The following is a 51,844-nucleotide window of genomic DNA, read 5'->3' as shown; positions in this document are numbered from 1 at the left end:
AATTCTTCAACAACTTCAACCACTTGCGCTTCCGATCTCTCGTCAGCGGGAGGCGAATTCTACAGCGTTACACGCTGCTGTCAACACCTCTTTTTCAACTTCCTTTTGGCTTCGATGACCTGAAGCTACCTGCTGCCGAAACTTACATAACTCATTGAATCTCAAGGAGTTTTCCGTTTCGACTGCGCCGGAAGTGGGGCGAATTATAGACATCTGAAATCTGCCGTCAACACCTATTTTCATAATTCTGTCACATCGGTCAAAAAACCCCGAAAACACGAAGGCCGACCCAGAGGGGTCGGCCTTCGTTGCATCGCCCTTCTACTTACAGGCTAGGGAAGGCGAACTGTGAAGCCTCATGGCTAGCACGCTGTGGCCAGCGCTGAGTGATCGCCTTGCGACGGGTATAGAAGCGCACACCATCCGGACCATATGCATGCAGGTCACCAAACAGCGAACGCTTCCAACCGCCGAAGCTGTGGTAAGCCACCGGCACCGGCAGCGGCACGTTGACGCCAACCATGCCGACTTCGATCTCGTCACAGAACAGACGCGCCGCTTCACCGTCACGGGTGAAGATGCAGGTGCCGTTGCCGTATTCATGATCATTGATCAGTTGCATCGCCTCTTCCAGGCTATTCACGCGAACGATGCACAGGACCGGTCCGAAGATCTCTTCTTTATAGATGCGCATCTCAGGGGTGACGTTGTCGAACAGGCAGCCACCGAGGAAGAAGCCTTCTTCGTGACCGGCCACGCTGAAACCACGACCGTCGACTACCAGGGTCGCGCCCGCCGCCACGCCGTCATCAACGTAACCACTGACTTTGTCGCGCGCCTGACCGGTGACCAGCGGCCCCATGTCCAGACCGCACGAAGTGCCGGCACCGATTTTCAGCGCCTGGATCTGTGGAACCAGTTTGGCCACCAGCGCATCGGCCACTTGATCGCCTACACAAACGGCAACCGAAATCGCCATGCAACGCTCGCCACAGGAACCGTACGCCGCGCCCATCAGTGCGCTGACCGCGTTGTCCAGATCGGCATCAGGCATCAGCACCGCGTGGTTCTTCGCGCCGCCCAGTGCCTGAACGCGCTTGCCGCGCTTGGTACCTTCGGCATAGATGTATTCAGCAATCGGCGTCGAACCGACAAAACTCAGCGCTTTGACTTCCGGCGCTTCGATGAGCGCATCCACCGCAGTCTTGTCACCGTGCACCACGCTCATCACACCTTTCGGCAAACCGGCTTCGAGCAGCAGCTGAGCGATCAGCAGTGTCGAGCTTGGATCACGCTCGGACGGCTTGAGGATGAAGCAGTTGCCGCAGACGATCGCCAGTGGGTACATCCACAGCGGCACCATGGCCGGGAAGTTGAACGGGGTGATCCCGGCAACGATGCCCAGCGGCTGAAAGTCCGACCATGCGTCGATGTTCGGGCCAACGTTGCGGCTGTACTCGCCCTTGAGGATTTCTGGCGCTGCGCAGGCAAACTCGACGTTCTCGATACCGCGCTTCAATTCACCGGCAGCGTCTTCCAGGGTCTTGCCGTGTTCTTCGCTGATCAATTGCGAGATGCGCGCTTCGTTCTGCTCGAGCAGTTGCTTGAAGCGGAACATCACCTGGGCGCGTTTGGCCGGTGGCGTGTTGCGCCAGGCCGGGAACGCAGCCTTGGCGGCATCGATGGCTTTCTGGATGGTGGCCTGGCTGGCCAGTGGCAGCTTGTGGATAGCCTGACCGGTAGACGGGTTGAACACATCAACCGCGCGACCGTTCTCGGTCACCAGTTCGCCATTGATCAAATGCGGGATAACGCTCATCGAAAACTCCTGAATGCTTGTCCGCAGACGCCCGCGAAGGGCGCCGGCTGTTTGTACTTATATATAGAGGGAAAAATCAGTCGAGCTTGTTCAGCACTTCGCCGACCGCGTCGAACAGACGATCGAGGTCTTGCGGCTTGCTGTTGAAGGTTGGGCCGAACTGCAGGGTGTCGCCGCCAAAGCGCACGTAGAACCCGGCTTTCCACAGGGCCATGCCCGCTTCGAAAGGACGCACGATGGCGTCGCCGTCACGCGGGGCAATCTGAATGGCACCGGCCAGGCCGAAGTTACGGATGTCGATAACGTTCTTCGCACCTTTCAAGCCATGCAGCGCGTTTTCGAAATGCGGCGCGACTTCCGCGACGCTCTGCACCAGGTTTTCTTTTTGCAGCAGATCGAGTGCCGCCAGGCCAGCGGCGCAAGCCACCGGGTGCGCCGAGTAGGTGTAGCCGTGCGGAAATTCCACGGCGTACTCCGGGGTCGGCTGATTCATGAAGGTCTGGTAGATCTCGGAGCTGGCAATCACCGCGCCCATCGGGATCGCGCCGTTGGTGACTTGCTTGGCGATGCACATCAGGTCCGGAGTAACGCCAAAGGTGTCGGCACCGAACATGTTGCCGGTACGGCCGAAACCGGTGATCACTTCGTCGAACACCAACAGAATGCTGTGCTGATCGCAAATTTCGCGCAGACGTTTCAGGTAACCCTGCGGCGGCACCAGTACGCCAGCGGAACCGGCCATAGGCTCAACGAATACCGCGGCGATGTTCGAAGCGTCGTGCAATTCGATCAGCTTCAGCAGCTCATCGGCCAAAGCGATACCGCCCTGCTCCGGCATGCCACGGGAGAACGCATTGCTCGCCAGCAACGTGTGCGGCAGGTGATCGACGTCCATCATCGCCTGACCGAACAGTTTGCGGTTGCCATTGACGCCGCCCAGGCTGGTGCCGGCGATGTTCACGCCGTGGTAACCACGGGCACGGCCGATCATTTTGGTCTTGGTCGACTGGCCTTTCAGGCGCCAGTAGGCACGGACCATTTTCACCGCAGTGTCAGCGCACTCGGAACCGGAGTCGGTGAAGAACACATGGTTCAGATTTCCCGGGGTCAGCTCGGTGATTTTCTCGGCCAGCTGGAACGACAGCGGATGGCCGTACTGGAAACCCGGCGAGTAATCGAGGGTGCCCAACTGCTTGGAGACCGCTTCCTGAATTTCCTTGCGGGTGTGGCCGGCGCCACAGGTCCACAGGCCAGATAGCGAGTCGTATACCCGGCGGCCCTTGTCGTCGATCAGCCAGCTGCCTTCGGCGCCAACGATCAAACGCGGATCGCGCTGGAAATTGCGGTTGGCGGTGTACGGCATCCAGTGCGCGTCCAGCTTCAGTTGGCTGGCCAGTGGCGACGGCGCGTTTTCAGGCATGTTCATCGGGCAAAACCTCGCAGGGCATAAGCGTCAGGGAGATAAAAAGCGTTGTTGCAGCTAAATTGCCACGCGGATAAAGTCGGTGAAATTCAACTCTTCTAACCTTCAGTTAGAACTTTGCTAAACAATGAGAACAATAAGATGAGCAGTCGCCGCCCCGATCCGCTGGCCCAGGTCAGTGACTTTGATATTCGCCTGCTGCGGATTTTTCGCAGCGTGGTGGAGTGCGGCGGCTTCTCGGCGGCGGAAACCGTGCTCGGCATCGGTCGCTCGGCGATCAGCCAGCAGATGAGTGATCTGGAGCAGCGCCTCGGTTTGCGTCTATGCCAGCGTGGTCGTGCGGGGTTTTCGCTGACCGAAGAAGGCCGTGAGGTGTATCAATCGGCGCTGCAACTATTAAGTGCGCTGGAAAGTTTTCGCACTGAGGTCAACGGCCTGCACCAGCATTTGCGTGGTGAGCTGATCATCGGCCTGACCGACAACCTCGTCACCCTGCCCCACATGCGCATCACCCACGCCCTCGCTCAGTTGAAGGAGCGCGGACCGGATGTGCAGATTCAGATCCGCATGATTGCGCCGAATGAAGTTGAACAAGGCGTGCTCGACGGGCGACTGCATGTTGGCGTGGTGCCGCAGGCCAGTGCGTTGTCGGGACTGGAATATCAGCCGTTGTACAGCGAGCGTTCGCTGCTTTATTGCGCGGTGGGGCATCCGCTGTTTTATGTCGATGACAAGCAACTGGATGACGAACGTCTAAACAGTCAGGACGCGATTGCCCCGACCTTTCGTCTGCCGGCGGATATTCAGGCGCATTACCAGGCGCTTAATTGCACGGCCAGTGCTTCTGACCGTGAGGGTATGGCGTTTCTGATTTTGACCGGGCGATACATTGGTTATCTGCCGGATCATTACGCCAGCCTTTGGGTGCAGCAAGGTCGTTTGCGTGCGCTGAAATCGCAAACGCGTTTTTACGACCTGAGCCTGGCATCGGTCACGCGCAAGGGCCGGCGCCCTCATTTGGTGCTGGAAAGCTTTTTGGAGAGTCTGGCGGCGACGCGCTGAAAATCCTCTGATGCCCGCCAGTATTGGGCCTTGGCGACAAATTCGGCAAATAACCTGAGCAAGTGGACAGCTTTTTGCAATGCAGGATCAACCCCGATCCTTCAACAAGAAGCCCTAAGCCATGCAGCCAGATTCCGCACCGTCCAGCGACCTGATCTACGGCCTCAACGACCGCCCCAAACCACTCGCCGCGACACTCGCGGCACTGCAACACGTGCTCGCCAGTTTCGTCGGCATCATCACCCCGCCATTGGTGATCGGCTCGGCCCTCGGGCTGACCGCGCATTTGCCGTACCTGATCAGCATGGCCTTGATGGTTTCGGGTGTCGGCACCTTTATTCAGGCGCGGCGACCATTCGGCATTGGCGCGGGTATGATCTGTCTGCAAGGCACCAGTTTTGCTTTTCTTGGTGCGGTGCTGTCGGCGGGGTTTCTGGTCAAGCAACGTGGCGGCAGCCCGGAAGACATTCTGGCGATGATCTTCGGTGTGTGCTTTTTCGGCGCGCTGGTGCAGATCGTTCTCAGCCGTTTCATCGGTCAATTGCGCAGAGTCGTCACGCCGCTGGTGACAGGGATCGTTATCACTCTGATCGGCATCAGCCTGATCAAGGTCGGCATCACTGATCTCGGCGGCGGCTTCAATGCGCCTGACTTCGGTGCGCCGGGCAATCTGGCGCTTGGCGTGTTCGTGCTGCTGACGATCATTCTGCTCAACCGCTCGAACACGCCATGGGTGCGCTTGTCGGCAATCATTATCGGTTTGCTGCTCGGCAGTCTGGCCGCGTGGTTCAGTGGGAAACTGGTGCCGCAGCCGTTGCCTGACTTGCCACTGGTGAGTTTTCCTACACCGTTCAAGTTTGGCTTCAGCTTCGACTGGACGGCTTTCCTGCCGGTCGCGCTGATTTATCTGATCAGCACCATCGAAACCGTCGGCGACCTCACCGCCAACTGCATGCTCGCTCGCCAACCGATCAGCGGCGCTTCTTATATAAGCCGCCTGCGCGGTGGCGTACTCGGTGACGGCGTGAGCTGCATGATCGCCGCGACCTTCAGCGCTTTCCCCAACACCACCTTCGCGCAGAACAACGGCGTGATCCAGTTGACCGGCGTCGCCAGCCGCTACGTCGGTTTGTACATCGGCGCGATCCTGTTTTGTCTGGGTATGTTTCCAATGATCGGCGCGGTGCTGCAACAGATTCCGAAACCGGTGCTCGGCGGCGCGACCCTGGTGATGTTCGGCGCGGTGGCCGCTGCCGGCGTGCGCATCCTCGCGCAGTCGCCGCTGGATCGGCGCAGCATGTTGATCATCGCCACGTCATTCGGCGTCGGTCTGGGCATTGCCGCGCAACCGAACCTGCTGCACCTGCTGCCAAAACTGGTGCAGAACCTGTTTGACTCGGCGATCACCAGCGGTGGTCTGACCGCGATCATCCTTTGCCTGCTGCTGCCGGAGTCGAAACCAGAGGCCGCTGAAGCACCTGCTTCGCTGAACAAGATCGAACAGGCGTAACGGTTTTATTGCGCAAGGACTTGTCGGATGCCTGTGGGTGCGCTATCAACGCAACTGGTTGCACCCACAGACAAACCCGGAAGTGCCTATGACCTTTGAAGTCCCAGCCCATGGCGGCAAGCCCGCCAGCCGCATTCGTCAGAAGAACGAAGAGACCATCCTCAAAGCCGCCGAAGACGAGTTCGCCCGTCACGGTTACAAAGGCACCAGCATGAACACCATCGCGCAGAATGCCGGGTTGCCCAAGGCGAACCTGCATTACTACTTCACCAACAAACTCGGTTTGTACGTGGCGGTGCTGAGCAACATCATCGAGCTGTGGGACAGCACCTTCAACACACTCACGGCCGAGGACGATCCGGCCGAAGCGCTGACCCGTTACATTCGCGCCAAGATGGAATTCTCCCGTCGTCAGCCACAGGCCTCGCGGATCTTTGCGATGGAAGTGATCAGCGGCGGCGAATGCCTGACCGAATATTTCAATCAGGATTACCGCGCCTGGTTCACTGGCCGCGCGGCGGTGTTTCAGGCGTGGATCGATGCCGGCAAAATGGACCCGGTGGATCCGGTGCACCTGATCTTCCTGTTGTGGGGCAGCACCCAGCACTACGCTGACTTCGCCACGCAGATCTGTCGCGTCAGCGGTCGCAGCAAGCTGACCAAGCAGGACATGGAAGACGCCGGCAACAACCTGATCCGCATCATTCTCAAAGGCTGCGGCCTCACTCCTCCTCTATAAGACGCTTATGCCTTTCACCCTCAGCGGTTTTTGCGAATACCGCGAAGAGATTCGCAAAAGCCGCTTTATCACCTTCGCCATGCCGATCGGCAGCCCTGCCGAGGCGCAGGCGTTTTTTGAACAGCACAGCGATTTCAACGCCTCGCACAATTGCTGGGCGTGGAAACTCGGCGATCAATACCGCAGTAACGACGATGGCGAACCGGGCGGCACGGCCGGGCGACCGATTCTGGCGGCGATTGAAGCGCAGGATTGCGATCAGGTCGCGGTGCTGGTGATTCGTTGGTACGGCGGCATTCAACTCGGTACCGGCGGTTTGGCCCGGGCCTATGGCGGTGGTGCGAACAAGTGTTTGCAAACGGCAGCCAAAATCGAATTGATCAGCCGGGTGCCGTTAAGTTGCGCTTGCGGGTTTGCCGAGTTGGCGCTGGTGAAGTTGCGGGTCGCGGATCTGGGTGGGTTGGTTGTTGAAGAAAACTTCACGGCAAACGGGGTTGAGTTGAAGTTGGCGGTGGGTGAGGCGCAGATCGAGCTGTTGCAAAGCCAATTGGCGGATTTAAGTCGTGGGCGGATTTTGTTGCAGCGGTGAAGCAAGATTGAAAGATCGTCCGAAGGCTGCGATCTTTTGGGGCGGACCCGATTTTCCTTATTCCACGGACTTGCCCACATCTGCTGTGCACCCGGCTGTGGATAACCTGAGTACATTCTGCTGTAACCCTTCTGTCACGTGGCTTTGCGCGGTTTGTTCACTTTTCGTTCAATTCCCCCGACGAAACGATTTTTTCTAACAGGAACAGTCAGTTAGCTCGGTTTATCACCATTAGAAGAAAGCACCGCAGTGCTTATGCCCGGGTTTTCAGCTTGCGCACAATAACTGTGGAGCAACCTGTGGATAACCCGTTCATGGCTGGCGCAGTCGCAGGTCCTGCCTAGTCCACAGGGGTTTGCTCGTTTTTTGATCAGTTGCCAGCGAGCAAAACTGGAGCCCGGTCAACGGCTTTGCTCTGAATTGGTGCCGTTAGCCCAGCTCATTTTGAAGGCAATGCTCTGCCTCAGGCACTCGCACATGCGGCCCGCTCGCGTTCCTGACTCAATGGCCAGGAAATTGCTTTATCCACAGGCACAACTCCAAGCAAGTCGAGCCTGTCATGTCCATTGCTCCTGCAACCCCGCGCCTGCAACTGCGCCAGATCAGCAAACGTTATCCCGGTTGTCTGGCCAACGATGCCATCGACCTGACCATCGCCCCCGGCGAAATCCACGCCCTGCTCGGTGAAAACGGTGCGGGCAAAAGTACCCTGATGAAGATTATCTACGGCGTCACCCAGGCTGATTCGGGCGAGATGTTCTGGCAAGGCCAGCGGGTCATCATCCGCAATCCGGCACAGGCGCGGCAGTTGGGCATCGGCATGGTGTTCCAGCATTTCTCCCTGTTCGAAACCCTCAGCGTGGCGCAGAACATTGCGCTGGCGATGGGTGCTGCGGCCGGCACACCGAAACAACTGGAACCGAAGATTCGCGAAGTGTCGCGCCGCTATGGCATGGCGCTGGAACCGGAGCGACTTGTCCACAGCCTGTCGATCGGCGAGCGGCAACGGGTGGAAATCATTCGCTGCCTGATGCAGGACATTCGTCTGCTGATCCTCGATGAGCCAACTTCAGTGCTGACCCCGCAGGAGGCAGATGAGTTGTTCGTCACCCTGCGCCGCCTCGCCGCCGAGGGCTGCAGCATTCTGTTTATCAGCCACAAACTCGGCGAAGTACGCGCGCTGTGTCACAGCGCGACGGTTCTGCGCGGCGGGCGCGTGGCCGGGCATTGCGTGCCGGCCGAATGTTCCGATCAGCAATTGGCGCAATTGATGGTTGGCGAAGCGGCGGCGTTGATTGGTGACTATCCGAAAGTCAGCGGCGGCGCGGCGTTTTTGCAGGTGAAGGGCTTGAGCTGGCACAACCCCGATCCGTTCGGCTGTTCGCTGACTGACATTGATGTGCAGGTACGCAGCGGTGAGATCGTCGGTATCGCCGGGGTTGCCGGTAATGGTCAGGATGAGTTGCTGGCCCTGCTCAGCGGCGAACAAACCCTGCCTGGGGCGGAAGCCGCGACCATTCGATTCGCTGAGCAACACGTCGCCGATCTGCGCCCGGATGCGCGTCGCAAACTCGGCCTGGCGTTCGTGCCGGCAGAGCGTCTCGGCCATGGTGCGGTGCCGGAATTGAGTCTGGCCGATAACGCTCTGCTCACCGCGTTCCAGCAAGGCTTGGTCAGCCACGGTTTGATCGAGCGCGGCAAAGTCGAAGCCCTCGCCCAGCAAATCATTCAGCGCTTCGGCGTGAAAACCCCGAACACGCAAACCGCTGCGCGCAGCCTGTCCGGCGGCAACCTGCAGAAATTCATCCTCGGCCGGGAAATCCTCCAGCAACCGAAACTGCTGATCGCTGCGCACCCGACATGGGGCGTCGACGTCGGCGCCGCGGCGACCATTCACCGTGCGTTGATTGCGTTACGCGATGCGGGCGCAGCGATTCTGGTGATTTCCGAAGACCTCGACGAACTGTTCCAGATCAGCGACCGCCTCGGCGCGTTGTGCGGTGGCCGTTTGTCGGCGCTGCACAACACGGGCGATACCCAACTCAGCGACGTCGGTGGCTGGATGGCCGGCCAGTTCGATCATTCACCTTCAGCCGCCACGGTTTAACGGAGTTTTACTCATGCTGCTTTCCCTCGAACCCCGTGGCCAGCAATCGCGCCTGATGCTGTGGTGCTCGCCGTTATTGGCGGCGGCGCTGACGCTCGGTTGCGGCTCGCTGCTGTTTATCGCCCTCGGTCACGACCCGCTGCAAACCTTGCACACGCTGCTGATCGCGCCGGTCAGCGACTTGTATGGCGTCTCCGAATTGCTGGTCAAAGCGCTACCGATTCTGCTCTGCGCACTGGGCTTGGCAGTGGCCTATCAGGCGCGGATCTGGAACATCGGCGCTGAGGGGCAATTGCTTCTCGGCGCGCTGGCCGGCAGTGCGTTGGCGGTGAACATCATCGACCTGCAAAGCCGTTGGGCGCTGGTGTTGATTCTGCTCACCGGCACCCTCGCCGGCGCCGCATGGGCCGGGCTGACGGCGTGGTTGCGCACACGCTTCAACGCCAACGAAATTCTCACCAGCATCATGCTCAATTACATCGCCCTGAACCTGCTGCTGTTCTGCGTGCACGGGCCGCTGAAGGATCCGGCCGGATTCAACTTTCCGGAGTCGGCGATGTTCGGTGACGCCAGCCGTTTGCCGCTGTTGATGGAGGATGGCCGCGTGCACGCCGGGGTGTATTTCGCCCTGCTCGCACTGGTCGCGGTGTGGGTGTTGTTGCAGAAAAGCTTTGTCGGTTTCCAGATCAAAGTGCTCGGGCTGGACAAGCGTGCGGCGGGGTTTGTCGGCTTTCGCGAGAAGCGTTTGATCTGGCTGGCGCTGTTGATCAGCGGCGGTTTGGCGGGGCTTGCGGGTGTCTGCGAAGTCACCGGACCGATTGGGCAATTGGTGCCGCAGGTGTCGCCGGGTTATGGCTACGCGGCAATTACCGTGGCGTTTCTCGGGCGCCTGAATCCGATCGGGATTTTGTTTTCGAGTCTGCTGATGGCGCTGCTGTACATCGGCGGCGAGAGTGCGCAAATGAGCCTGAATCTGCCGCAGGCGATCACCCAGTTGTTTCAGGGAATGATGCTGTTTTTCCTGCTCGCCTGTGACGTGCTGATTCTCTATCGACCACGCCTGAATCTGCGCTGGGTGAAGCGCACCTCGACCACCGCCGTAACCGCCGGAGCGCTGTGATGGATATCGATCTGTTGAGCAATATTTTCTACGCCATGGTGCGTTGCGGCACGCCGTTGTTGCTGGTGGCGTTGGGAGAGCTGATCTGCGAGAAGAGCGGCGTGCTCAATCTTGGGCAGGAAGGGATGATGCTGTTTGGCGCGGTGATCGGTTTTATCGTCGCGCTGAACAGCGGCAACCTGTGGCTGGGCGTGTTGTTGGCGATGCTTGCCGGAATGTTGCTGTCGTCGCTGTTTGCGGTGGTGGCGCTGGTGTTCAACGCCAACCAGGTGGCGACCGGTTTGGCCCTGACGATTTTTGGTGTCGGGCTGTCAACCTTTGTCGGCGCGGCCTGGGTGGGTAAACCGCTGGCCGGTTTTGAGCCGTTGGCGATTCCTTGGCTGAGTGAAATTCCGCTGATCGGGCGGATGCTGTTTGCCCAGGATCTGCTGGTGTATCTGTCGTTCGCGCTGTTTGCGCTGGTGGCGTGGGTGATCATCAAAAGTCGTGTCGGGTTGATCATTCAGGCGGTTGGCGAGAATCCGGATGCGGCCAGTGCGATGGGGCTGCCGGTGTTGACCGTGCGTACCTTGGCGGTGCTGTTTGGCGGGGCGATGGCCGGGTTGGCCGGGGCGTATCTGTCGCTGGCGTACACGCCGATGTGGGCGGAAAACATGACCGCCGGGCGCGGCTGGATCGCGCTGGCGCTGGTGGTGTTTGCCAGTTGGCGGGTGTGGCGGTTGTTGCTTGGCGCATATCTGTTTGGCCTCGCCAGCATCCTGCATTTGGTGGCGCAAGGGTTGGGGCTGGCGATTCCGTCGAGTTTGCTGGCGATGCTGCCGTATGTGGCGACGATTGTGGTGTTGGTGTTGTTGTCGCGGGATGCGTTGCGGACGCGGTTGTATGCACCGGTTTCGCTGGGGCAGCCTTGGCAGTCAGGGCATTGATGTAGTGATTTCAATGCCCCTATCGCGAGCAGGCTCACTCCCACAGTTGACCTCATTCCCCTGTGGGAGCGAGCTTGCTCGCGAAGGCGTCCGCACAGGCAACACCTGAGCAATGCCCCACGCCAGTTCGAAGACCAGGAAAACAATCAGAATCGAACTCGCACCATGGGCAAGCGCATACGCTTGCCACCCCGCAAACAAAAATCTGGCCACCGCGTCATACCTTCCATAAAGCGCCTGCGGATCACGAATCCGCAGCACCGCCCAAACACACACCACCGATCCCAGCAGATTCGCCATCAACATATGCACAGGCTGAAACACCGGCAGCTCGCCGGGCAAATTCAGTGCGCTCAACAACCCGTGCACAAGCGCAAAACTCCACGGAGTGGCAAACGCTGCCGTGACGATCAGGTCATACCAGGCACTGCCGCGCACCACGTGGCGATACTGCGTTGAAGTCCACATCATTCATGCTCCAGAAATTCAGGGAGCAAGCACGGTAAAGCCTGGAGTATGCTCCAGGGTCAATAGCCCTTTTGAGAGTCGCCATGCGCATCGGTGAATTAGCCCTGGCCAGCGCCGTCAGCCGTGACACCCTGCGTTTCTACGAGCAGCGCGGGTTGATTTCGGCGCAGCGCAGTGCCAATGGTTACCGCGACTATCCACCGGAGATGGTGCAACTGGTGCTCTATATCAAAACGGCGCAGCGTCTGGGATTTACCCTCGGCGAGATCGGTGACAGTGTCGCGGCGTTGTGGAACGCGCCCGATCCGGACAACGCTGTGGCGCAGTTGCTGCGCGACAAACTGCAATTGATCGAAACCCGCATGCGCGAACTCGACGTTCTGCGGCAGGAGTTGCAACTTCGGCTCCGTCAGGCCTGTCCATTGAATCCATGATCCTCATTCATCAAGGAAGCCCATCATGTCTGCAAAAAACGCACTGATCATCGGCGCCTCCCGGGGCCTTGGCCTTGGTCTGGTGAAAACCCTGCTGGCCGACGGCTGGCAAGTCACGGCTACTGTGCGTAATCCTGCCAATGCCGACGCACTTCAAGCATTAGGCAAGGTGCGGATCGAGAAGCTTGATATGGACGACCAGCAAGCGGTGATCGCGTTGAGTCAGCAACTCAAGGGCGAAACCTTTGACCTGCTGTTCGTCAACGCCGGGGTCAAAGGCCCGGCAGATCAGTCCCCGGGCGGCGCGACACTGGCTGAGGTCGGTCAGTTGTTTTTCACCAACGCGGTGGCACCGATCAATCTGGCACAACGCTTCGTCGGGCAGATTCGTGATGGCAGCGGCGTGCTGGCGTTCATGAGTTCCGTGCTCGGCAGCGTGACCATGCCGGACTCGCCGGGACTGGCGCTGTACAAGGCCAGCAAGGCAGCGCTGAATTCGATGACCAACAGTTTTGTCACGCAATTGGGTGAGCAGAAGATGACGGTGTTGTCGCTGCATCCGGGTTGGGTGAAGACCGATATGGGCGGCGAAGCGGCTGACCTTGACGTGCAAACCAGCACCCGTGGGCTGGTCGATCAGGTGAATGCGTATGCCGGCAAGGGTGGGCATCACTTCATCAATTACAAGGGTGAAACGATCCCCTGGTAAGCCCCCAAATCCCCTGTAGGAGTGAGCCTGCTCGCGATAGCGGTGTGTCAGACACTGATCTTCCGACTGACACACCGCTATCGCGAGCAGGCTCACTCCTACAAGGGACCGTGGTGAGTGGTCGGGTTGGGCTTGCCCGATGCAGCGTTTTGTTTGAAACTGCGCACCTCGTCCCCCGCGGCGACCCTGGATCAGCAGACAGGGCATCACTGAGCTGGCAACCCTGAACCCCATTTTCAGAGGAGCCGGCAACATGCCCGCGACCCGTACCTGGTTAAAAAATCCCCTCGCCATTTTCACCTCCAACGAGCTCGACGCCCGTGGCGGTCTTGTTGTGCAAGACGGTGTCATCGTCGAAGTGCTGGCTGCCGGCCAACAACCGTCGGCGCCGTACAATGAAATCTTCGATGCCCGCGAGCATGTGATCCTGCCGGGCCTGATCAACACCCACCACCACTTCTATCAAACCCTCACCCGCGCCTGGGCGCCGGTGGTCAATCAGCCGTTGTTTCCGTGGCTGAAAACCCTTTATCCGGTGTGGGCGCGACTGACGCCTGAGAAACTCGCCCTCGCGACCAAAGTCGCTTTGGCTGAGTTGCTGCTGTCGGGTTGCACCACCGCTGCCGACCACCACTACCTGTTCCCGGACGGTCTGGAAAACGCCATCGACGTACAGGTCGAAAGCGTCCGTGAACTGGGCATGCGCGCCATGCTCACTCGCGGTTCGATGAGCCTCGGCGAAAAGGACGGCGGCCTGCCACCGCAGCAGACCGTGCAGGAAGGCCAGGTGATTCTCGACGACAGTCAGCGCCTGATTCACGAGTACCACGAGCGCGGCGATGGTGCGCAGATCCAGATCGCGCTGGCGCCGTGCTCGCCGTTCTCGGTGACCCCGGAAATCATGTCGGCCAGTGCTGACCTGGCAAACAAGCTCGACGTACGCCTGCACACGCATCTGGCCGAAACACTCGATGAAGAAGATTTCTGCCTGCAGCGTTTCGGCCTGCGCACCGTCGATTATCTGGACAGCGTCGGCTGGCTCGGCCCGCGCACCTGGCTGGCCCACGGCATCCACTTCAACCCGGACGAAATCGCTCGTCTCGGTCAGGCGGGTACCGGTATTTGCCATTGCCCGAGTTCGAACATGCGCCTGGCTTCCGGCATTTGCCCGAGTATTGATCTGACTGACGCGGGCGCGCTGTTTGGTCTGGGCGTCGATGGTTCGGCGTCCAACGATGCCTCGAACATGATTCTCGAAGCGCGTCAGGCCCTGTACATCCAGCGCCTGCGTTACGGCGCCGAGAAGATCACCCCGAAACGCGTGCTGGGCTGGGCGACCAAAGGTTCGGCGAGCTTGTTGGGCCGTACTGACATTGGTGAGATTGCCATGGGCAAGCAGGCGGATCTGGCATTGTTCAAGCTCGATGAGCTGCGCTTCTCCGGCAGCCATGATCCGATTTCGGCGCTGCTGTTGTGCGGCGCGGATCGTGCGGATCGAGTGATGATCGGTGGCAAGTGGCGCGTGGTGGATGGCCAGGTTGAAGGGCTGGATCTGAAAGGCCTGATCGCCGATCACAGCCAGGCGGCGCGCCAGTTGATCGCAGGTACCTGATCCCTGTGGGAGCGAGCTTGCTCGCGAAGGCGTCGTGTCAGTCAGTACTTGAGTGGACTGATACACAGCTTTCGCGAGCAAGCTCGCTCCCACAGTTGTTTAGCGTCAGGTTCAGAGACCGAGCAGGGACAACATGATGAACGTCGCGAACAGCACGAAGTGCGTCATGCCTTCGATGGCATTGGTCTCGCCGTCATTCAAGTTGATCGCGCTGACGATCAGCGTAATGAAGATCATCACCGTCTGCACCGGCGTCATCGCCATTTGAAATGGCTGGCCGGTGTACAGCGCCATCGCCTCCATCACCGGCACCGTCAGAATCACCGTCGACAGTGACGCGCCCATCGCAATGTTCACCACCGACTGCATGCGGTTGGCCAACGCTGCGCGCAACGCCGTCAAAATCTCCGGCGCCGCGGAAATCGCCGCGACCAGAATCGCCGTGATCACCGGCGGTGCGCCCGTGCCTTCCAGGCCCAGATCGAGGGTCTTCGACATCACTTCGGCCAGGGCGCCGATCACCACAATGCCAAATACCAGAATGCCGATCGACAGGCCGATGCTCGGTGCTTTCGCCTGCGCGTCCTGCGGTTCTTTCTTGCGGCGTTTGTCCGGATAGCTGTAGCTGAAAAAGTAACTGTGCGGGCCGACCTGCATGCGCAGGAACAACGCATACAGCACCACCATCGCGCCGATGGTGAACGCCGAATAAATCTTCCAGTTGGCCTCGGGAATAAACTCCGGCACCACCATCGACACGCCCATGGCGGTGAGGATCATCACGCTGTAGCTGCGCGCTGAATCGTCGTTGTAGGACTGTTCGCCGTGCTTGATCCCGCCCATCAGCGCGGCGAGGCCGAGGATGCCGTTGATGTCGAGCATCACCGCGGAATAGATCGTGTCGCGCACCAGTGTGGGCGACGCTTCGTTGCTCATCATGATCGCCAGAATCACCACTTCGACCAGCACGGCCGCGAGCGTGAGGATCATCGTGCCGTAAGGGTCGCCGACCTTTTCGGCGAGCAATTCGGCGTGATGGGCGACGCGCATTGAGGCGGCGACGATGAACGCGATCAGCACCAGGCCGGCAGTCAGCGCGACGATCTGGCCGCTGTGCAGCATCCAGTGTTCGAGCGGATAGGCGACGCACGCGGCGATGACGGCCAGGAGCAGAAAGCTTTCTTGCTTGAGGATTGTGAGCATGGCGGGCCTTTTTGCCGAAGAGAGCGAATGAGCTACTGACTGCGGGGCGGCGCTAACGTTTCGTTACACCTTAGCGCACCAAGCGATGGCAGCTGGTTTCAGGCATGCACTTTTATTGGCCCTGCCGACCCCTTCGCGAGCAAGCTCGCTCCCACATTGAAATGCGACCCCCTGTGGGAGCGAGCTTGCTCGCGAAGGCCGCGCCTCGGTTCTGGAATGTTTGTTGTCCTGTTGGTCAGCAATTTGCATTGGCCCTGACCACACACAACAAAATGGAGCTCCAATTCATGCAAATACGTCCGCTGCACAAACTGCTGTGCGCCGTCCTCGGTCTGGGGATCAGCCTGAGCGCCAGCGCTGCCGATCCGCTGAAGGTCGGTTTCGTCTACATCGGTCCGATTGGCGACCACGGCTGGACGTATCAGCATGAGCAGGGGCGCAAGGCACTCGCGGAGAAATTCGGCAATCAGATCACCACCAACTACGTCGAGAACGTCGCCGAAGGTGCCGACGCCGAGCGGGTCATCCGCAACATGGCCAAGGACAAGTACGACCTGATTTTCACCACCTCTTTCGGCTACATGAACCCCACTGTCAAAGTCGCCAAGCAGTTTCCCAAGGTGACCTTCGAACACGCCACCGGCTACAAACAGGACAAGAACCTCGGCACCTATCTGGCGCGCACTTACGAGGGGCGTTACGTCGGCGGTTTCCTCGCGGCGAAGATGACCAAGACCAAAAAGATCGGTTACGTCGCTTCGTTCCCGATTCCGGAAGTGATCCGCGACATCAACGCTATCCAGTTGGCCTTGAACAAATACAACCCCGGCACCGAGATCAAAGTGGTGTGGGTCAACTCGTGGTTCGATCCGGGCAAGGAAGCCGATGCAGCCAACGCGCTGATCGATCAGGGCGTCGATGTGGTGTTCCAGCACACCGACAGCCCGGCGCCGATTCAGGCCGCCGAACGTCGTGGCGTGTACGCGGTGGGTTACGCCTCGGACATGGCGCACTTCGGCCCGAAAGCGGTGCTGACGTCGATCGTCAACGACTGGGCGCCGCACTACATTCAGGCGACGCAGAGCGTGATCGATCACAGCTGGAAACCTCAGGATTACTGGGGCGGGTTGAAGGAAGGCACGGTTGAACTGCCGATCAGCGACCTGGTGCCGGCGCCGGTGAAAGCCGAGGCCGAGCAGATCATTGCCGACATCAAGAGTGGCGCGCTGCAACCGTTCACCGGGCCGATCAAGGATCAGGCCGGAGTCGAAAAAATTCCGGCAGGCGTGAGTGCGACGAATGCAGAGCTGGCATCGATGAACTATTACGTGGAAGGCATGAAGGCTGAGATGCCGAAGTAATCCCAGCCCCACCACCATCCCTTGTAGGAGTGAGCCTGCTCGCGATAGCGGTGTTTCAGTCGAGATATCTGAATCTGATACACCGCTATCGCGAGCAGGCTCACTCCTACATTTGATCTTCAGCGTATTCAAGGATTGTGTATGGATCAGCTTCCGATCATCGATATCAGCCCGCTCTATAGTGACGATGAAAACGCCTGGCCTGCCGTCGCCGGGCAAATCGACCAAGCCTGCCGCGAATGGGGCTTTTTCTACATCAAGGGCCATCCGATTTCAGCGCAACGCATCGACGCGGTGCTCGATCAGACTCAGCGTTTTTTTGCCCTGCCCGCAGCGGAAAAACTCAAGATCGACATCACCCAGACCCGCCACCATCGCGGCTACGGTGCGATCGCCACCGAGCAACTCGACCCGAGCAAACCCAGCGATCTGAAAGAAACCTTCGACATGGGCCTGCACCTGCCGGCCGAGCATCCCGACGTGCTCGCTGAAAGACCGTTACGCGGGCCGAACCGGCACCCATCGCAAGCGGGTTGGGAAACCCTGATGGAGCAGCACTACCTCGACATGCAAGCCCTCGCGCAAACCCTGCTGCGCGCGATGACCATCGCCCTGAACATCGAACGCGATTTCTTCGACAGCCGCTTCGTTGACCCGGTCAGCGTCCTGCGCATGATCCATTACCCACCGCGCCACACCGCCAGCTCCGTCGAGCAGCAAGGTGCCGGCGCGCACACCGATTACGGCTGCATCACCCTGCTCTATCAGGACAGCGCCGGCGGCTTGCAAGTGAAAAACGTCAATGGCGAATGGATCGATGCACCGCCGATCGACGGCACTTTCGTGGTCAACCTCGGTGACATGATGGCGCGCTGGAGCAACGACCGTTATCGCTCGACTCCGCACCGGGTGATCAGTCCGCTCGGTGTGGATCGCTATTCGATGCCGTTCTTCGCCGAGCCGCACCCGGACACGCGCATCGAATGCCTGCCCGGATGTCAGGACGCACAGCATCCAGCGAAATATCCGACCACCACCTGCGCCGAATTCCTGCTGTCGCGCTTCGCCGATACCTACGCTTATCGCCGTGAGCAAGAAGCGGTTTGATGGATCGCTTGGTCAGGTTTTGCCAATTGTTTCGGCGAGCATCTGTAGAATGCCGCCATTGCACCTGATGAGAAAAGAATATGTACGACTGGCTCAACGCCTTGCCCAAGGCCGAACTGCACCTGCATCTGGAAGGCTCGCTGGAGCCCGAGCTGCTGTTCGCCCTGGCCGAGCGCAACAAGATCGCCCTGCCGTGGAACGATGTGGAAACCCTGCGCAAGGCTTACGCCTTCAACAACCTGCAGGAATTCCTCGACCTGTATTACCAGGGCGCCGACGTATTGCGCACCTCGCAGGATTTCTACGACCTGACCTGGGCCTACCTGTTGCGTTGCAAAGCGCAGAACGTGATTCACACCGAACCGTTCTTCGACCCGCAGACCCACACCGACCGGGGAATCCCGTTCGAAGTAGTGCTCAACGGCATCGCCGCGGCACTGAAGGATGGCGAGCAGCAACTGGGCATCACCAGCGGTTTGATTCTCAGTTTCCTGCGCCACCTCAGCGAAGAAGAAGCCGAGAAAACCCTCGATCAGGCGCTGCCGTTCCGTGACGCGTTTGTCGCTGTCGGTCTGGACAGCTCCGAGATGGGTCACCCGCCGAGCAAGTTCCAGCGCGTGTTCGATCGTGCCCGTCACGAAGGCTTCCTGACCGTTGCCCACGCTGGCGAAGAAGGCCCACCGGAGTACATCTGGGAAGCCATCGACCTGCTGAAAATCCAGCGTATCGACCATGGCGTACGCGCCATCGAAGACGAGCGTTTGATGCAACGGATCATCGACGAACAGATCCCGTTGACCGTGTGCCCGCTGTCGAACACCAAGCTTTGCGTGTTCGATCACATGTCGCAGCACAACATTCTCGACATGCTCGAGCGTGGCGTGAAGGTTACGGTGAACTCCGATGACCCGGCATACTTCGGTGGTTACGTGACCGAGAACTTCTACGCGCTGCATGAACATTTGGGCATGACCCAGGATCAGGCCAAGCGCCTGGCGCAGAACAGCCTGGATGCGCGACTGGTAAAGCCATAAGCAACACCGCAAAACCCTTGTAGGAGTGAGCCTGCTCGCGATAGCGGAGTGTCAGCTAAAAAATCTATATCTGACACTCCGCTATCGCGAGCAGGCGAAGGCCTACATTGGATCGGTGTTAGCCGATGGATTGGGTTTCAGTCAGCTCTTCGAGGGTTTTCCCCCGCGTCTCCATCCCGAACAACCACACCACCCCCGCCGCGATCGCAAAGCATGCCGCGCCCAGCGCGAACACCCCGCCCTGCCCGGTAATCGGGAACACCAGTCCGGTCACCAATGGCCCGAGCAGCGAACCAACCCGGCCAATTGCCGAGGCAAAGCCCGAGCCTGTCGCCCGCGCCGACGTCGGATACAGCTCCGGCGTGTAGGTGTAGAGCACCGCCCACATGCCGAACAGGAAAAACTGCATCAACAGCCCGGTGCTGATCAGCAGCGCCACGTTGCCGCCAAACACCGCGCTCTGCCCATAAAGAAACGCCATTACACCACCGCCGAGCAACGTGACGATGCACACCGGTTTACGCCCCCAGCGCTCGACCAGCCACGCCGCCATCAAAAACCCGGGAATCCCGCCCAGGGAAATTAGCACGGTGTAATACACCGATTGCGTCACGGCGAAACCCGACTGTTGCAGCAATGCACTCAACCACGACGTCAGCCCATAAAAGCCGAGCAGCGCGAAGAACCACAGGCTCCAGATCATCGTGGTGCGCTGGCGATACTGCGGCGACCAGATCTGTTTGAGCGCCGCAAAGAAATCGCCCGGCGGCGTCACGGTGCGCGGCAAGCGCAGCGGTTCCGGCAGCGCGGCATTCCCGAGCGACGAACGTACCCGCGCCTCGATGCCGTTCAACACCTTGTCTGCCGCCTCATGTCTTCCAGCCTGTTCCAGCCAGCGCGGTGACTCGGGAATGAAAAAGCGGATCGCCAGCACAAACACCGCCGGTACTGCCAGCACCAGAAAGATGTCGCGCCAGCCAATCAGTGGCAGCAGAAAGTAGGACAGCACCCCGGCGGCCACGAAGCCCAGCGGCCAGAAGCCATCCATCAACGCGATGTAGCGCCCGCGGCGTTGCGCTGGAATCAGCTCGGACAACATCGACTGGGCGATCGGAAACTCCATGCCCATGCCAATCCCCAACAGGATGCGGAACAGCGTCAGCGTCTCGACCGTTTGTGCCGTCGAGCACAGATAACTGGCCACGCCCCACAGCACGATGCTCCACTGAAACACCGGTTTGCGGCCGAAGCGATCGGCGAGCATGCCGGACAGCGACGCCCCCAGCACCATGCCGAAAAAGCTCGAACTGGCGAGCAGTCCAGCTTGCGCACTGCTCAAGCCGAACTCGGCTTTGATCGAGCCAAGCAGGAACGTCATCATCGCCAGATCCATGGAGTCGAAGAAAAACGCCAGAGCGATGATGATAAAAATGATCCGGTGATAACCGCTGATCGGCAGTCGTTCCAAGCGTTCTGCCGCACTGTAGCCTTGATTATCCATGCCGCGTCCCCCAATCCGAAATGTCCCCGGATCGAGTGTGCGCGATCACGCCTGGGCGTTCGTGCTGGATGCGACCTGTTCGCAGCCGTGGACGACGCCAGCCGGAATGCCGCCGTGGCCGGTCATGATCAAGCGGCTCTGCTAGGCCATCTCCAGCTCGGTTTCCTTGGCAAATCGATGCAGTTCGCGCTGCCCGGTCGCCGTCAGTTGCAGCGCTCTTGAGTCATTGGGCAGGGTCAGCCAGCCGGATTGCATGAACAACTGCAGCAACGCGGCGCCGAGGGTACCGCCCATGTGCGGACGACGCTCGCTCCAGTCCGGGCAGGCACAGGCCACCTGAACATTGCGATGGGCCAGCGCCTGAATGAACACACCCCGCCCTGCCAGTTGTTTTGCACCCTTGAGGGTCACCACCACGCGCTGTTCAAGCTGTTCGATCCAGCCGGCGTCGAGCAGTCGCTGATACAGGTCGGCCGCCAGCGTGCCACCCAGATGATCGTCGCAAAAGCGTGCGCGCAACAGCGAAGACGGTGCCGCCTGGGGCTTCGCCAAAGGGGTGCTGCGTTTGAAAACCTCGGCGACTTCGCGCGGGGCACTGGCGATGGTGGCGCTGGCCAGCGCCTCTATCGCCGCGCCCACCTCCGGTGCCGAGAGACGGAAAAACCGTTTGCGACCACGAACTTCGACCTTCAACAGACCACCAGAGGCCAGCCGTGCCAGATGCGCACTGGCCGACGACGGCGACAGACCTGCCAGTAACGCAAGCTCCTCGGTCTGCCGGGCCGAGCCATCCATCAGCGCCCACATCATCGCGCTGCGCTTGGGGTCGGCCAGCAACGTGGCGATCTGGCTGATGCAAGGTGCATGTTCCATGTATTCACTCCCTGTGGAATCGTATCGTCTACTGCTCGCAGACATCTTGACCAGTAATGGGTCGGCGGCCAAGACGCGAAAATCGCTCTGAGCCGGGGCAAGGCAGGCCATTGACATAACATCTTCCGGCGCAGAAACCAGCTTCGCTGAACAATCCTGAACCAGACAGGAGCAGCACAGTGCGAAGGGGTTCGGGCCGGGTTAAGGTACTTGCATGAGGCGGGCGCTAGTATAAGCGGGATGCAGGCCGCGTCCCGTGCCGCAGCCTGCACGGGTGGTGATTGTTCCTGAGAGAAATTTCTCTATTTAGCTGCGACTAATGATCAACTTTCGAGAAAACGGGAAATTGGCTACTCAAATAAGCGCATCGGCTGGCGAGCATTTCCCTTAACAGGTTCACCGGCTTACTCAATTGTGCGCGATGGGCGCACAACAGATTCAGCGGAGCGCGTTCACACAGCAGCTCCGGCAGCAGCACTTTGAGGCGGCCGGCGAGCACATCGGCGCCCACGTCGAGCCAGGATTTGTAGGCTATTCCCGCTCCAGCCAGCGCCCACAGACGCACAACGTCGGCGTCATCACTGAAACGGTCACCACTGACGGTCAGACTGACCTCGCGTTTGCCGTCGTGAAAACTCCAATGGTCGTGAACCCGACTGCCGAGCATGTACAACAGGCAATTGTGCTGCGCCAGTTGTTCGAGCTGACGCGGTTCGCCGTGTCGCGCCAGGTACGCAGGCGATGCGCACAGCACACGACGGTTGTGCGGGGCGATGGGCAAGGCAACCAGGCTCGAGTCTTCCGGCTCGCCGTAGCGCAAGGCGATGTCCACGGGCTGGCGGAACAGGTCGGCGATGCGATCGCCGAGCAACAGACGCACGGTCAGCTTCGGGTGCTCACGCTGAAACTCGTCGAGCCACGGTAACAACAGGTTACGGCCGAAGTCCGAAGGCGCCGACAACTGCAAAATACCGCTGACCTGATCCTGCCCGCTGGCCAGCAAGCGCCGGCCTTCGTCGAGATGGCTCAGCGCTGCCCGCGCGTATTCGAGAAAGCCTTCGCCTTCGGCTGTCAGGCGCAAGCTGCGAGTCGATCGCGCCAGCAAGCGCGCGCCCAGTTGCTGCTCGATCCGTTTCAACGCCGCACTGGCCACGGCCGCAGACATGTCCATCACCCGCGCAGCCGCCGACAGACTGCCCAGGTCCGCCGCCCGGACAAACAACTGCAAGTCATCGAAACGCAGCATGCGTCAGCCCCGATTATCAAAAAAATATTGAAAGAGACTGCTCTTTTAGCCGGTTTTATCTCGCAGAGAAATAGCCAATCATCTCTCCATCGTATTCATCCCGCTTCTCTGGAGCCGAGCATGTCCCAGCCATTCACCGCCATTGCCACCCTGGTCGCCAAACCCGGTCAACAGGATTGCCTCGAACAGGGCCTGCGTGCACTGGTTGAACCGAGCCGCGCCGAAGACGGTTGCAGCCAGTACGACTTGCATCGCGACCTCGCTGACCCGCAGATTTTCTATGTGATCGAACACTGGACCAGCGAAGAGATTCTCCAGGCGCATAACGCCAGTGCGCACTTCCTGAATTTCCAGGCCACTGCCGGCCATACCATCGAACACTTTCAGCTCAAGCGCCTCGGCGCAATTGCCTGATTCCTTCTTCTATTACCTGTACGGAGCCAATCATGAAAGCCATTGCCTATTACGCATCCCTGCCGATCAGCGACGCCAAATCCCTGCAAGACATCGAACTGCCTGAACCGGTCGCCGGCCCGCGCGACCTGCTCGTGGAAGTCAAAGCCATTTCGGTGAATCCGGTTGATACCAAAGTACGGCAGAACGTGGCGCCGGAAAACGGCGCTGCGAAAGTGCTGGGTTGGGACGTTGCCGGTGTGGTCAAGGCCGTCGGCAACGAAGTGACCTTGTTCAAGGCTGGCGACAAGGTCTTCTACGCCGGCTCCATCGCCCGTGCCGGCGGCAACAGCGAGCTGCACGTGGTCGATGAGCGCATCGTCGGCCACATGCCAAAATCCTTAGGCTTTGCCGAAGCCGCAGCACTGCCGCTGACTGCAATCACCGCTTGGGAATTGTTGTTCGAACGCCTGCAAATCCGCGAAGGCAAAACCGCTGAAGACCAGAGCTTGCTGATCGTTGGTGCGGCCGGTGGTGTGGGTTCGATTCTTACTCAGTTGGCCAAGCAGTTGACCGGTCTGAAAGTGATCGGCACCGCTTCCCGCCAGCAGACCGCCGATTGGGTCAAAGAGCTGGGCGCCGATCTGGTCATCGATCACAGCCAGCCGCTGAGCGAAGAACTCAAGCGCGCCGGGGTCGACAGCGTGACCCACGTCGCCAGCCTGACCCAGACCGATCAGCACCTCGATCAACTGGTCGAAGCGCTGGCGCCGCAAGGCAAACTGGCACTGATCGACGATCCGAAGTTACTGGACGTGAGCAAACTCAAACGCAAAAGCCTGTCGCTGCACTGGGAGTTCATGTACACCCGCTCGCTGTTCGAAACGCCGGACATGATCGAGCAGCACAAACTGCTCAACCGCGTGGCGGAGCTGATTGATGCCGGGACGTTGAAGACCACGGTGGGCGAGCATTTCGGCACGATCAACGCGCAAAACCTGCGTCGTGCCCATGAGCTGCTGGAAAGTGGCAAAGCCAAGGGCAAAATTGTTTTAGAAGGTTTCTAAAAACCTGTACATCGCAGCCTTCGCCGAAGCTAGAGCGGTCGGCGGGGCTGCGCTGTTTTTTGCCGTCAGTCCGATGCTTGACCGTTGTCACAATTGCGATCGTATTCAGGTCTACAATCGAAGCCTCTGCGATACATCTTTTACGCAAGGGAGGTCAGCAATGAAGATCCTGATAAAAGAAGTGGCAAAGTCTCAATGGCAGGTTCGTCTGGACCAGCACGCCGTGACATTCCGCAGTGAAGCCGAAGCACTGGCCTTCACTCGCACCCTCGAAGCGCGACTTTGCGCGCCCCATCAGATTCCCGACCGCAGCCAGCAGCGCGCCGCCGGCTGAGGTTATTTATGCCTCGGCCTGAGCTTGCGCCAGTGCCCGGGCATTCTGTAGACGGCGGGTGAGCAGCGCCACGCACACCACCAGCAAACCGCACAGGCTGATGACTATTGCCATAGGCACGGCGCTGCCGTCGTGCAACACCCCCACCAGCGCCGAAGCACCAGCGGCGACACTGAATTGCATGCAGCCGAGCAGTGCCGAAGCACTGCCGGCGCGTGCGCCCTGACCGTTCATCGCGCAGGCGGCGGCGTTCGGGCTGATGCAGCCCAGGCTCGACACGCAGATGAACAGTGGAATCAGCAGCGGCCACAAGGATTCGGTGTGCATTGCGCTGACCGCGAGCAACGCCAGCCCCGCGCCGAAGTAAACCCACACCGCCCGCGACAGCAGGAACGCCGGGCCGCGCTTGGCCAACATCCGCGCGTTGACCTGCGCCACCAGAATGAACCCCGCCGCGTTGGTGCCGAACAACCAGCCGAAATGCTCGGCCGGGACGCCATACAGTTTGATGAAGATGAACGGTGAGCCGGCGATATAAGCAAACATCCCGGCGATGGCGATGCCGCCGGTCAGGGCATGACCGAGGTAAACCCGATCCTTGAGCAAGCGCCCGTACTGACGCAGTGCGCCGGACAACGGCTGGCGCGGCATGTGCGCCGGCATACTTTCCGGCAACCCCAGCGCCACGGCCAGTCCGGCCAACGCACTGAACCCGGTCAGCACCAGAAATATCGACTGCCAACCTGTGGTGTTAACCAGCAGACCACCGAGCATCGGCGCCAGAATAGGCGCCAGGCCCATCACCAGCATCAATTGCGAAAAGACTTTCGCCGAACCCACCGCGTCGCACTTGTCGCTGACCACCGCCCGGGAAATCACCATCCCCGCACAACCGCCCAATGCCTGGACAAAACGTGCAGCGATCAGCCATTCCAGATTCGGCGCATAGGCGCAAGCCAGGGATGCCAGAGTGAACAGCGTGAGGCCCACGAGCAACGGGATGCGTCGGCCAAAGCGATCCGCCACCGGGCCGTAAGCCAGCTGGCCAATCGACAAACCGGCGAAATAGGCCGCCAGCGTCATCTGCACATGTTTCTCGTCGGTTCCGAACGCCAGCGCCATCGAGGGGAATGCGGGTAAATAGAAGTCGATGGCCAAGGGCCCGAAGGCGGTCAAGGCACCGAGGATCAGAATGGTACGGAAGTTCATCAGGCATCCAGGTTGGCAAGTCGGCAGCCCGACAGTCTAGCCGTGCCCGAACGCCTTGAACATTCCGATAGCTCGCTAACGATCAAATTCAGACGAGCTTCACCTCATATCCTTCCTCGCGAATCGCTTCGATGACCTGATCAGCACTCATGGCGCTTTCGACGCCGACCTCTTTAGCTACCAGATCGACGCGCACGCTGGCTGCCGGATCCCTGGCCTGGACGGCATTGGTGATGGCTTTGACACAGTGACCGCAGGACATGCCTTGAACGTTGAACACTTGCATGGAATGACTCCTTCGAGTGAGATTGCCGGCAGTTTCGAGCTTGCCACGATGGCAAGGTCAAGTTCTTGAATAAACTGCCGGGCTGGCAATCGGCGCCGCGCTCGGCCAAGCTGCGTACATCAATGACTCGATTCAGGAGATTCAGCCATGCGCTGGTCAGCTTTCAGCCTGTTTGGCTTTCTCAGCCTCTTTGCCGCCGTTCCTCAAGTGCAAGCTGCCGGCGAGGACTATGCGGTGCTGATCATTTCCCGCGAGCGTCTGGAAGTGTCGACTTCCTGCGAGATCGGCGTGTACATCCAGGATCAGCTCTCGGCGCGGCTGCTGCAGGAGCAAAGCATTTCCTTCAACCTGCCGCCGGGCACTGTTTCGCTGCGCTTGAAGTTGCTGCCGGGACAGGTTGCTGGCTGCAATCCAGGGATGCTCGCGCCGGGGTCGCAGGAGATCAAACTGCATGCCGGTGATGTGCTGAAGTATCGGTTGGCGATGAATTCAGAAGGCGTCTACTTGAAGCCTGCGGCTCTCGAATACTGAGTCGCTAGCCAAAAGATCGCAGCCTTCGGCAGCGCCTACAGGGGTTGCACTCCAATGTAGGAGCTGCCGAAGGCTGCGATCTTTTGCTTTTGAGATTGGCACTTGACCTTGCCCGCATGGCAAGGTTGATCCTTGTAGGCATCCACTACAGGGAGTACGACCGATGTCCGATTCCATCACGTTCGATCTGCCGATTGCCGGCATGACCTGCGCCAGTTGCGCCGGCCGTGTCGAGCGGGCGTTGAGCAAAGTCAGCGGCGCCAGTGCCGTCAGCGTCAATCTCGCCACCGAGCAGGCCCGCGTGCAGGCGCCGGGTGACAGCCTGCCGGCCTTGATGGCGGCGGTTGAGCGCGCCGGTTACAGCGTGCCGCAGCAGACTATCGAATTGAATATCGAAGGCATGACTTGCGCCTCGTGCGTCGGTCGCGTCGAGCGTGCCCTGAATAAAGTCGCCGGGGTGAAAAGCGTCAGCGTCAATCTCGCCAACGAACGCGCCCACCTCGAACTGCTCGGCCAGGTCGATCCACAAACCTTGCTCGACGCGGTGAGCAAGGCCGGCTACTCGGCCAGCGTCTGGCAAGCCGAACACCCGCAAACCGATAACCAACAGCAACGTCTGAAACATGAACGCTGGGCGCTGATCTGCGCAATTGCCCTCGCCCTGCCGCTGGTGGCGCCGATGTTGCTGCAACCGTTCGGCATTCACTGGATGCTCCCGGCCTGGGCGCAATTCGCACTTGCCACGCCGGTGCAGTTCATTTTTGGTGCACGCTTTTACGTCGCCGCGTGGAAAGCCGTTCGCGCTGGCGCCGGCAACATGGACTTGCTGGTCGCCCTCGGCACCAGTGCCGGTTATGGTTTGAGCTTGTACGAATGGGCCACCGCTGCCGGGCGCATGCCGCATCTGTATTTCGAAGCATCGGCGGTGGTCATTGCCTTGGTACTGCTCGGCAAATACCTGGAGAGCCGCGCCAAACGCCAGACCGCCAGCGCCATCCGCGCCCTCGAAGCATTGCGTCCTGAACGGGCTATTCAAGTGATCGACGGCCGCGAGCAGGATGTCGCCATCAGCGCGTTGCGCCTCAACGATCTGGTGCTGGTCAAGCCCGGCGAGCGTTTCCCGGTCGACGGCGAAGTCATCGAAGGCCAGAGTCACGCCGACGAGGCGCTGATCAGCGGCGAAAGCCTGCCGGTGCCGAAACAACCGGGCGATAAAGTCACCGGCGGTGCGATCAACGGCGAAGGTCGCCTGCTGGTGCGCACTCAGGCACTCGGCGCGGAAACCGTGTTGGCGCGAATTATTCGCCTGGTCGAGGACGCTCAAGCCGCGAAAGCGCCAATCCAGAAACTGGTGGATAAGGTCAGCCAGATCTTTGTGCCGACGGTGTTGCTGATTGCTCTAGCCACATTGATTGGCTGGTGGCTGTATGGCGCGCCGCTGGAAACCGCGCTGATCAATGCCGTCGCCGTTCTGGTCATCGCCTGCCCCTGTGCACTGGGCCTTGCCACGCCGACCGCGATCATGGCCGGCACCGGCGTAGCGGCGCGTCACGGCATTCTGATCAAGGATGCCGAAGCGCTGGAACGTGCCCATGAAGTCAGCAGTGTGGTGTTCGACAAGACCGGCACGCTGACCTCTGGCACGCCGCGTATCGCCCATTTCAGCGCGGTGGATGGCGATGAAGACATCTTGCTGAAACTGGCCGGCGCGCTGCAACGCGGCAGCGAACACCCGCTGGCCAAAGCGGTGCTCGACGCCGCAGCGGAACGAGGACTGCACGTACCGGATGTCAGCGACAGCCAGTCGCTCACCGGTCGCGGCATCGCCGGCAATCTCGACGGCCGGCGCTTGGCACTGGGCAATCGGCGGTTGCTCGAAGAAAGTGCCTTGAGCGCCGGCAACCTGAGCGAATCCGCCCAAGCATGGGAAGCCGAAGGCCGCACCCTGTCATGGTTGATCGAGCAAAGTCCTGAACCGCAAGTGCTCGGCTTGTTCGCCTTCGGTGACACCCTCAAACCCGGCGCACTGGAAGCCGTGCAACAACTCGCCGCCCGGCATATCCACAGCCACCTGCTGACCGGCGACAACCGTGGCAGCGCGCGCGTCGTCGCCGAGGCCCTGGGCATCAGCAATGTCCACGCCGAAGTGCTGCCGGCGGACAAAGCCGCCACCGTCAGCGAGCTGAAGAAAACCGGCGTGGTCGCCATGGTCGGTGACGGCATCAACGATGCCCCGGCCCTCGCCGCTGCCGACATCGGCATCGCCATGGGCGGCGGCACCGACGTCGCCATGCACGCAGCGGGCATCACCCTGATGCGCGGCGACCCACGGCTGGTGCCGGCGGCGCTGGAGATCAGCCGCAAGACTTACGCGAAGATCCGTCAGAACCTGTTCTGGGCCTTCGTCTACAACCTGATCGGCATTCCGCTGGCGGCGTTCGGCTTCCTCAACCCGGTGCTGGCCGGGGCAGCGATGGCGCTGTCGAGCGTCAGCGTGGTGAGCAATGCGCTACTGTTGAAAACCTGGAAACCCAAGGACTTGGAGGAGCACCGATGAACATCGGTCAAGCAGCCAGACACAGTGGCCTGAGCGCGAAAATGATCCGCTATTACGAGTCGATCGGCCTGCTCAAAGCGGCGCATCGCACCGACAGCGGTTATCGGGTCTACGGCGACGATGACCTGCACACGCTGGCATTCATCAAGCGCTCGCGGGACTTGGGCTTTTCCCTGGAGGAAGTCGGCAAACTGCTGACCCTCTGGCAGGATCGCCAACGCGCCAGCGCCGATGTGAAGGCGTTGGCGCGCCAGCACATCGACGAGTTGAATCAGAAGATCCGCGAACTCGGCGAGTTGCGCGACACCCTGCAGGATCTGGTCGAGCACTGCAGCGGCGACCACCGCCCCGATTGCCCGATCCTCAAGGAACTGGCGTCGGGCTGCTGCGTGCAACCCGCCCGCGCTTGAGCGCCAGAGCTTTCATCAGCAGCAAGGTACTGAGCGGGATGCCGTGGAACAGCATGACCACGGCACCCGGCGCCCACCATCCGTAGAACGGCGCGGCGATCAGCATGCCGATGCCGAACCCGGTCATTTGCAGCAAGGTCAGGACGCTGAAAATCGGCAAGCGCAACTGCTCGGGTTCGCGTTGCAGTCGCGACAACAGCCCGACCTCGGAAAAGCCATCACCCAAACCCGCCGGCAAGGAAAACAGCAGCAGACCGTAGAGGCTGTGCTGCTGGAACATCAGGATAAAGCCGCAGGACATCAGTGCCACGCCAAAGAAAAACCGCCGTTCGAGGTTGATGTTGTCTGAGCCTTTGAGACGGCTGGCGATGCGCGCGCCCAGCAGTTTGCCGCTGGCCCATACCGCGAGCATCAGGCCCAGCGTGGTGCTCGCTGACTCCGGCGTGAGCAATTTGGAAATGATCGCAAAGCCGACGTTGTGCGCAGCGCTGCCCAAGGTGTCGGCCATGGTCACCGCGAGCATTGCGGCAATCACCGGTGCTGCACGCAGGCCTTGCTTGAGTGCGGTCCATTCGCCGCGTTCCGGCTCTTCGTTGACTGTCGCAGGTTCGAAACGCAGCGGCACGATCAACAACGCTGCCAACAGATAGGTCAACGCATTCAGGGCGAATACCGTTTCAAAACCAAAACCCGCGACCAGCAGACCTGAAACCAGACTGCCGCCGACCATCGCGGCGGATGAGGCCGAGGTGATCCAGGCGTTGGCCTTGAGCAATTGCTCGGCGGGGATCAGACGCGGCAACTGGCTGTTGAGGCCGATGGCGAACATCGAATTGCCCAGACCCAGACCGAAAGCGATGACCGGCAATAGCATGGCTTGCTGGCTGACGGGCACGATCAACAGTAAACCGAGGACGCTGGCGCGCAGCAGGTCGAACGCGATCAGCGGTGCGCGTCCGCTGCATCGACGGTAAAACGCGGTGCCGATCAGGCTGGCAAAAATTCCCCCGCCGACGCGACTGGCGAGAAAGATTCCGACGCTCATCGCGCTGTTGCTCAGCAGGTAGACGTAGGTGGCCAGCGCGACCATGTTGAGGAACGCGCCGAAATCGGAGATCAATCGTGCGGTGATGATCAGATGGGTGTTGCGCGGGGTGGTCACATTCAGTCCTTGAGTGTGGGTGGAGCGGTGGACAGTAGACTTGAATTTGCAGGGATCCGAAAGAGCCCTCACCCTAGCCCTCTCCCAGGGGGAGAGGGGACTGATTGGGGGATGCTGTGGAGATACGCCGACCTGAAATTTCTGTACCGAATCCAGACAGGTCCAAATACTGAACTCGTCCAATCCATAATCGGCCCGGTGTTTCAGGTCGACGTATGACGCATGACACCTCGGTCGGCCCCCTCTCCCTCCGGACGAGGGCTGGGGTGAGGGTGCATTTCGAAACCAAACAAAAAAACCCGGCCGAAGCCGGGTTTCTCATCAAGCGATCACTGCATCCACGGTGGTGGCGGTGGTTCGTCGGACTTGCCTTTCGGCTCGTCGTCCGCCGCACGGATGGCCTGCTTGCGTTCCTCGTCGAGGCGCGCCGCTTCGATCTCGCGCAACACCCCGCCCACATCGGCCAGATCTTCCGGATCATCGAACTCACCGGTCAGCACACTGTTCGGGTGCAAGGTGCCGGCTTCGTACAACGCCCACATTTCTTTCGCGTACTTGGTCAGTTTCAATTCCGGCGCAAAGCGACCGAAGTACGAAGCCATGTTGCCAACGTCCCGCTCCAGCATGCTGAACGCGTGGTTATTACCGGCAGCGTCGACAGCCTGCGGCAGGTCGATGATGACCGGACCGGTCGGCGTCAGCAGCACGTTGAACTCCGAAAGGTCACCGTGCACCAGACCGGTACACAACATCAGCACGATCTGCGAAATCAGGAACGCGTGATACTCGCGCGCCTGATCCGGCTCCAGCACCACATCATTGAGACGCGGCGCGGCATCGCCGAATTCGTCGGCCACCAGTTCCATCAACAGCACGCCGTCGAGGAAATCATACGGCTTGGGCACCCGCACGCCGGCACCGGCCAGACGGAACAGCGCCGCCACTTCGGCGTTCTGCCAGGCGTCTTCGGTCTCTTTGCGACCGAACTTGGAGCCTTTCGCCATTGCGCGAGCCTGTCGGCTGTTGCGCACCTTGCGGCCTTCCTGATACTCGGCCGCCTGGCGGAAACTGCGTTTGTTCGCCTCCTTGTAGACCTTTGCGCAACGTAACTGATTGCCGCAGCGCACCACATAAACAGCTGCTTCTTTACCACTCATCAGTGGGCGCAGCACTTCGTCGACCAGACCGTCCTCGATCAGGGGTTCAATGCGTTTTGGAGTCTTCATCAGCTTTTATTGTGGGTCCTTTATTACCAAACACGCGAATGTCACTCGTTATACGGCAATCCTCGCATTACGGGGAGGGGTTGCCGACCTGTGAACCTGTGAATGCACACACTGTGCCGAAAAAAATCGACCGCTGCGAATCATAGCCGAGCCTTGGTTATTTGTTGGTATCGGCCGTCGAGGGCATTTGCGACAGAATCTGACATCTGCGGTTTTTGCCCTTTACCCTCACCCCAGCCCTCTCCCGGAGGGAGAGGGCGCCGACCGAGCTGTCTGGCGTTATACATCGACCTGAAATACCGCGTCGATTATGGATTCGGTAAAGCTCGATCAGGTCGGCGTATCCCTCAAACATCCCCCAATCTGTCCCCTCTCCCTTTGGGCGGTCCGACGTTTCGGGAGGGTTAGGGTGAGGGGCTCTTCTAGCGTTCGATAATGGCAGTGACGCCCTGCCCGCCCGCGGCGCAAATCGAAATCAGGCCCCGGCCCTTGCCCGCGGCATCCAGCAATTTCGCCAAATTGGCGACGATACGCCCGCCCGTCGCGGCGAACGGATGCCCCGCCGCCAGCGAACTGCCCTTCACATTCAGCCGGCTGCGATCGATCGAGCCCAACGGTGCATCAAGGCCCAGGCGGGTTTTGCAGTATTGCGGATCCTCCCAAGCCTTCAGCGTACACAACACCTGCGCAGCAAAAGCTTCATGAATTTCGTAGTAATCGAAATCCTGCAAGGTCAGCCCGTTGCGCGCCAACAATCGCGGCACCGCATACGCCGGCGCCATCAGCAGCCCTTCCGCACCGTTGACGAAATCCACCGCCGCCGCTTCGCCGTCACGCAGATACGCGAGGATCGGCAAGCCACGTTCCTTTGCCCATTCTTCGCTGCCGAGCAGCACCACCGACGCGCCGTCAGTCAGCGGTGTGGAGTTGCCCGCGGTCAACGTGCCTTTAGCGCTTTTTTCGAAGGCAGGCTTCAACGTTGCGAGTTTATCCAGAGTCAGGTCCGGGCGCAGGTTGTTGTCGCGGGTCAGGCCAAGGAACGGCGTCATCAGGTCGTTGTGCCAGCCTTCGCTGTAGGACGCGGCGAGTTTGTGATGGCTTTCAAGGGCCAGTTGATCCTGATCTTCACGCGGGATCTGCCAGGTCTGCGCCATCAGCTCGCAGTGCTGCCCCATCGACAGACCGGTGCGTGGTTCGCCGTTGCGCGGAAATTCCGGGATCAGGTGTTGGGGCCGCAGTTGCAGAAAGGTTTTCAGTTTGTCGCCGGTGGTCTTGGCGCGATTGGCTTGCAGGAGGATTTTGCGCAGACCTTCGCTGACGCTGATCGGCGCGTCCGATGTGGTGTCGACACCGCCAGCGATGCCGCAGTCGATCTGGCCAAGGGCGATCTTGTTCGCCACCAGGATCGCGGCTTCCAGGCCGGTGCCACAGGCTTGCTGGATGTCGTAGGCCGGCGTGGCCGGTGACAAACGCGAGCCGAGCACGCATTCACGGGTCAGGTTCATATCTCGTGACAATTTCAGCACCGCGCCCGCCACCACCTCGCCGATGCGCTGGCCGTGCAGGTTGTAGCGTTCGATCAGGCCTTCAAGGGCGGCGGTGAGCATCGCCTGATTGCTGGCCGTGGCGTAGGGCCCGTTGGAACGGGCGAAAGGGATACGGTTACCGCCGATGATCGCGACGCGGCGCAGCTGACTCATGAATAACTCCTTTTCCGAAGGTTTGAATTCACGCCAATCCCTTGTAGGAGTGAGCCTGCTCGCGATAGCTGTGGGTCAGATAAACATTTCTTGACTGATACACCGCTATCGCGAGCAGGCTCACTCCTACAGGGGTATTGGCTGTGTTTCTGAATGTGCGTTCGCCAACAAAACCGCCGGGGGCAAACTACTCTGCTGTTCAAGCGTAGGCCCTATTGCGTTAATCGAACGATTGATTGCCATCGGCAGTCCACACTTTGAACCCCAACTTCTGGAGAGCGTTCCATGTCTGACCGCTATATCGACTTCGCCAACTCGTCCATCGGCCATCGTCTGGTCGGCGCGCTGGGCCTGCCGTCGCCGGTGCGACTGGAGCGCTGGCAGGCCGGGCGTCTGCGGCCGGTGGAAGGTGCGCTGCTGATCGGCGGCGGGCCATTGGCCGAACGCGTCAGTGCGTTCGCCAACCGTTTGACCGAGAGTATCTACCGCTACGGCGAGCAACCAGCGACCGCGACTGAATGGATTCCCGGCCACGGCCCGAAACTCAAAGCCGTGGTGTTCGACGCCAGCGACTTGCAGCAAACCGATCAGCTCAAACAACTGCGCGAATTCTTCCAGCCGCTGATGAAGAACCTTGAGCACAGCGCGCATCTGGTGATTCTGGGGCGTGCGCCGGAAACCCTCCGTGATCCATTTGCCGCCAGCGCACAACGCGCGCTGGAAGGGTTCTCCCGTTCGCTGGCCAAGGAGCTGCGCAGCGGCGGCACGCTGCAATTGATCTATGTCGGCGAAGGCGCGGAAGATCAACTGGAAGGCCCGCTGCGATTTTTCCTCTCGCCGAAAAGTGCGTTTGTGTCCGGACAGGTGATTCGCCTGACCGCTTGTGCGACGCCAGTGACTGACTGGACGCGCCCGCTGGCCGGGCGCAAGGCGTTGGTTACCGGGGCTGCGCGCGGCATCGGTGCGTCCATCGCTGAAACCCTGGCGCGCGATGGCGCCGACGTGATCCTGCTCGATGTCCCGCCAGCCAAGACCGATCTGGAAGCACTTGCCGCGCGCCTCGGTGGCCGAGCGATCACCCTGGATATCTGCGCCGCCGACGCCGCTACGCAGTTGATCGAACAACTGCCTGATGGCCTCGATATTCTGGTGCACAACGCCGGCATCACCCGCGACAAGACCCTGGCCAACATGACCCCGGAATTCTGGGACGCGGTGCTGGCGGTCAACCTCAATGCCCCGCAAGTGCTGACCAAGGCGCTGCTCGACAGCGGCACGCTGCGCGACAACGCGCGGGTGATTCTGCTGGCCTCGATCAGCGGCATTGCCGGTAACCGTGGACAAACCAACTACGCCGCGAGCAAGGCCGGGCTGATCGGTCTGGCGCAGGCATGGGCGCCCACGCTGCTGGAACGTGGCATCAGCATCAACGCCGTCGCTCCCGGTTTTATCGAAACGCAGATGACCGCACACATTCCGTTCGGCCTGCGCGAGGCCGGCCGGCGCATGAGTTCACTGGGCCAGGGCGGCTTGCCGCAAGACGTCGCCGAAGCCGTCGCGTGGCTGGCGCAACCGGGCAGCGGCGCGTTTACCGGGCAGGCGCTGCGGGTCTGTGGACAAAGTGTTCTGGGGGCTTAGGCATGAGCATCGAATGGCACACGCTGGATCGCGAACCGAGTCTGCCCGGGCTGTATGCACGGGCGGCGACACGCCGCAAAATCACCGGCACGCAATTGCCCGACAGCGGTTTGCGCTGTTGGGTCGATGTCGATGGCAAACGCCTGGCGGCCTATCGCAAGGTCTGTGGATTCGTCGATGACGGCCTGCTGCCACCGACGTATCCGCATATCCTCGCCTTTGCCTTGCAGATGCAATTACTCACGGCCAAGGACTTTCCGTTTCCGCTGCTGGGGTTGATTCATCTGAGCAATCGCATCCGCGTGCTGCGGCCGATGGGCGGTATCAGTCACGCGCAAGTCAGCGTACGCGTGACCAACCTGCAAGCACATCCCAAGGGTGCGACGTTCGATCTGCTGACCACACTGGATGATCAGCTCGGGCCGTTGTGGGAGGCCGAAAGCCAGATGCTCTGTCGCGGCGTGAAACTCGATGGCGAAGCGCTCGAACAGCACTGGGAACCCTCGCAAGCGCTGACGCAAGTGGCGCACTGGAAAGCCCCGGCAGACATTGGCCGGCAGTACGCCAAGGTGTCGGGGGACTACAACCCGATTCACCTGAGCGCGGCCAGCGCCAAACTGTTCGGTTTCCCCACCGCCATCGCCCACGGCTTGTGGAACAAGGCTCGGACCCTCGCGGCGCTGAACGATCATTTGCCCAAAGCCAACCTTGAGATCGCCGTGCACTTTCGCAAACCGGTGCGCCTGCCCAGTGAGGTGACCTTGCTGGCGAGTGCGGCGGGGTCCAGTGGTGAGTTGCGGCTGATCGGTGCACAAGACCTGGAACACATGGTCGGGCAGTGGCAGCCGATTGCCTGAGCACGCGAGACACTGTTAATTGTGTGTATATAACTTAAGTTTCTGCCAACCTTTTTCCTTTCGCCAAAAAAGCCCGGGCCTTGATTTTCAAGGCCTTTTTTTGTGCAGCTATATCGTGGGTATTAGTCACTAGGCGCTGCATGTCACCTTATATATAAAGGCGTTAATACCAACTTGAGAATGGTGCGAAACCTGCCCCTGGACTGAGATTGACACAACGGACGAGGCATCACCGGCGACAGATCGGCGAGCCATCGAAGGCAACGAACGTTGTGACAGGTGCAAGGAATACAAACATGAAAACTCAAGACGTGTGGTGCAAATCAGCAATCGCTCTGGCATTGATCCTTTCCCTCGGCCTCACTGGTTGCAGCAGCGGCGGTGGCGGGCATAAAAGCAGCTCCGGCAGCTCTTCCCCCGCCAGCAGCACCGATGGCACTGGTGGAACCGGAAGCACTGGCAGTACTGGCGGCACTGGAGGTACTGGCGGCACCGGTGATACCGCCGGTACAGGCGGAACGGGTGGCACTGGCGGCACTGGCGGGACCAATCCGACCAACCCGACTAACCCGACCGATCCAACCAACCCCACCAATCCGACAGACCCGACGGATCCGACCAACCCGACCAATCCAACCCCATCCCTGGTGACCACCACCCTTGTGCAGGATGTCGGCAAGACCGTCAGCGGCGTCGGCGATGGCGTCGGCCAGGTAGGCGACTCCCTGAGCGGCGTTCCGGTGGTAGGTGGCGTGGTGCAGAGCGCCGCCAACACCGCGGGCAATGTCGTCTCCACCCTGGGCGATGGCGTGACCAACGGCATCGGCAAACTGGCGACCGATTCCAAAGGCCTGACCACCACCGTCTCTTCGGTCGGCGGCGTAGTGCAGGATGTCGGCAACGGCGTGTCCGATCTCAGCGGCAAACTGGCGACCGCGACCAACAGCGTTCCCGTAGTCGGCGGCGTGGTCACCAAAGTGGCGCCGATACTCGATGGCGTCGGCGAGAAAGTCACCATGCTCGGCGACACCCTGACCACCACCCTCAGCACCGGCCCGACCAGCAATCTGACCAACACTGTCGGTGGAAAACTGGTGCCGGTAATTGCGATGGTCGAAAGCACCACGGACAAAATCGGCGACGCCACTGGCTTGGGCGATCCGCTCAAAGGCGTGATTTCGCAAGTCGGCGGTGCGGTGAACGGCTTGGGTGGCAAGGTCACCGACGCCGGCAACGGCAATGCCTTGACCAACACCCTCGGCGGTGCGCTGAGCAACACCGGCACGGCGGTCGGCAAGGCGGGCGGTCTGGTGGCCAACGGCACCGGCTCAGGGACTGGCGGGGTCGGCGGCGGGCTCGGTGGCACTGGTTTGTTGCAAACCGTCGGCGGCGCTGTGGTCAATGTCGGTTCAGGTCTGGGCGCAGGCAACGGCACGCTGGCAGCGCCGGGCAATGTCGTCGCAGCGGTCGGTAACACGGTGGCCTCGCTTAACACCGTGCTCGGTGGTTCCGGTGCACCGATCACGGCGCCGACAGCGACCCTCGCCACCGTTGGCGGCACCTTGGGCGGCGCACTGAATCCAGTCACCACGGCGGTCACCAGCCTGACGCAAAATGTCGGCGCCACCACCGGTATCGGCGCGCCAGTCGCGGGTCTCACCGGTCAGGTTGGCGGTGCAGTCAGCAGCATCGGCAACACGATTGCCGCGACCAACAACCCGGTCACCACCGCCGTCGGTGGTCTGGTCAACAACGTTGGCACGACCGTCGGTGCCGTTGGCGGACTGGTGAACGGTAGTGCCAGCGGCGGCACTACCAGTGGCGGTCTGGGTGGCGTAATCGGCGGCCTGACCGGCGCTCTGGGAGGCAACAAACGCTAATTTGCACCTGGCCGATTCGACGGCCGCACCTACAGCGCCTACGCTTGGTTGAAGGCGGGAGATTCCGACGAATCTTCCGCCTTTTTTCTTAGGAGCAACCAGCCCTGCGCTGTGATCTGACCATGGAGTGTCCTATGCGCGTTATGGCATCCCTGTTGTGCCTCAGTCTCAGTTCCGCCGCCCTCGCCGACACCCTGCCCAGTTTTCTCAACAGCAACGAAACCACCCGCAACCTGCCGGTGCCGAATCTGCCGGCCGATGCCTATCGTCCTGCGGCAACGCCGCTGCAAGTGCCTGACCCCGGCGCGACCGCCGCACAGCCACTGTTGATGGAAACCAGGATCAACCTGAAGACCGTGCAGATCGAGGGCGGGACGATTTATCCACTCAACGAACTGGCTGAGGTCTACAAGCCGCTGATCGGTCGTCAGACCAGCCTCGCGGACCTGATCGAAGCTACCCGCAACATCACTCGCCGCTATCAACAGGATGGCTACCTGTTGTCCTACGCCTTCCTGCCGCAACAGAGTTTCGATGACGGCGTGGCGCGGGTGGTGCTCGTTGAAGGCTATGTGCGCGACGTGCAGATGCAGGGTGATGTCGGCCGGGTCAAAGGCCTGCTCGATAAACTGGCGGCGAAAATCCAGGCCGAACGACCGCTGACCCGCAAGACGTTCGAGCGTTACACCACGCTGATGACGCGCATCCCCGGCGTGACCATTCAGGCGCAAGTGCCGCCGCCCGGCACCACCGATGGCGCGACGACACTGATTGCCGAGGCCAGCCGTAAGCCGTTCACCAGCACACTGAGCACCACCGAGGACAACCGCAACGGCCCGCAAGCGTTGCTCGGCGTCAGCAGCAACTCGCAAACTGCCATGGGCGAGCAACTGACCCTCAGCGGTCTGTTCCCGCCGGGGGATGACCATGAGCGTTACTACCGGCTCGACTACAACCAGTTCCTTGATGCCGAAGGCACGCAACTGAATCTGTCGGCTTCACGTTATCGCGCCGCCCCCGGCACCGAAGTGCTGGTCAACGGCGGCGGCCGCCTCGACACCCACCGTGAAAACGATCGTTACTCCATCGGGTTCAGCGTGCCGTTGATTGCCTCGTCCACCGAACAACTGACGGCAGCCTCGCGCCTGTATGCGGTCAATGACAAGACGCGCTACGACGGTATCAACTTTCCATTCAGCAAGGAGTTTCGCACCGACATCCGTGCCCTGGCGTTCGAAGGTGACTGGCGCAAGGCCGATGCGCGACAGTTGCGCATCCTCAGCGGTGGCGTCTATCAAGGCTTCGACAGCCTCGGCGCACACACCAATTACGATGACATCGCTTTGGATTTCTTCCGCGTGCGGCTGTCCGGGGTGCAAAGCGACAAGTTCTTCGACAACTGGCAGGGCGTGCTGTCGGCGGCGCTGTACTGGAGCGACGACACCTTGCCCGACAGCGAACGCGCGGTATTCGGCGGGCAGAATTTCGGCCGCGGTTATCCCGACGATCAGGCGTCCGGTGACAAAGGCTGGGGCGTGGCGTACGAGGTCAACTACAGCTTCAATCGCGGCGGCAATTGGCTGCGCATCCTGCAACCGTACGTGGTGCTCGACCGCTCGCGCAGCTGGTTCAATCAGTTGCCGGTGCAGGCCAACAACCTGTCATCAGCGGCGGTCGGCCTGCGCTTTGGTGATGCGAAGTACTACAACATTGCGCTGGAGGCGGCGAAGGCGATGTCGGATGAAGCGCTGGATACTTTCAATCGCAAGCCGCGGTACAGCATCAGCTTCAGTTATCAACTGTAGAGGGGGCGGCGCTTGTCTGAGTGCATTCGCGAGCAGGCTCACGCCTGCATTTCGCGTGTGTTCCGCTGAAGGAGTGAGCCTGCTCGCGATGAACGATGACGCGGTAACCTGTGAGGCAACTCAGCCCCCCGAACCACTGGCGACCTCGCCCCCCTGCTGCTGATCAAAAAACTCCGGGATCTCATGCTGGTAGCTTTTCAGCCAGCGCTGCATAGCCAGTTCGCGTTCTGTCGGCGTAGCCGTCTGCACCTTCGGTGAGGCGGCTTTGTTGCGGCTTTGCAGCAGCAGCCAGCCTTCGGTTTCCTGTTGCTGGGCCGATGACGGGCCAGCGTCGATGGCGTAGCTGGTCAGTGGCAGTGCCAGCAAGCCAAGGCAAAGCATCACGGTTTTCATCGCAGGTCTCCTTACTTGAGCATCGCCGTGACGGCGGCAGGCGATGGGCTGGGCACTTTGAGTTTTTCCGCGCGGCTCTGGGCCTCGCTGAATTGCGCCGGGCTCAGACCGAGGCGACTGACCAGTTCGGCGGCGCGGGTCCAGTCATCCTGATAGAGCAGCAGTGTCACCAGATTCAACGCCGCCAATGAGTCGCTCTGCTTAAGCTCCATAGCGGTGAGGAATTCGAAACGCGCGTCTTCGATACGCAATTGATTGAGGTAAACCACCCCCAGATCATTGCGGATTTTTTCGTCGGTCGGCGCCAACCGTGCGGCACGTTGCAAGTGCGCCTGAGCCTGACCGTAGTCAGACCTGGCTGCCGCGAGTTGGCCCAGACCATGCTCGGCCTCGGCAGCCAGACACGTGCCGAGCAGGCTGCGATACAACGGCTCGGCTTCGCTGCGCCCGAGCAAACGGTAAACCTTGGCCTTGCGCAGGCGCACATCGGCGAGGTTGTCCGGCAGTTTCTGCAGGTTGGCCAGGCTGGCGTGCAGTTTGCCGTCGTTGGCCATGTCGTCGGCCAGATTCAGTGACAGCTGTTGTTCGGAACTCAATTTGCCGCAACTGGCGTTGTTGGTCAGCGCCTCCCACGGGTTTTGCCCGGTATTGGCGCAGCCCCCGAGCATCAGCACACAGACACCTGCAATCATTGCTTTCATCACCACTCCTCAAGCACCCAACGCCTTCGCCAGGGCGGTAAAACCCGGGCCGGCGAGGACAATCAATAACGCCGGGAAGAGAAACAGCATCATCACGACGGACATTTTCGCGGACATTTTCGAGATGTATTCCTGTAGGCGCGTCAGGCGCCGGTCATCGAGCAGTTGCTTGAGCGAGAGCAGTGATTTCATTGCCCCGCCCCCCTGATACAGCAACTGCTGAAGAATCACGCAGGTGTCGGTGAACTCGTCGACCGCCAGCAATTGCGTGGCTTTGTTCAGTTCTTCGCCCAGTTCAAGGCCGGAATCGACACGGCTCAACACCAGCCGCAGTTCTTGGGTCAGCACTGGCAGCAAGGCTTGGCCTTCATGGCTCAGCACACGCAATGCCTGCTCCACGGCCATGCCGGATTCGAAGAGGATGCGCAGTAGCGGAATGAACGTGCTGATCTCACTGGCCAGTTGTTTCTGCCGCCGCGCGACCGCGATCACCAGCAGCCGCTTGGGCAACAGATAGCCGACGCCGAGGGCGAACAACGGTGCAATCCACGGCCTTTGCACGGTGGGAAAAAACACCGACTGCAGCAGCACCGTCAGGGCCAGCAGCAATAACGGCGAACCGATCTGACAGGCAGCGAACAGCGAACGCTGGCGGGCGCTGCGCCAGCCCAGGCGGTTGAGCAGGGTTTGGGTTTCGTTGTCGAGTTTGACGCTGTGCTGCCCGACTTTGCTGTCGCCGAGCACTTGCAGCAAGTTGCCGAAGCGATTTTGCCGCAGCAGGTCACCCTCCAGGCGCCGGCTGATCTGCCGGGTACGGCGGCGTTGGTCGAACAGACTGCTCAGCAGCAACAGCGCGGCGCCGAGCAGCAGCAAAGCGCTGATCATCAAGGGTGTCGTCATAGGCTGCGCAACATCCGCCAGAGTAGAAGACTGCCGATTACCTGCATGCCGAACGCCGTGGCCAGCATCCGCTGTCCGGAAGGGTCGTGCCACATGGCGACCAGATAAACCGGATTGGCTATCAGGAAATACCCGGCCATGATGATCGGCAACAAGCCCAGCACCCACGCGGTAAGGCGGGTTTCGCCGGTCATGGCACGCAATTGGCGGGAGGCCTGATCGCGCTCGCGAATCATCTTGATCAGGTTCTCCAGCAACTCGCTGGCGTTGCCGCCGTAACGATGATTGACCTTGAGGCCGAGGGCGAACAGGCGAAACTCATCGCGCTCGTAAAGCTCTGCCAGATCCGATACGGCGTCCGGCAGACTTACGCCCAACTGCACGTTGCGCTGGACCCGGGCCATGGCGTCTTTCAACGGATACTCGCTGGCCTCGATGCCACCGAGCACTGCGTCAGCGAGGGTACGCCCGGACTTCAGGCTGCGCACGGTGTGATCGAGCAGTGCCGGCAGTTGTTCGATCATTCGCCGCAATCGGCGCTGATAACGCCAACTGACATACACACGCAGCGCCAGCGGTGGCAGCACGATCAGCACCAGCAGACCGATCCATCCCGCCAGCGCAAATCCGATCAGAATCGCGAAGGCCCAGAGCAACAGCCAGACCCCGATACGCTCGGTTGGCCGGCCCAACCCCGCGCGCAGGAATGCGCGCTCCAGCCCGGCCCAATAAGGGGCGCTCACGGTCATTTGCGGCTGCCCCTGATTCAGCCGATCAAGCACCCGCTCGGTGCCACTCTGGCGCCAGCTGTTGTAGAACAGGCGCAGCGACAGCCCGAGCAAGGCCAGGCAAATGACGATCAGCAACAACGGTTTGAGCATGCCGTCGGCCCTCAGTGCGCGAGCGTCGGTTCGCGGCGCAACTTGTCGCCGGCCGGGTTGATGGCTTCGCGCAGAAAGCCCAGGCCACTGCGCCGATCAAGGCGAAACAGGGTATTGGTGACGTACACGTCGTCACGCACGCCAACCACTTCCACCACTTCGCTGACGCAACGGCGCCCGTCCGGCATTCGCGTCAGTTGAATCACCACGTCCAGCGCGGCGCAGATCATCTGGCGCAAGGTGCGTTCGGCGATGGTGCGGCCGGTCAGTCCGACCAGGGTTTCCAGACGCAGCAGAGCGTCCTGAGCATTGTTGGCGTGGACGGTGCTCATCGAGCCATCGTGGCCGGTGTTCATTGCGGTGAGGACGTCGACGACTTCAACGCCGCGAATCTCACCGAGGATAATCCGGTCAGGGCGCATGCGCAGAGCGTTGCGAATCAGGTCGCTGGCTTTCACTTCGCCGTGGCCCTCGGCGTTCGGCGGGCGCGTTTCCAGGCGCACGACGTGGGGATGGCCAAGCTGCAATTCGGCAACGTCCTCGATGGTCACCAGCCGTTCGTGGGGACTGATCAACTGGCTGAGGATATTCAGCAAGGTGGTTTTACCGGTGCCGGTACCGCCACTGATGAGGATGTTGCAGCGCTTGCCCACTGCCTCCTCGATGAAGTCGTAGATCGCCTGATCGATGGTCTGCATCGCCATCAGGTCGGTGCTCTTGAGCATGTCCTTGCGAAACTTCCGGATCGACAGGCACGGCCCGTCAAGGGCGATCGGCGGGATGATCGCGTTGACCCGGCTGCCATCGGGCAGGCGCGCATCGACCATCGGCGACGATTCATCGAGGCGTCGCCCCAGCGGCGCGAGGATGCGTTGCATCACCCGTTCGACGTGATGCGCATCGATAAAACGCAGATCGCTCAAGTGCAGCACGCCATCGCGTTCGATGAACACCCGGTGCGGGCCGTTGACCAGAATTTCAGTGACGGCGCTGTCGCGCAACAGTACTTCCAGCGGGCCGAAACCGGTCAGCTCATCAACGATTTCTTCGGCCAGACGTTCCATTTCATAACGGGAAATCGCCAGGTGCAGGCGCGCGATGTACTCGGCAACCTTGTCGATGACGAACTGCGACAGCACCTGCCGCGAACCTTCCAGCAGGTTTTTCCCGGACTCTTCGATGGCGTCGATGATGTAACGGTGCAGTACCAGTTTCAGCCCGTCGTGATCAGTGTTGCCGGACGCGTTGCGCTGCGGCCCGCCAAACAATTGCTCGCCGTTCATGAGGTACCTCGCAGGCGGTCGAACCAGCTGACCTTGGGTTTGGCCATGCCTTCGGAGCGTTTCGCAAGGCGTTCGCCGAGGGTGCGCAGACTCTGGCTGATGGCCTCACGCGGGGCCAGCTCGAACAGGCTGACGCCCTGGTTTTTCGCGTTCAGACGGATCTCCGGGCTGTAGGCGAGCACCGCAATCACCTCCAGGCCAAAGCTCTTGCCGAGCGTCTCGGAATCCGGTGCGACGTGGCGCAGGTAGCGGTCCACGAGCAATCGCCCGTGGTCGAGTTTCATGCCTTTTTCGCGCCACAGGTTGAGCACCGCGAGGTTGCGCCGACAATCGAGCACATTCTGATCGGTGTACCACAGCAGCTTGTCGCAATGGCTGACGAAGGTTCGCAGCGCTTCGCTGTCGGGTTGCCCGGTGAGGTTGACCACGATGTGCTGGAAGTGTTGGCGCAGGGCGCTGAGCAACATGTACAACTCGGCGGCACTGGTACGCTCCAGTGGCTCGTCGCCGTTGGCGTAGGCAAGAATGCGCAGACCGGCTTCGGCGCTCGTGAAGGCGCTGTCGATCAGGGTCGCGTCGAGCCGCCGCAAGTGCCGCAACGCATCGCCGAAATGGAACGAACTCTCAAGCCCGAGCAACGCCAGACTGTCACCGCGCGGCAGGCCCAGATCGAGCAACAGGGTTTGCTGGCCACTCTTCTGCACCACCAGCGCCATGTGGTTGGCGAGCAGAGCACCGTCGGCGTTGCTCTGCACACCATAAAGCACGGTCAGGCCACCAAGCTGCGTGTTGGGGGTCACCGCGGGCAGACGTTTACTCAGACGCCGCACCAACCCGGCTACCTCACTGGAGCGCGAGCCATAAGCGACAAAATCCCGTGCACCGGCACGCATTGCATTGAGCACCAACTGGTTATCCATGCCGTCACCGAGGGCGACGATGGCAAGCATCGGTTTGGCTTCCAGCACGCCTTCAATCAAGGCGCTCTGGGCCACCAGATGATCACGATCGAGGCCGACGAAAACCAGGCTGGCAAAGGTCACGTCGACCAGCGCCAGCAACTCGTCAAGGCTGCCGCCACCGGCGCTGACCACTTGACCGAGGGGGGCCAGCGCCCCTTGCAGCCACTCAAGATCGGTGTCGTTGCGGGTGATGGCGAGGAAGGTCTGGCTCAGGCTCTGGCTCATTGCGATAACCCGCTGCGTTTATCGAAGTTGCCGTTTTCGAGGAAGTACAAGCGATACCAGTTCGGATCGTAGTTGCGCAGTCTTTCCCCGGGCAGCGACGGCAGCGGCGCATTGGCCGCCAGTGGCTGCACCAGATGCGGGGTGACGATCATCAGCAACTCTCGCTCTTCGCGATTGATCGATGAATTGCGAAAGAACGCACCGAGCACCGGGATGTCGCCAAGGCCGGGGAATTTGTTCACTTCAGAGGCGTTGCGGGTGCTGATCAAACCGCTGATGACAAAGCTTTCTCCGTCTGCCAGAGAGATGCTGGTATCGGTGCGGCGAATGGTGAACGCCGGCACCGTGGTGCCGCCGATGGTCACGCCATTGTTGTAGTCCAGTTCGCTGACTTCCGGGGCGACTTTGAGGGCGATGCGGTCGTTGCTGACCACCGTCGGTGTCAGGGTCAGGCGGATACCGAATTCCTTGTATTCGATCGAGTAGCTGTTGCTGTTGGCGCTGGGCACCGGGATCGGAATTTCACCGCCGGCAAGGAAGCTTGCGCTTTGCCCGCTCAACGCCACCAGGCTTGGCCGCGCCAGGGTGTAGGCGAACCCGCTGCCTTCCAGCGCGTTGACGATGCCGAGGAATTTGCTGCTGCCACCGCCCCAGACGATGTTGAACATGTCGTTGGCCAAGGGAATGTTCGGCGCAATGATCGGCACCGTACCCGGTCTGACGCCGGTGCCCGGCACCGTGCCGGGAGCGCCGATCAGGAAGTTGTTCGAGCCTTTACCGTAGATTGAAGTGCCGGCCTCTTTGAGTTTGGTCCGGCTGACTTCGACGAAGCGGATGTCTGTCTGCACCTGCGAGGGCAACGTCGGATCACCTGTCGCCGGCAGGGAAACCGTGGTCATCGCCGCACTGGCCTTGCCCTGGACGAACACCATGCTCTGGCGCGGCGCGCTGGCGCAGGCGCTCCAGATCATCAGCGTAGTGGCGCCTGGCGCGACGCCGGTCAGCAGGATGCCTTGATCACCGGTCACGCGCACATCGGCGATTTTCGGGTCGCCCACCGCCACCCGAGTGATCGCCACGGGGGATTGCAGTGCCTGTTGCAGGCCTTCGCCGACTTCCAGTGTCGCCGGCAACGAGCCGAGCGCGGCGCAGTTGCCGGTGGCGGCGACGGCAGTGCCGATCGAGGCGACGCTCAACAGCGAGGCTCGAAACAAGCCGTTGAACAGGGGCGTAAAGCGTGTGCGCATGTAAAGGCGTCCTTGCTCGAATCAGGGAGTGGGTTGTGCAGTATCGGCACCGCGAATCACTTCCACGGTGGCTTTGCGTGGGGCGGGTTGAGCGGCCACGTCCATGACTCTGGGGGGAGCCCTCAGGGACAACTGGCTGAACTCGAGCAGGTCACGGCGCGGTGTATCGAGGCGGGTGGCGGCGTCGTTTTCTCCGGCCCAGTATTTCGCCAGTTGCTGTTCATCGGCACTGCGCACCGCGAGGCGCAACACACCGGCGCCGGACGCCAGCATCAAACGGCTGAGCAACGCTTCAGGCACGGCGAGCACCACGCTGCGCGCGGCCATGCGTTGCTGCTCTTGTTTGAGGCGTTCGTCGTCACTGCGCGCCGGGCTGGCCGGTTGGCCGTCGTTGGTCAGGCCGCTCTGGCTGCCGACCACCAGCACGCGGACCGCTGGCACGACCAATTGCGCCGAGGCCTGTGGGGTGTTTTCGTCCTTGCGCAAAAACAGCAGCACGTCGACGTAATCGCCGGGCGCGAGTTGGCCGCCGGCGTTGATCACTTCATCCACCGCCACGGCCAGCGCCCGTTCACCGGGGCGGATCATCCGGGACAGTCGGCTGCCGGGTTCGAAGCTTTCTTCGCTCAGCCAACTGCCGGCGCTCAAGGGCCGCCACGCTGTACGACCGACCACCTGATCGACGGTGCCGAGGCTGCCGGCGGGCGCGGTGCGCAGTTTTTCCACCGCCACATCGGCAGCCGTGATTGTCACGAACGGCGCAATGTCGCGCAGCAGCACTACCACCGGTTGGCGGGTAGGATCTTCGACTGGCGCAGGTTCCGCGGACGGTGGTACGACGGCAACGGCGACCGGTGCTGTGGCCGGTTCGGCAACCGGCTGACGGCTCAAGGTGAGCCCCCAATATCCGGCGACGATGGCACCCAGCAAGAACAATCCGGCCAAGCCTAAAGTAACGCGACTGTTCATGACGGCTCTCCCTTTCCCGCTGCGTTGTGTCTTTTGCAATGACCCGTGGTTCCATCGAGACAAATTCGCAATCAGGCAGCTATGAACAAGTAACTATTTCGCTATTTGACGGTAGCGCAGGCCGAACAAAACGCCATTACGAAGGCCGAAATATCCAACGAAAGTAGAGGCCTAAAGCGCCAAACGTGGTTTTTTTGCGTTTTATCGCTGAGTACTACTTAGGTGTTAATCCGTTCTTACAGTTGTAGGGTCGAGGAATGCCGACAATGCTGATGCTGGCACAGGGAAATCATGTTGCGAACGCGTAACGCCTGGTGCGCTCAAGGAGAATTCTCATGTCGTATTCCCGCGTTGTTGCGAAAATCAAATCCGAGATCGCGTTCTTCAAAGGCCTGGCCAAAGACACCGAAGGCGCCTCGGCTATCGAGTACGCGCTGGTGGTCGGTCTCGTAGCGCTGGTGATTGCTGCATTCGGTAACGGCATCGGCACTCAGGTCACCAGGATTCTGACTGCTATCCAGACTGCGCTGACACCCGCCGTCACCGGCAGCTGATCGGACCCGATACTTGTCAATGCGGCCATTGGGTTCTACCGTCAGCACTCAGTCCATTGCAGGTGTTGCCTATGAACTCTCCACACACTCCACGCCAGCAGTTGCTCCTCGTCGACGATGAGGAGGACGCACTGCTGGAGCTTGCGGAGTTGCTGGAGGGCGAAGGCTTCACCTGTCATACCGCCACGTCGGTGAAGCTCGCGCTTCATCATCTCACCCGCCATCCCGATATCGCTTTGGTGATCACTGATCTGCGCATGCCGGAGGAAAGCGGCATGTCGCTGATCAAGCGTCTGCGCGAACACACCTCGCGCCAGCATTTGCCGGTGATCGTCACTTCCGGTCATGCGGACATGGAGGATGTCAGCGACATGCTGCGTCTGCAGGTACTGGATCTGTTCCGCAAACCGATCTATCACGTGCGCTTGCTGGAAACCCTGGACAACCTGTTTCCCAAGCAGAAGGCCAACAGCGTTCGCGGTGGCTGATTGCGCAGAACACCGGGAGCACCGGAGGTCAGTGTGCAGTCACGCGCTGACGGCCAGGATTGCCCGGTGACAACGCCAGTGCCAATTGGGTGCGGTTATGCATGTGCGTCAGGCGCAGGACCTGGGAAACATAAAGTTTTACCGTGTTCTCAGTAATCCCCAATTCGCAGGCGATCTGATAGTTGGTCTGTCCTTTGCCTACCAACCGCGCGACATCAAGCTGACGTGGCGACAACTGGTTGAAGATCGCCGGGATCTCCACAACCTCCCCATCACCCGGTACCTCGTGTATCACCGGCGAAGGCCCGCGACGGACTTTGTCGAGATCCTGATAGAGGTCGTCGATGGACTCCGACAGGTATTGCAGCTTTTGATTCAGGTGCCCCAGATGCAGGGTTTTCTGCCGCTCCTGCAAGGCCGCTTCCTGGCGCTGCAAACCTTCAAGCAACTCGTCCAGATCAATCGGCTTCTGGTAGTAATCGGCAATCCCGGCGCGCAACGCCTTGATCACGTCCTGCTTGTCGGCGCGACCGGTGAGCATGATGGCCTCGAACGCTCGATGTTTGCCAGACAGCCGCTGCAGTTCCTGCACCAGCTCTATGCCATCCATGTCCGGCATGTGCAAATCACAAAGCACCAGACCGATGGCAGGGTCTTCAATGAATTGCTCGATTGCCTGCCTGCTCGATTCGCAAGGCACGCAACGGTAGCCGCTGCTTTCGAGGAATTCGCAGAGCTCCTCGACAATCAGCGGCTGATCGTCGACCACCAGAACCTTCATTGCAGACGCTAGGTTGTTCACTTGCCACTCCCTGACCAAGCCAAAGGCTGACCGTTCCTGTACTGACAGCACGAGGCTGTACAACGTTGATTTGAAAGTAGACCTACTTTCCGACTATGTACATAGCAGTAGTGGCACGAGACGACTAATGGATCCAATACAACGTCACACAGGTTCCAATCAGCACGAACGGTGCAAATGGCAGCTTTTTTGACGCATCTGGCCCGAAATATCGAAGATATTCTCTAAGCCGTTGACTCATATGCAGCCAGAGTTTTGGCACGAGCAGGAGCCAGAGCGCGCTGGACAGCGCGGCGCCGGCAAACGCGCCGAGCAGGATTGTGCCGTCTGTCGCCAGCGCCAAGGCTGTCATTAATTTCACATCGCCCGCGCCGAATCGTTTCAGGATATAACCAGGAAGGGACAACGTCAGAGCCAGCAGTACGGCCCATCCACTATGAATGACATCGGCGCCAAGCCAGCTGTGACCATTGAGCAGTAAATACAGCGCTGCCAATGCGCCTGCTCCCAAAGTAAGGCTGTTGCTGATATGCCGCTGCCGGGCATCCTGTGCCGCGCATAGCGTCAGCCAGATCAGTAGGACAAAGCTGTGCATGCGGTAAAAAACGTCCGTTTTGGCCGAATGATTCTATGCTGATATTACGTAGTGAATGTCAGGGTAGACGCACTCATGAAATCCGGCCTCCCCCGCAAGCAAAAAGGCGCCGTCGCTATCGAATTCGCGTTGGTGTTCATCGTCTTCTTCGCCGTGTTTTATGGCCTGGTCAGCTACAGCCTGCCGCTGCTGTTAATGCAGTCATTCAATGAGTCCACCGCCGTGGCAGTGCGCCGCAGCGTCGCGCTGGATCCGGCCAGCGCCAATTACTCCAGCGCGGTCACGGCCGCTGCCCGAGCCGAACTGAGCCGGCAACTGGCCTGGCTGCCCGGTGCCTTGAACTTCAACGCCACCACCGATAGCAGCATTACCTATGTCGGTGGCGTGTTGACCGTGACCATCAACTATCCCACCAGCAAATTGAATCAGGCGCTGCCGTTTCTGGTGTTGCCGGGAATCGGCTCGGTACCGCGCCTGCCTGCGACACTGCGCGCCTCGTCGAGCCTGCAATTTTGAGTTCCGGTGACAAGTTGTTCGGTCGCCTGCTCAATCGACACGCCGACACGGTCCGGCCGACGGACAGCCCTGTGGTGTCGAGCGTCGGTTTGCAGCTGTATCTGGATGGCGACGGTCACGTCAATCACCTGAGCGGGCCGTTGCGCCATGTGCTGGCGCCGCGGATATCCGGCAGCCATCCCGCGCATTTGCTGGAATATGTGTTGCCCCATAACAGCCTCGCCCTGGAGGGCAATCCCGTCGACTGGCAAAGTCAGTTGCTCGACCTCGATTTTTTCAGCCTCACTGGCCCACCGTTGCACCTGCGTGGCTGGGTACAGCCGCAGGGTGACGGCTGGCTTTTACAGTTGCTGGACATCGGTGACTTGCTCAGCGATCGTCGTCAGGCACGCAGCCGCGAACAATGCCAGTGGCTGGCCACGCAGATCCGCGACCAGTTGCGCCTGGGCAGCCTTGCGCGCCTGCCCCAGGTGCTGGGCGAACAGTTGCAACGCTTGAGCCAGCATTTGCACATTCCGTGTGTGGCCGTGGCGCTGCTCGACGAGCAAGGTCAGGGTTGGCAGATTCATCAGCATTACGCGACGCTCAATGCGCCGCAGGTATGGCGTGATCAACAGCCATTGGGCACGGGCCTCGACAGCCTGAACGGTGCATTACCGCAACGTTTGCGAGCCGCAGAGCAGCCACGCCTGAGTACGCTGTTTGGCCCGAACGAAGGCTTCGCCGTGCCCTACCGCGATGCCCAGGGCGTGGCGGCGTGGCTGCTGTGCGCCGGCTGTGACGCACAGCAGCAGGCACCGGATCTGAGCGATCACGATTGGCTGTTGATGGCCGCTGCCGTGGCCGCGCCCTTGCTGGAACGCTTGCGCGAGCATCGCCATCATCAGCAACTGGAACGTTTGCAGAGTCTGCAAGCGTTGCTCGGCAGCGGGTGGTGGGAAGTCAGCAGCGCGAGCGCCGACGTGCAGTTGGCTCCGACGCTGGCCGACAACCTCGGTTTGCACGCCGCGCGGGTACCGATTCAGGAATGGTTCGGCCGCGTGCATCCCGCCGATCGAGATGAACTGCGCAGTCGTCTGCAAGCCCTGCAAGACGACGGCACGCCACTGCAATTGTGTGTGCGCTGGCAACTCGATGAGCAACCGTTGCCGCAGTGGTATCGCCTGCAAGGCCAGTCGCTGGGCATCGGCGCCGAACGACGCCTGGTCGGGTTCATGCTCGACATCAGCGACATCAAGCACCAGCAGCAACAGGCCGCCACCGCCCATGCACGGCTGGATAATCTGATTGCCAGTTCCCCGGCGGTGATCTACGTGCAGCGCTACGTTGAAGGGGCTTTGCAACCGACGTTTTTCAGCGCCAGCCTGCAACCCCTGCTGGGCTGGAGTCTCGCCGACTGCGCCGATGGCCGACTGGTGGAACACATACAC

The 51,844-nt window shown here is 60.6% G+C and carries 49 protein-coding genes (1 of these 49 cut by a window edge); 27 read left to right on the top strand and 22 right to left on the bottom strand.

Annotated features, from left to right (window positions below; translation table 11 throughout):
- Nucleotides 1–325: 325 nt before the first annotated feature.
- Together GTU76_RS05690 and aptA are read right to left on the bottom strand one after the other, a co-directional pair.
- Nucleotides 326–1,819, bottom strand: a complete 1,494-nt coding sequence (locus tag GTU76_RS05690) for a CoA-acylating methylmalonate-semialdehyde dehydrogenase (RefSeq protein ID WP_038360740.1) — start codon at nucleotides 1,817–1,819, stop codon at nucleotides 326–328.
- A gap of 76 nt (nucleotides 1,820–1,895) precedes the next feature.
- Nucleotides 1,896–3,245 (bottom strand): omega-aminotransferase AptA, encoded by a 1,350-nt coding sequence (gene aptA, locus GTU76_RS05685; RefSeq protein WP_016987354.1) that lies wholly within the window; start codon nucleotides 3,243–3,245, stop codon nucleotides 1,896–1,898.
- Between the two features lie 138 nt (nucleotides 3,246–3,383).
- On the opposite strand from aptA, the gene GTU76_RS05680 reads away from it, so the two are divergent.
- From GTU76_RS05680 to GTU76_RS05650, 7 genes are all read left to right on the top strand, one after another.
- The gene (locus GTU76_RS05680; RefSeq protein ID WP_064387741.1) at nucleotides 3,384–4,304 is read left to right on the top strand and encodes a LysR family transcriptional regulator; all 921 of its coding nucleotides are present in this window, start codon (nucleotides 3,384–3,386) and stop codon (nucleotides 4,302–4,304) included.
- A gap of 121 nt (nucleotides 4,305–4,425) precedes the next feature.
- Nucleotides 4,426–5,814, top strand: coding sequence for a uracil-xanthine permease family protein (locus GTU76_RS05675; protein WP_016987356.1), 1,389 nt, complete (start codon nucleotides 4,426–4,428; stop codon nucleotides 5,812–5,814).
- A gap of 88 nt (nucleotides 5,815–5,902) precedes the next feature.
- Nucleotides 5,903–6,553 (top strand): TetR/AcrR family transcriptional regulator, encoded by a 651-nt coding sequence (locus GTU76_RS05670; RefSeq protein WP_016987357.1) that lies wholly within the window; start codon nucleotides 5,903–5,905, stop codon nucleotides 6,551–6,553.
- A gap of 7 nt (nucleotides 6,554–6,560) precedes the next feature.
- The gene (locus GTU76_RS05665; protein ID WP_016987358.1) at nucleotides 6,561–7,142 is read left to right on the top strand and encodes an IMPACT family protein; all 582 of its coding nucleotides are present in this window, start codon (nucleotides 6,561–6,563) and stop codon (nucleotides 7,140–7,142) included.
- Nucleotides 7,143–7,701: 559 nt separating this feature from the next.
- A complete protein-coding gene (locus tag GTU76_RS05660) occupies nucleotides 7,702–9,249 on the top strand; it encodes an ABC transporter ATP-binding protein (RefSeq protein ID WP_180698226.1) in 1,548 nt (515 codons plus the stop codon).
- Between the two features lie 13 nt (nucleotides 9,250–9,262).
- Entirely contained in the window at nucleotides 9,263–10,369 is a 1,107-nt protein-coding gene (locus GTU76_RS05655) for an ABC transporter permease (RefSeq protein WP_180698225.1), read from the top strand.
- The gene (locus GTU76_RS05650) at nucleotides 10,369–11,295 is read left to right on the top strand and encodes an ABC transporter permease (protein WP_175553082.1); all 927 of its coding nucleotides are present in this window, start codon (nucleotides 10,369–10,371) and stop codon (nucleotides 11,293–11,295) included. The genes GTU76_RS05655 and GTU76_RS05650 overlap by 1 nt, the downstream gene beginning before the upstream one ends.
- Here GTU76_RS05650 and GTU76_RS05645 read toward each other — a convergent pair.
- The gene (locus tag GTU76_RS05645; RefSeq protein ID WP_180698224.1) at nucleotides 11,284–11,763 is read right to left on the bottom strand and encodes a hypothetical protein; all 480 of its coding nucleotides are present in this window, start codon (nucleotides 11,761–11,763) and stop codon (nucleotides 11,284–11,286) included. The two genes, GTU76_RS05650 and GTU76_RS05645, sit on opposite strands and share 12 nt — an antisense overlap.
- Before the next feature lie 83 nt (nucleotides 11,764–11,846).
- Between GTU76_RS05645 and GTU76_RS05640 the strand changes: the two genes are divergently transcribed.
- The 3 genes from GTU76_RS05640 (at nucleotide 11,847) to GTU76_RS05630 (ending at nucleotide 14,518) form a co-directional block, all read left to right on the top strand.
- Nucleotides 11,847–12,197 (top strand): MerR family transcriptional regulator, encoded by a 351-nt coding sequence (locus tag GTU76_RS05640; RefSeq protein ID WP_180698223.1) that lies wholly within the window; start codon nucleotides 11,847–11,849, stop codon nucleotides 12,195–12,197.
- 22 nt (nucleotides 12,198–12,219) lie between these two features.
- Entirely contained in the window at nucleotides 12,220–12,906 is a 687-nt protein-coding gene (locus GTU76_RS05635) for an SDR family oxidoreductase (RefSeq protein WP_026000777.1), read from the top strand.
- A gap of 253 nt (nucleotides 12,907–13,159) precedes the next feature.
- Nucleotides 13,160–14,518 (top strand): 8-oxoguanine deaminase, encoded by a 1,359-nt coding sequence (locus GTU76_RS05630; protein ID WP_180698222.1) that lies wholly within the window; start codon nucleotides 13,160–13,162, stop codon nucleotides 14,516–14,518.
- Nucleotides 14,519–14,629: 111 nt separating this feature from the next.
- Here GTU76_RS05630 and GTU76_RS05625 read toward each other — a convergent pair whose 3' ends face one another.
- Nucleotides 14,630–15,721, bottom strand: coding sequence for a calcium:cation antiporter (locus GTU76_RS05625; RefSeq protein WP_016987365.1), 1,092 nt, complete (start codon nucleotides 15,719–15,721; stop codon nucleotides 14,630–14,632).
- A gap of 287 nt (nucleotides 15,722–16,008) precedes the next feature.
- On the opposite strand from GTU76_RS05625, the gene GTU76_RS05620 reads away from it, so the two are divergent.
- The 3 genes from GTU76_RS05620 to GTU76_RS05610 all read left to right on the top strand — a co-directional run bounded on the left by GTU76_RS05620 (nucleotide 16,009) and on the right by GTU76_RS05610 (nucleotide 19,223).
- Nucleotides 16,009–17,082 (top strand): BMP family ABC transporter substrate-binding protein, encoded by a 1,074-nt coding sequence (locus GTU76_RS05620; protein WP_180698221.1) that lies wholly within the window; start codon nucleotides 16,009–16,011, stop codon nucleotides 17,080–17,082.
- 141 nt (nucleotides 17,083–17,223) lie between these two features.
- Nucleotides 17,224–18,189: a 2-oxoglutarate and iron-dependent oxygenase domain-containing protein gene (locus GTU76_RS05615; RefSeq protein WP_180698220.1), complete on the top strand. Its 966-nt coding sequence runs from the start codon at nucleotides 17,224–17,226 to the stop codon at nucleotides 18,187–18,189.
- 80 nt (nucleotides 18,190–18,269) lie between these two features.
- Nucleotides 18,270–19,223, top strand: a complete 954-nt coding sequence (locus GTU76_RS05610) for an adenosine deaminase (protein ID WP_008082147.1) — start codon at nucleotides 18,270–18,272, stop codon at nucleotides 19,221–19,223.
- A gap of 118 nt (nucleotides 19,224–19,341) precedes the next feature.
- Here the strand turns inward: GTU76_RS05610 and GTU76_RS05605 are convergent, their stop codons facing one another.
- The 3 genes from GTU76_RS05605 to GTU76_RS05595 all read right to left on the bottom strand — a co-directional run bounded on the left by GTU76_RS05605 (nucleotide 19,342) and on the right by GTU76_RS05595 (nucleotide 22,843).
- The gene (locus tag GTU76_RS05605; protein WP_180698219.1) at nucleotides 19,342–20,724 is read right to left on the bottom strand and encodes an MFS transporter; all 1,383 of its coding nucleotides are present in this window, start codon (nucleotides 20,722–20,724) and stop codon (nucleotides 19,342–19,344) included.
- Between the two features lie 141 nt (nucleotides 20,725–20,865).
- The gene (locus GTU76_RS05600) at nucleotides 20,866–21,597 is read right to left on the bottom strand and encodes an ArsR/SmtB family transcription factor (protein ID WP_016987369.1); all 732 of its coding nucleotides are present in this window, start codon (nucleotides 21,595–21,597) and stop codon (nucleotides 20,866–20,868) included.
- A 316-nt stretch (nucleotides 21,598–21,913) separates the two neighbouring features.
- Nucleotides 21,914–22,843: a LysR family transcriptional regulator gene (locus GTU76_RS05595; protein WP_016987370.1), complete on the bottom strand. Its 930-nt coding sequence runs from the start codon at nucleotides 22,841–22,843 to the stop codon at nucleotides 21,914–21,916.
- A gap of 120 nt (nucleotides 22,844–22,963) precedes the next feature.
- On the opposite strand from GTU76_RS05595, the gene GTU76_RS05590 reads away from it, so the two are divergent.
- The 3 genes from GTU76_RS05590 (at nucleotide 22,964) to GTU76_RS05580 (ending at nucleotide 24,637) form a co-directional block, all read left to right on the top strand.
- Nucleotides 22,964–23,257, top strand: a complete 294-nt coding sequence (locus GTU76_RS05590) for a putative quinol monooxygenase (protein ID WP_180698218.1) — start codon at nucleotides 22,964–22,966, stop codon at nucleotides 23,255–23,257.
- Between the two features lie 32 nt (nucleotides 23,258–23,289).
- Complete coding sequence (locus GTU76_RS05585) at nucleotides 23,290–24,303, top strand: zinc-binding alcohol dehydrogenase family protein (protein WP_180698217.1); 1,014 nt, start codon at nucleotides 23,290–23,292, stop codon at nucleotides 24,301–24,303.
- Nucleotides 24,304–24,463: 160 nt separating this feature from the next.
- The gene (locus tag GTU76_RS05580) at nucleotides 24,464–24,637 is read left to right on the top strand and encodes a hypothetical protein (RefSeq protein ID WP_007914687.1); all 174 of its coding nucleotides are present in this window, start codon (nucleotides 24,464–24,466) and stop codon (nucleotides 24,635–24,637) included.
- Nucleotides 24,638–24,643: 6 nt separating this feature from the next.
- Here GTU76_RS05580 and GTU76_RS05575 read toward each other — a convergent pair whose 3' ends face one another.
- Together GTU76_RS05575 and GTU76_RS05570 are read right to left on the bottom strand one after the other, a co-directional pair.
- A complete protein-coding gene (locus tag GTU76_RS05575; protein WP_180698216.1) occupies nucleotides 24,644–25,846 on the bottom strand; it encodes a multidrug effflux MFS transporter in 1,203 nt (400 codons plus the stop codon).
- A gap of 88 nt (nucleotides 25,847–25,934) precedes the next feature.
- On the bottom strand, nucleotides 25,935–26,132 hold the full coding sequence (locus tag GTU76_RS05570) for a cation transporter (protein ID WP_016987374.1): 198 nt from the start codon (nucleotides 26,130–26,132) through the stop codon (nucleotides 25,935–25,937).
- Between the two features lie 147 nt (nucleotides 26,133–26,279).
- Here GTU76_RS05570 and GTU76_RS05565 point away from each other — a divergent pair, with 147 nt between their 5' ends.
- The 3 genes from GTU76_RS05565 to cueR all read left to right on the top strand — a co-directional run bounded on the left by GTU76_RS05565 (nucleotide 26,280) and on the right by cueR (nucleotide 29,630).
- Entirely contained in the window at nucleotides 26,280–26,663 is a 384-nt protein-coding gene (locus GTU76_RS05565; protein ID WP_016987375.1) for a hypothetical protein, read from the top strand.
- Between the two features lie 163 nt (nucleotides 26,664–26,826).
- Entirely contained in the window at nucleotides 26,827–29,220 is a 2,394-nt protein-coding gene (gene cueA, locus GTU76_RS05560) for a copper resistance metal-translocating P1-type ATPase CueA (protein ID WP_180698215.1), read from the top strand.
- The gene (gene cueR / locus GTU76_RS05555) at nucleotides 29,217–29,630 is read left to right on the top strand and encodes a Cu(I)-responsive transcriptional regulator (protein WP_175553070.1); all 414 of its coding nucleotides are present in this window, start codon (nucleotides 29,217–29,219) and stop codon (nucleotides 29,628–29,630) included. The genes cueA and cueR overlap by 4 nt, the downstream gene beginning before the upstream one ends.
- On the opposite strand, the gene GTU76_RS05550 is transcribed toward cueR, so the two are convergent.
- From GTU76_RS05550 to GTU76_RS05540, 3 genes are all read right to left on the bottom strand, one after another.
- Nucleotides 29,584–30,792 carry an MFS transporter gene (locus GTU76_RS05550; protein ID WP_180698214.1) on the bottom strand — a complete coding sequence of 403 codons (1,209 nt, stop codon included), beginning with the start codon at nucleotides 30,790–30,792 and terminating at the stop codon, nucleotides 29,584–29,586. The two genes, cueR and GTU76_RS05550, sit on opposite strands and share 47 nt — an antisense overlap.
- Before the next feature lie 329 nt (nucleotides 30,793–31,121).
- The gene (locus GTU76_RS05545; RefSeq protein WP_007914672.1) at nucleotides 31,122–32,018 is read right to left on the bottom strand and encodes a PA4780 family RIO1-like protein kinase; all 897 of its coding nucleotides are present in this window, start codon (nucleotides 32,016–32,018) and stop codon (nucleotides 31,122–31,124) included.
- 422 nt (nucleotides 32,019–32,440) lie between these two features.
- Nucleotides 32,441–33,718 (bottom strand): acetyl-CoA C-acetyltransferase, encoded by a 1,278-nt coding sequence (locus GTU76_RS05540; RefSeq protein WP_175553068.1) that lies wholly within the window; start codon nucleotides 33,716–33,718, stop codon nucleotides 32,441–32,443.
- A 285-nt stretch (nucleotides 33,719–34,003) separates the two neighbouring features.
- On the opposite strand from GTU76_RS05540, the gene GTU76_RS05535 reads away from it, so the two are divergent.
- The 4 genes from GTU76_RS05535 to GTU76_RS05520 all read left to right on the top strand — a co-directional run bounded on the left by GTU76_RS05535 (nucleotide 34,004) and on the right by GTU76_RS05520 (nucleotide 39,898).
- Nucleotides 34,004–35,356, top strand: a complete 1,353-nt coding sequence (locus GTU76_RS05535; protein WP_016987382.1) for a 3-oxoacyl-ACP reductase — start codon at nucleotides 34,004–34,006, stop codon at nucleotides 35,354–35,356.
- Between the two features lie 2 nt (nucleotides 35,357–35,358).
- A complete protein-coding gene (locus tag GTU76_RS05530; protein ID WP_180698213.1) occupies nucleotides 35,359–36,213 on the top strand; it encodes a MaoC family dehydratase in 855 nt (284 codons plus the stop codon).
- A gap of 296 nt (nucleotides 36,214–36,509) precedes the next feature.
- Nucleotides 36,510–38,093: a collagen-like triple helix repeat-containing protein gene (locus GTU76_RS05525; protein ID WP_180698212.1), complete on the top strand. Its 1,584-nt coding sequence runs from the start codon at nucleotides 36,510–36,512 to the stop codon at nucleotides 38,091–38,093.
- A 134-nt stretch (nucleotides 38,094–38,227) separates the two neighbouring features.
- A complete protein-coding gene (locus GTU76_RS05520; protein WP_180698211.1) occupies nucleotides 38,228–39,898 on the top strand; it encodes a ShlB/FhaC/HecB family hemolysin secretion/activation protein in 1,671 nt (556 codons plus the stop codon).
- 120 nt (nucleotides 39,899–40,018) lie between these two features.
- Here the strand turns inward: GTU76_RS05520 and GTU76_RS05515 are convergent, their stop codons facing one another.
- The 8 genes from GTU76_RS05515 to cpaB are packed head-to-tail and all read right to left on the bottom strand — an operon-like array spanning nucleotide 40,019 to nucleotide 47,459.
- On the bottom strand, nucleotides 40,019–40,291 hold the full coding sequence (locus tag GTU76_RS05515; protein WP_180698210.1) for a DUF3613 domain-containing protein: 273 nt from the start codon (nucleotides 40,289–40,291) through the stop codon (nucleotides 40,019–40,021).
- Nucleotides 40,292–40,302: 11 nt separating this feature from the next.
- The gene (locus GTU76_RS05510; RefSeq protein WP_175553063.1) at nucleotides 40,303–40,992 is read right to left on the bottom strand and encodes a tetratricopeptide repeat protein; all 690 of its coding nucleotides are present in this window, start codon (nucleotides 40,990–40,992) and stop codon (nucleotides 40,303–40,305) included.
- Nucleotides 40,993–41,001: 9 nt separating this feature from the next.
- On the bottom strand, nucleotides 41,002–41,892 hold the full coding sequence (locus GTU76_RS05505) for a type II secretion system F family protein (protein WP_180698209.1): 891 nt from the start codon (nucleotides 41,890–41,892) through the stop codon (nucleotides 41,002–41,004).
- On the bottom strand, nucleotides 41,889–42,773 hold the full coding sequence (locus GTU76_RS05500) for a type II secretion system F family protein (RefSeq protein WP_016987388.1): 885 nt from the start codon (nucleotides 42,771–42,773) through the stop codon (nucleotides 41,889–41,891). Before GTU76_RS05500 ends, GTU76_RS05505 begins: the two co-directional genes overlap by 4 nt.
- 11 nt (nucleotides 42,774–42,784) lie before the next feature.
- Entirely contained in the window at nucleotides 42,785–44,056 is a 1,272-nt protein-coding gene (locus GTU76_RS05495) for a TadA family conjugal transfer-associated ATPase (protein WP_016987389.1), read from the bottom strand.
- Complete coding sequence (locus GTU76_RS05490) at nucleotides 44,053–45,243, bottom strand: CpaE/TadZ family protein (protein WP_016987390.1); 1,191 nt, start codon at nucleotides 45,241–45,243, stop codon at nucleotides 44,053–44,055. The genes GTU76_RS05495 and GTU76_RS05490 overlap by 4 nt, the downstream gene beginning before the upstream one ends.
- Nucleotides 45,240–46,490: a type II and III secretion system protein family protein gene (locus GTU76_RS05485; protein ID WP_180698208.1), complete on the bottom strand. Its 1,251-nt coding sequence runs from the start codon at nucleotides 46,488–46,490 to the stop codon at nucleotides 45,240–45,242. The genes GTU76_RS05490 and GTU76_RS05485 overlap by 4 nt, the downstream gene beginning before the upstream one ends.
- Nucleotides 46,491–46,511: 21 nt before the next feature.
- Nucleotides 46,512–47,459 carry a Flp pilus assembly protein CpaB gene (gene cpaB, locus GTU76_RS05480; RefSeq protein ID WP_016987392.1) on the bottom strand — a complete coding sequence of 316 codons (948 nt, stop codon included), beginning with the start codon at nucleotides 47,457–47,459 and terminating at the stop codon, nucleotides 46,512–46,514.
- A 335-nt stretch (nucleotides 47,460–47,794) separates the two neighbouring features.
- Between cpaB and GTU76_RS05475 the strand changes: the two genes are divergently transcribed.
- Together GTU76_RS05475 and GTU76_RS05470 are read left to right on the top strand one after the other, a co-directional pair.
- On the top strand, nucleotides 47,795–48,013 hold the full coding sequence (locus GTU76_RS05475) for a Flp family type IVb pilin (protein ID WP_016987393.1): 219 nt from the start codon (nucleotides 47,795–47,797) through the stop codon (nucleotides 48,011–48,013).
- Nucleotides 48,014–48,084: 71 nt separating this feature from the next.
- Nucleotides 48,085–48,501 (top strand): response regulator, encoded by a 417-nt coding sequence (locus tag GTU76_RS05470; protein ID WP_016987394.1) that lies wholly within the window; start codon nucleotides 48,085–48,087, stop codon nucleotides 48,499–48,501.
- Between the two features lie 28 nt (nucleotides 48,502–48,529).
- Here GTU76_RS05470 and GTU76_RS05465 read toward each other — a convergent pair whose 3' ends face one another.
- Nucleotides 48,530–49,303, bottom strand: a complete 774-nt coding sequence (locus GTU76_RS05465; RefSeq protein WP_180698207.1) for a response regulator — start codon at nucleotides 49,301–49,303, stop codon at nucleotides 48,530–48,532.
- Between the two features lie 124 nt (nucleotides 49,304–49,427).
- Entirely contained in the window at nucleotides 49,428–49,898 is a 471-nt protein-coding gene (locus GTU76_RS05460; protein ID WP_180698206.1) for a prepilin peptidase, read from the bottom strand.
- 75 nt (nucleotides 49,899–49,973) lie between these two features.
- On the opposite strand from GTU76_RS05460, the gene GTU76_RS05455 reads away from it, so the two are divergent.
- Both GTU76_RS05455 and GTU76_RS05450 read left to right on the top strand, forming a co-directional pair.
- Nucleotides 49,974–50,414 (top strand): TadE/TadG family type IV pilus assembly protein, encoded by a 441-nt coding sequence (locus GTU76_RS05455; protein ID WP_016987397.1) that lies wholly within the window; start codon nucleotides 49,974–49,976, stop codon nucleotides 50,412–50,414.
- Nucleotides 50,411–51,844: the 5' portion of a PAS domain-containing sensor histidine kinase gene (locus GTU76_RS05450; protein WP_180698205.1), read on the top strand. 1,305 nt of this gene lie beyond the right edge of the window; the window shows 1,434 of its 2,739 coding nt (coding positions 1–1,434); the start codon lies at nucleotides 50,411–50,413; its stop codon lies off the right edge, out of view. The genes GTU76_RS05455 and GTU76_RS05450 overlap by 4 nt, the downstream gene beginning before the upstream one ends.

Source organism: Pseudomonas crudilactis (genome assembly GCF_013433315.1).
Lineage (GTDB): Bacteria > Pseudomonadota > Gammaproteobacteria > Pseudomonadales > Pseudomonadaceae > Aquipseudomonas > Aquipseudomonas crudilactis.
This window is presented reverse-complemented; position numbering and strand designations above follow the sequence as displayed.

What these genes read in the sequence shown, in the direction of transcription:
- GTU76_RS05605 (WP_180698219.1), bottom strand. Translation starts at nt 20,724, where the DNA reads ATGGATAATCAAGGCTACAGTGCGGCAGAACGCTTGGAACGACTGCCG.
- GTU76_RS05690 (WP_038360740.1), bottom strand. Translation starts at nt 1,819, where the DNA reads ATGAGCGTTATCCCGCATTTGATCAATGGCGAACTGGTGACCGAGAAC.
- GTU76_RS05485 (WP_180698208.1), bottom strand. Translation starts at nt 46,490, where the DNA reads ATGCGCACACGCTTTACGCCCCTGTTCAACGGCTTGTTTCGAGCCTCG.
- GTU76_RS05680 (WP_064387741.1), top strand. Translation starts at nt 3,384, where the DNA reads ATGAGCAGTCGCCGCCCCGATCCGCTGGCCCAGGTCAGTGACTTTGAT.
- GTU76_RS05535 (WP_016987382.1), top strand. Translation starts at nt 34,004, where the DNA reads ATGTCTGACCGCTATATCGACTTCGCCAACTCGTCCATCGGCCATCGT.
- GTU76_RS05525 (WP_180698212.1), top strand. Translation starts at nt 36,510, where the DNA reads ATGAAAACTCAAGACGTGTGGTGCAAATCAGCAATCGCTCTGGCATTG.
- GTU76_RS05510 (WP_175553063.1), bottom strand. Translation starts at nt 40,992, where the DNA reads ATGAAAGCAATGATTGCAGGTGTCTGTGTGCTGATGCTCGGGGGCTGC.
- aptA (WP_016987354.1), bottom strand. Translation starts at nt 3,245, where the DNA reads ATGAACATGCCTGAAAACGCGCCGTCGCCACTGGCCAGCCAACTGAAG.
- GTU76_RS05650 (WP_175553082.1), top strand. Translation starts at nt 10,369, where the DNA reads ATGGATATCGATCTGTTGAGCAATATTTTCTACGCCATGGTGCGTTGC.
- GTU76_RS05670 (WP_016987357.1), top strand. Translation starts at nt 5,903, where the DNA reads ATGACCTTTGAAGTCCCAGCCCATGGCGGCAAGCCCGCCAGCCGCATT.
- cpaB (WP_016987392.1), bottom strand. Translation starts at nt 47,459, where the DNA reads ATGAACAGTCGCGTTACTTTAGGCTTGGCCGGATTGTTCTTGCTGGGT.
- GTU76_RS05570 (WP_016987374.1), bottom strand. Translation starts at nt 26,132, where the DNA reads ATGCAAGTGTTCAACGTTCAAGGCATGTCCTGCGGTCACTGTGTCAAA.
- GTU76_RS05610 (WP_008082147.1), top strand. Translation starts at nt 18,270, where the DNA reads ATGTACGACTGGCTCAACGCCTTGCCCAAGGCCGAACTGCACCTGCAT.
- GTU76_RS05470 (WP_016987394.1), top strand. Translation starts at nt 48,085, where the DNA reads ATGAACTCTCCACACACTCCACGCCAGCAGTTGCTCCTCGTCGACGAT.
- GTU76_RS05490 (WP_016987390.1), bottom strand. Translation starts at nt 45,243, where the DNA reads ATGAGCCAGAGCCTGAGCCAGACCTTCCTCGCCATCACCCGCAACGAC.
- GTU76_RS05620 (WP_180698221.1), top strand. Translation starts at nt 16,009, where the DNA reads ATGCAAATACGTCCGCTGCACAAACTGCTGTGCGCCGTCCTCGGTCTG.
- GTU76_RS05595 (WP_016987370.1), bottom strand. Translation starts at nt 22,843, where the DNA reads ATGCTGCGTTTCGATGACTTGCAGTTGTTTGTCCGGGCGGCGGACCTG.
- GTU76_RS05540 (WP_175553068.1), bottom strand. Translation starts at nt 33,718, where the DNA reads ATGAGTCAGCTGCGCCGCGTCGCGATCATCGGCGGTAACCGTATCCCT.
- GTU76_RS05585 (WP_180698217.1), top strand. Translation starts at nt 23,290, where the DNA reads ATGAAAGCCATTGCCTATTACGCATCCCTGCCGATCAGCGACGCCAAA.
- GTU76_RS05500 (WP_016987388.1), bottom strand. Translation starts at nt 42,773, where the DNA reads ATGCTCAAACCGTTGTTGCTGATCGTCATTTGCCTGGCCTTGCTCGGG.
- GTU76_RS05675 (WP_016987356.1), top strand. Translation starts at nt 4,426, where the DNA reads ATGCAGCCAGATTCCGCACCGTCCAGCGACCTGATCTACGGCCTCAAC.
- GTU76_RS05495 (WP_016987389.1), bottom strand. Translation starts at nt 44,056, where the DNA reads ATGAACGGCGAGCAATTGTTTGGCGGGCCGCAGCGCAACGCGTCCGGC.
- GTU76_RS05575 (WP_180698216.1), bottom strand. Translation starts at nt 25,846, where the DNA reads ATGAACTTCCGTACCATTCTGATCCTCGGTGCCTTGACCGCCTTCGGG.
- GTU76_RS05645 (WP_180698224.1), bottom strand. Translation starts at nt 11,763, where the DNA reads ATGTGGACTTCAACGCAGTATCGCCACGTGGTGCGCGGCAGTGCCTGG.
- GTU76_RS05615 (WP_180698220.1), top strand. Translation starts at nt 17,224, where the DNA reads ATGGATCAGCTTCCGATCATCGATATCAGCCCGCTCTATAGTGACGAT.
- GTU76_RS05475 (WP_016987393.1), top strand. Translation starts at nt 47,795, where the DNA reads ATGTCGTATTCCCGCGTTGTTGCGAAAATCAAATCCGAGATCGCGTTC.
- GTU76_RS05660 (WP_180698226.1), top strand. Translation starts at nt 7,702, where the DNA reads ATGTCCATTGCTCCTGCAACCCCGCGCCTGCAACTGCGCCAGATCAGC.
- GTU76_RS05630 (WP_180698222.1), top strand. Translation starts at nt 13,160, where the DNA reads ATGCCCGCGACCCGTACCTGGTTAAAAAATCCCCTCGCCATTTTCACC.
- cueR (WP_175553070.1), top strand. Translation starts at nt 29,217, where the DNA reads ATGAACATCGGTCAAGCAGCCAGACACAGTGGCCTGAGCGCGAAAATG.
- GTU76_RS05565 (WP_016987375.1), top strand. Translation starts at nt 26,280, where the DNA reads ATGCGCTGGTCAGCTTTCAGCCTGTTTGGCTTTCTCAGCCTCTTTGCC.
- GTU76_RS05590 (WP_180698218.1), top strand. Translation starts at nt 22,964, where the DNA reads ATGTCCCAGCCATTCACCGCCATTGCCACCCTGGTCGCCAAACCCGGT.
- GTU76_RS05520 (WP_180698211.1), top strand. Translation starts at nt 38,228, where the DNA reads ATGCGCGTTATGGCATCCCTGTTGTGCCTCAGTCTCAGTTCCGCCGCC.
- GTU76_RS05655 (WP_180698225.1), top strand. Translation starts at nt 9,263, where the DNA reads ATGCTGCTTTCCCTCGAACCCCGTGGCCAGCAATCGCGCCTGATGCTG.
- GTU76_RS05455 (WP_016987397.1), top strand. Translation starts at nt 49,974, where the DNA reads ATGAAATCCGGCCTCCCCCGCAAGCAAAAAGGCGCCGTCGCTATCGAA.
- cueA (WP_180698215.1), top strand. Translation starts at nt 26,827, where the DNA reads ATGTCCGATTCCATCACGTTCGATCTGCCGATTGCCGGCATGACCTGC.
- GTU76_RS05505 (WP_180698209.1), bottom strand. Translation starts at nt 41,892, where the DNA reads ATGACGACACCCTTGATGATCAGCGCTTTGCTGCTGCTCGGCGCCGCG.
- GTU76_RS05545 (WP_007914672.1), bottom strand. Translation starts at nt 32,018, where the DNA reads ATGAAGACTCCAAAACGCATTGAACCCCTGATCGAGGACGGTCTGGTC.
- GTU76_RS05640 (WP_180698223.1), top strand. Translation starts at nt 11,847, where the DNA reads ATGCGCATCGGTGAATTAGCCCTGGCCAGCGCCGTCAGCCGTGACACC.
- GTU76_RS05460 (WP_180698206.1), bottom strand. Translation starts at nt 49,898, where the DNA reads ATGCACAGCTTTGTCCTACTGATCTGGCTGACGCTATGCGCGGCACAG.
- GTU76_RS05625 (WP_016987365.1), bottom strand. Translation starts at nt 15,721, where the DNA reads ATGCTCACAATCCTCAAGCAAGAAAGCTTTCTGCTCCTGGCCGTCATC.
- GTU76_RS05530 (WP_180698213.1), top strand. Translation starts at nt 35,359, where the DNA reads ATGAGCATCGAATGGCACACGCTGGATCGCGAACCGAGTCTGCCCGGG.
- GTU76_RS05515 (WP_180698210.1), bottom strand. Translation starts at nt 40,291, where the DNA reads ATGAAAACCGTGATGCTTTGCCTTGGCTTGCTGGCACTGCCACTGACC.
- GTU76_RS05600 (WP_016987369.1), bottom strand. Translation starts at nt 21,597, where the DNA reads ATGGAACATGCACCTTGCATCAGCCAGATCGCCACGTTGCTGGCCGAC.
- GTU76_RS05580 (WP_007914687.1), top strand. Translation starts at nt 24,464, where the DNA reads ATGAAGATCCTGATAAAAGAAGTGGCAAAGTCTCAATGGCAGGTTCGT.
- GTU76_RS05665 (WP_016987358.1), top strand. Translation starts at nt 6,561, where the DNA reads ATGCCTTTCACCCTCAGCGGTTTTTGCGAATACCGCGAAGAGATTCGC.